The following is a 54,490-nucleotide window of genomic DNA, read 5'->3' on the forward strand; positions in this document are numbered from 1 at the left end:
TACATGGACATCGGCCTGACCGCGATCAAGCTGGGCGAAGAAGCCCGGGTCGACCTGAAACGCTTTGACCTGGAAGCCAAGGGCAAAGAGATGAAGGACCTGCGCTACACCTGGAACCGCGGGACCCGTGACGGCCTGTCCCTGGAGATCCACGAAGCCGGCCAGGCCCCGATGGAGGAGCTGAAAGTCATCTCCGACGCGTGGCTGACCGGCAAGAACGTGCGGGAAAAGGGCTTTTCCCTCGGACGATTCAGCGACGACTACCTCAAGCACTTTCGTATTGCGATCATTCGCTTCGAAGGGCGCCCGGTAGCGTTTGCGAACCTGCTTGAGACCTACAGCCATGACCTGGCCAGTCTCGACCTGATGCGTGCGCACCCGGACGCGCCGAAGTTGACCATGGAATTCATGATGGTCGGCCTGATTCAACATTATAAGAACCATGGCTACGCCCGCTTCAGCCTCGGCATGGTGCCGTTGTCGGGCCTGCAACCACGACGTGGCGCCCCGCTGACCCAACGCCTGGGCTCGATGGTGTTCCGCCGTGGCGAGCAACTGTATAACTTCCAAGGCTTGCGCCGCTTCAAAGACAAGTTCCAGCCTGACTGGGAACCCCGTTACATGGCCGTGCCCGCAGGACTTGATCCGCTGGTGGCACTGGCCGATACCGCCGCCCTGATTGCGGGCGGCTTGACTGGATTGGTGAAACGCTGATGATTCGACGCTCCTGGCGGTATGTATTGGCCTTTGTAGTGCTGCTCGCCCTGGTCCTGGGTGGCGGCTATTGGTACTGGAACCGCCCTGCCCCGCAGCCCACCCTGGAGCAATTGCCCCAGGCCGATGGCTCGGTCATGACGCGGGTAACCCCCGGCACTACCCCGAAGGCCCGCGTGGCCGTGGCCGTACTGGCCGACGAAACCCTGACCGACAGCCAACTGATCGCCCTCAGCCAAGGCGGCGCGGCGCAGATCGTCCAGGTGATCCTGCCCAAGGACGACTGCAAGCTGCAGGAACAAGCCCTGCAAACCGCCCTGGGCCAGCTTGCCGGCCCGGCGACCCTGGTCAGCGGCATCGGCCCTGGCGCATCCCTGGCCTGGCGCTGGCTGGCCGCACAGAACGACGACAAGGCCAACGCCATCTCCGTCGGCTTCGCAATCGCACAGCCAGGCTGCAATGACCCGCTGCCGAAAACCTCGGCCCACGGCAGCTGGCTGGTCGCCTGGAACGATAACCCTGACGACGATGCCGCCAGTTTCGTACGCGATACACCGCGTGCCACCACCAGCATCAGCGACTACGACGTTCACTACCCGCAAGTGCTGAACAACGAACTGCGCAAACAGCTGGTAGGTTCGGACAACGGCGGCCTGGCGATCCCGGTGGTCGAAGTACCTGCGGGCCAGGCCAAGGACACGGTCACCCTGTTCCTCTCCGGTGACGGCGGCTGGCGTGACCTGGACCGCGACGTGGCCGGGGAAATGGCCAAGATCGGCTACCCGGTGGTCGGCATCGACACCCTGCGCTACTACTGGCAGCACAAGACCCCGGAACAAAGCGCCAAGGACCTCACCGAGCTGATGCAACACTACCGGCAGAAGTGGGGCACCAAGCGCTTCGTGCTGACCGGTTACTCGTTCGGCGCCGACGTGTTGCCGGCCATCTACAACCGTCTGCCGGAAAACGAGCAGCAGCGTGTAGACGCAATCATCCTGCTGGCCTTTGCCCGCACCGGCAGCTTCGAGATCGAAGTGGAAGGCTGGCTGGGCAACGCCGGCAAAGAAGCCGCCACCGGCCCGGAAATGGCCAAGCTGCCACCGGCCAAAGTGGTGTGCATCTACGGTGCCGAAGAAGTCGATGAAAGCGGCTGCACCGACAAGACCGCTGTCGGCGAAGCGGTGAAGCTGCCTGGCGGCCATCACTTCGACGAGAATTACCCGGCGCTGGCCCAGCGCCTGGTGGACATCATCAATAAGCGTCAAGGCACCCCCAAGGCCGAATAAGCGCCCACAAAAAAGCCCCCGCTGCCGCAAGGCACCGGGGGCTTTTTGTTGATTGCCCGTAGCAGCTGTCGAGCCCCGGCGAGGCTGCGTCGGCAGCACCACCGCTTCACGGTCAGACCTCTGGACCGGGTCGCGCCCCTCGCAGCCTCGCCAAGGCTCGACAGCGGCTACGGGGGGACGCTGCCAGGGCTTACATTTCTACCTGGGTACCCAGCTCGATTACCCGGTTAACCGGCAGCTTGAAGAAGCGCAGGTTGCCGTTGGCATTCTTGAGCATGAAGGCGAACAAGCCTTCGCGCCAGCGCGCCATGCCCTTGATGCGGGAAGCGATCACGGTTTCGCGGCTGAGGAAGTAGGTGGTGCGCATCGGGCTGAAGTCCAGGTCATCCAGATGGCACAGCTTCAGCGCCTCGGGCACGTCCGGCTCGTCGGTAAAGCCGAAATGCAGGATCACCCGGAAGAAGCCTTCGCCGTAGGCATCCACCTCGAAGCGGCGGGCGACAGGCACCCGCGGAATGTCCTCGTAGACCACGGTCAACAGCACCACTTGCTCGTGCAGTACCTGGTTATGCAGCAGGTTGTGCAGCAGTGCATGGGGCACGGCGTCGGGCCGCGCGGTGAGGAACACTGCGGTGCCCTGCACGCGATGGGGCGGCTGCACGCGGATACTGCTGATAAAGATCGGCAACGGCAGGCCGCCCTCGTCGAGGCGGTCCACCAACAGTTGCTTGCCACGCTTCCATGTCGTCATCAGGACAAACAGCACAATGCCCGCAAGTACCGGGAAGGCGCCGCCCTGGACGATCTTCGGCACGTTGGCCGCGAAGTACAGCCCGTCCACCAACAGGCAGCAGACCAGGACCGGTACTGCAAAGATCGGTGGCCATTTCCACAGCAGCAGCATCACTGCCGAGACCAGGATAGTGGTCATCAACATGGTGCCGGTCACCGCTACGCCATAGGCCGATGCCAGTGCGTTGGAGGACTCGAAACCCAGCACCAGCAGGATCACGCCGACCATCAGCGACCAGTTCACCGCGCCGATGTAGATCTGGCCCTGTTCGGCACTGGAGGTGTGCTGGATATGCATGCGCGGGATGTAACCCAGCTGGATAGCCTGGCGGGTAAGGGAAAACGCGCCGGAGATGACCGCCTGGGACGCGATCACCGTGGCCAGCGTGGACAACACCACCAGCGGGATCAGCGCCCAACTCGGCGCCAGCAGGTAGAACGGGTTGCGCGCGGCTTCAGGATCGCCAAGCAGCAGGGCACCCTGGCCGAAATAATTGAGCACCAGCGCCGGCAACACCAGAATGAACCAGGCGCGGGCGATGGGTTTGCGGCCGAAGTGGCCCATGTCGGCGTACAGCGCCTCGGCACCGGTCAACGCCAGCACCACCGCGCCAAGGATGGCCACGCCAATGCCCGGGTGAGCCTCGAAGAAACGCACGCCCCACATCGGGTTCATGGCGTTGAGTACTTCCGGATGCTGGGTGATGCCGTAGGCGCCGAGGCCGCCCAGCACCAGGAACCAGGTCACCATCACCGGCCCGAATAACTTGCCGATGCGATCGGTGCCGTGTTTCTGGATCAGGAACAGGGCCACCAGCACGACCAGAGCAATCGGCACGACCCACTTTTCCAGGCCATCGAACGCCAGTTCCAGGCCTTCCACCGCCGATAACACGGAAATCGCCGGGGTGATCATGCTGTCGCCGTAGAACAGCGCTGCGCCGCACAGGCCACAGACCACCAGGAAACTGCGCAATCGCTTGCGCTCACCCGCCGCCCGTCGCGCCAACGCGGTCAAGGCCATGATGCCGCCTTCGCCCTGGTTATCGGCGCGCAGCACGAACAGCATGTATTTGATCGATACCACCCAGATCAGCGACCAGAAGATCAGCGCCAGGATCCCCAGCACGCCGTCATGGTTGACCTGAACCCCATAGCCGCCGGTAAACACCTCTTTAAGGGTGTAGAGCGGGCTGGTGCCGATATCGCCGTAAACCACCCCCACTGCCGCCACCAGCATGCCGATCGGCTTTGCGTTGGACTGCTCGGCACCTGCCGCCTGACTACTTGCCTGACCCATCAACCACTCCTGCCCTTTGACCTGCGGTCTTTTATAAACAGCGCGCCTGCTGCGGGCGCCTATGCTGTGCACAGCATGCGCTGTTTTACTTCTCGTTACAGACGATTTATTGACCGAGGAAATTCACTCAGGTGCAACGGCGCGAAGCATAGCGCAGCACTCGTCGTATTTCCCTGCATAAAGCTGGTCAAGAGCGATTCCCGTCGCTAGAATTGCGCACTTTTTGATCAGAGGCACACCAAGTGCCCATCCGCAGCCTTTCGTGCACGACTGGCGGCGTCATTCAATACCGAGGTTAGACATGTCCACCACCATCGCAAAAGCCAACCCCAAGGTCGGCTTTGTATCCCTGGGTTGCCCAAAGGCTCTGGTCGACTCCGAACGCATCCTTACGCAACTGCGCATGGAAGGTTATGACGTCGTGTCCACCTACCAGGACGCGGACGTGGTGGTGGTCAACACCTGCGGCTTCATCGACTCGGCCAAGGCCGAGTCCCTGGAAGTGATCGGCGAAGCCATCAAGGAAAACGGCAAGGTGATCGTCACCGGCTGCATGGGCGTGGAAGAAGGCGCTATCCGCAACGTGCACCCGAGCGTGCTGGCCGTGACCGGCCCGCAGCAGTACGAGCAAGTGGTCAATGCCGTGCACGATGTGGTGCCGCCGCGCCAGGACCACAACCCGCTGATCGACCTGGTGCCGCCACAAGGCATCAAGCTGACGCCGCGCCACTACGCCTACCTGAAGATTTCAGAAGGCTGCAACCACAGCTGCAGCTTCTGCATCATCCCCTCGATGCGCGGCAAGCTGGTGAGCCGCCCGGTGGGCGACGTCCTTGACGAGGCCCAGCGCCTGGTCAAATCCGGCGTGAAAGAGCTGCTGGTGATCTCCCAGGACACCAGCGCCTACGGCGTCGACGTGAAATACCGCACCGGTTTCTGGAACGGCGCGCCGGTGAAAACCCGCATGACCGAACTCTGCGAAGCCCTGAGCAGCCTCGGCGTCTGGGTGCGCCTGCACTACGTCTACCCGTACCCGCACGTTGACGAGTTGATCCCGCTGATGGCCGCCGGCAAGATCCTGCCGTACCTGGACATCCCGTTCCAGCACGCCAGCCCGAAAATCCTCAAGGCCATGAAACGCCCGGCTTTCGAAGACAAAACCCTGGCGCGCATCAAGAACTGGCGCGAGATCTGCCCGGACCTGATCATCCGTTCCACCTTCATCGTCGGCTTCCCCGGCGAAACCGAAGAAGATTTCCAGTACCTGCTGGACTGGCTGACCGAGGCCCAACTGGACCGCGTCGGCTGCTTCCAGTACTCGCCGGTGGAAGGTGCTCCGGCCAACCTGCTGGACGCGGCCATCGTTGCGGACGACGTCAAGCAGGACCGTTGGGAGCGCTTCATGGCCCACCAACAGGCCATCAGCTCGGCGCGCCTGCAACTGCGCGTCGGCCGCGAGATCGAAGTACTGATCGACGAAGTCGACGAGCAAGGCGCTGTTGGCCGTTGCTTCTTCGATGCGCCGGAAATCGACGGTAACGTGTTCATCGACGATGCCAGCGGCTTGAAGCCGGGCGACAAGGTCTGGTGCACCGTGACCGACGCCGACGAGTACGACCTGTGGGCTGAAAAGCGTGCATAAGATGTAAAGAATTGAAAAAGCCCTGCCTCTGGACAAGATGCGGGGCTTTTTTAGGTCTATCGTTTTGCCCATCGGCGCCAATTATCGGCAAGGGGCAGCGGGCATGCGTCAGCATTCGGTTATCCACACACCCAAATCCAGCGACTATCAGGAACTGACCCGGATCTGGGAGGCATCGGTGCGGGCCACCCATGACTTCCTGCCGGACAGTTACATCGAGTTGCTGAAAACCCTGGTGCTGACCCGCTACCTCGACGCGGTGATGCTGATCTGCACCAAGGACTCACGCCAGCGCATCACCGGGTTTGCCGGAGTGGCGGCGGGCAAGGTCGAGATGCTGTTCATCGACCCCGCACACCGTGGCCAGGGCCTGGGCCGGCAGTTGCTGCGCTATGCCATCGAGTGCATGAACGCCGACCAGTTGGACGTCAATGAGCAGAACCCGCAGGCCTTGGGCTTCTACTTCAAGCAGGGCTTCGAGGTGATCGGACGCACGGAGCACGACGGCATGGGCCAGCCTTATCCGTTGCTGCACATGCGCCTTAAACAGGTACAACAAGCTCGCAGCGGCTGACACAACAAGGATCAAATGTGGGAGCTGGCTTGCCTGCGATGCGGCTCCCCCGGTATGCCAGATACACCGAGGCGATGCCATCGCAGGCAAGCCAGCTCCCACAAAAAGCCACAGCGCCAAAATGGAGCCGGGATTAACCGGCGCCACACAGGTACAATAGCCGCCCCCTTTTGTTTCGGCCCTTGTCATGACTGAACCCCTACGCCTCTCCAAACGCCTCATCGAACTGGTCGGTTGCTCCCGTCGGGAGGCTGAGCTGTTCATCGAAGGCGGCTGGGTCACGGTGGACGGCGAAGTGATCGACGAGCCGCAGTTCAAGGTCACTACCCAAAAGGTCGAGCTCGACCCTGAAGCCAAGGCCACCGCGCCGGAGCCAGTGACCATCCTGTTCCACGCCCCCGCCGGCGTGGACGCCGAGACGGCCATGGCGTCGATCAACGCCGAGACCCTGTCGGAAGAACACCGCTTCAGCAAGCGCCCGCTCAAAGGCCACTTCCTGCGCCTGACCGCCAGCAGCGACCTGCAAGCCAAGGCCAGCGGCCTGCTGGTGTTCACCCAGGACTGGAAGATCTTGCGCAAGCTGACCGCTGACGCGAACAAGATCGAACAGGAATACGTGGTGGAGGTGTCCGGCGACATGGTCGCCCACGGCCTGAACCGCCTCAACCACGGCCTGACCTACAAAGGCAAGGAATTGCCGGCGGTGAAAGCCAGTTGGCAGAACGAGAACCGCCTGCGCTTTGCGCTGAAAAACCCGCAACCGGGTGTGATTGCCTTGTTCTGCGAAGCCGTCGGCCTGAAAGTCGTCGCCATTCGACGCATCCGCATCGGCGGAGTGTCCATCGGCAAAGTGCCGGTGGGCCAATGGCGCTATCTGTCCGGCAAAGAAAAGTTCTAAGACTTTTTTCGCCGCCGAATCTCTCGATACCGCCTGCCTGGGCGGTGTCCACAGTTGAATGACCAGGATTGCCCACATGATTCACAACGACGTACTGCGCAGCGTGCGCTACATGCTCGACATCAGCGACAACAAGATGGTCGAGATCACCAAGCTCGGCGGCATGGAAGTCACCAAGGACGACCTGCTGACCTACCTCAAGAAAGACGAGGAAGAAGGCTTCGTGTTCTGCCCGGACGAAGTCATGGCGCATTTCCTCGACGGCCTGGTGATCTTCAAGCGCGGCAAGGACGAAAGCCGTCCGCCGCAGCCGATCGAACTGCCGGTGACCAACAACATCGTCCTGAAGAAACTGCGGGTGGCCTTCGAACTGAAGGAAGACGACATGCACGCGATCCTCAAGGCCTCCGAGTTCCCGGTGTCCAAGCCTGAGCTGAGCGCGCTGTTCCGCAAGTTCGGCCACACCAACTACCGCACCTGCGGTGACCAGCTGCTGCGCAACTTCCTCAAGGGCCTGACCCTGCGCGTTCGCGCCTAAGCCCGTGAACTACAGCGTCTCACCCATCGGCTTTGTCCGCTCCTGTTTCAAGGAGAAATTCGCCATCCCGCGCCAGCCCCAACTGGCGCCTGCCGCCCGGGGCGTGCTGGAGCTGGTGGCGCCGTTCGACCAAGGTGAGGCGGTGCAGGGTTTGGAACAGGTCAGCCATGTGTGGTTGCTGTTCCTGTTTCACCAGGCGCTGGAAGACAAGCCAAGGCTGAAAGTGCGCCCGCCTCGCCTGGGTGGCAATAAGTCCATGGGCGTGTTTGCCACCCGTGCGACCCACCGGCCCAACGGTATCGGGCAGTCGGTGGTCAAGCTGGATAAGGTGGAGGACGGCCGCTTGTGGATATCCGGCATCGACCTGCTGGATGGCACACCGATTCTCGACATCAAGCCCTATGTGCCGTACGCAGACATCGTTGACACCGCGAGCAACAGCATCGCCAGCGCCGCGCCGCAGCTGATTCCCGTGCAGTGGCTGAAGACTGCGCTGCAACAAGCGCAAGGACACGCTCAGCGCCTTGGCGAGCCATTGGTGGCATTGATCGAGCAGTGCCTGGCGCAGGATCCACGGCCGGCATACCAGACGCCGGGGCCGGAGCGGGAATACGGGGCGCAGTTCTGGGATGTGGATGTGCGGTGGCACTATCCCGAGGCGGGGATGATTTGTGTGCTGGAAGTGATTGCCGCCAAGTAAACCCCGGAAATGAAAAAGCCCGCATTGCCTGTGAAGGCAACGCGGGCTTTTTATTCACACCACAAAAGCAAATCGGTTCGCTTATTTCTCGACGAACGCACGCTCGATCAAGTAGTCACCCGGCTCACGCATCCGCGGGGAAACCTTCAGGCCGAAGCTGTTCAGCACTTCGCTGGTCTCGTCCAGCATGCTCGGGCTGCCGCACAGCATGGCGCGGTCGTCTTCAGGATTGATCGGCGGCAGGCCGATGTCGCTGAACAGCTTGCCGCTGCGCATCAGATCGGTCAGGCGGCCTTCGTTTTCGAACGGCTCGCGGGTGACGGTCGGGTAGTAGATCAACTTGTCACGCAGGGCCTCGCCGAAGAACTCGTTCTGCGGCAGGTGCTCGGTGATGAATTCGCGGTAAGCGACTTCGTTGACGTAACGCACGCCGTGGCACAGGATCACTTTTTCGAAACGCTCGTAGGTTTCAGGGTCCTGGATCACGCTCATGAAGGGCGCGAGGCCGGTGCCGGTGCTGAGCAGGTACAAATGCTTGCCAGGCTTCAAATCGTCAAGCACCAGGGTGCCCGTCGGCTTTTTGCTGATGATGATCTCGTCGCCTTCCTTCAAGTGCTGCAACTGGGAAGTCAGCGGGCCATCCGGCACCTTGATGCTGAAGAACTCCAGATGCTCTTCCCAGTTCGGGCTGGCAATGGAGTAAGCGCGCATGAGCGGGCGGCCGTTGGGCTGTTGCAGGCCGATCATCACGAACTGACCGTTCTCGAAGCGCAGGCCCGGATCGCGGGTGCACTTGAAGCTGAACAGAGTGTCGTTCCAGTGATGAACACTGAGGACACGCTCGTGGTTCATGTTGCTCATGTACGGGGGACTCCTGGAAATGGGTCTGCGCCAACTGTTGGATGCGCAATTGCACAGCATTCTAATGGCGGCGACAATATCTGTTAACTGGATTATTAAGATAAGGGTTATCGGTTATATCGATATGCGATTTACTCTACGTCAACTGCAAGTCTTCGTCGCCGTCGCCCAGCAGGAAAGCGTCTCGCGCGCTGCTGGCCTTCTGGCCTTATCTCAATCCGCCGCCAGCACCTCGATCACAGAGCTGGAGCGTCAATCCAGCTGCCAATTATTCGACCGCGCCGGTAAACGCCTGAGCCTCAACGCCCTCGGTCATCAGCTATTGCCCCAGGCCGTGGCGCTGCTGGACCAGGCCAAGGAGATCGAGGACCTGCTCAACGGCAAGTCGGGCTTCGGCTCCCTGGCGGTGGGCGCCACGCTGACCATCGGCAACTACCTGGCCACGCTGCTGATCGGCAGCTTCATGCAGCAGCATCCCGAGAGCCAGGTGAAGCTGCATGTGCAGAACACTGCGCATATCGTGCATCAGGTGGCGCACTACGAAATTGATCTGGGTCTAATCGAAGGCGACTGCAGCCACCCGGACATCGAGGTACAAACCTGGGTGGAGGATGAACTGGTGGTGTTCTGCGCGCCCCAGCATCACTTGGCCAAGCGCGGCCAGGCCACCATGGAAGAGCTGACGCATGAGGCGTGGATCCTGCGGGAACAAGGCTCCGGTACGCGCCTGACCTTTGACCAGGCCATGCGGCATCACCGCAGCGCGCTGAATATCCGCCTGGAGCTGGAACACACCGAGGCGATCAAGCGGGCTGTGGAATCCGGATTGGGGATTGGCTGCATTTCCCGACTGGCGCTGCGCGACGCCTTCCGGCGCGGCAGCCTGGTGCCGGTGGAAACCCCGGACCTGGACCTGGCCCGGCAGTTCTACTTCATCTGGCACAAGCAGAAGTACCAGACCTCGGCCATGCGCGAGTTCCTGGAACTGTGCCGTTCCTTTACCGCCGGTGTGCAACGCAGCGACGAGATCGTGCTGCCGACCATCGCCTAGATCAGGATGACGGCCCACACCAGGGTAATGATGGTCAGCGCGACAAACTGGGCCGCGCTGCCCATGTCCTTGGCGTTTTTCGACAAGGGGTGCAGGTCCAGGGAAATCCGGTCGATCGCCGCTTCGACGGCCGAGTTGAGCAACTCGACGATCAACGCCAGCAGGCACACGGCAATCAGCAACGCGCGTTCCACCCGGCTGACGTTGAGGAAGAAACTCAGCGGGATCAGGATGACGTTGAGCAGCACCAACTGACGAAACGCCGCCTCGCCGGTGAAAGCCGCACGCAGGCCATCCAGGGAATATCCCCCCGCGTTGAAGATACGTTTGATACCGGTTTGACCTTTGAAAGGCGACATAGAGTAGGCAACTGAGCAAAAAGATGTGGGGAAACTAGAGCAAGCAAAGTCAAAAAAACGTGAATGAACAGCGTCTTAATGCTGCGAAATTGACTCAAGTTGTTGCAAGAGCAGCGCTGCCTGGGTTCGCGTTCGTACACCCAGCTTGCGGAAGATCGCCGTGACATGGGCCTTGATGGTCGCTTCCGACACGCTCAGCTCATAGGCAATCTGCTTGTTGAGCAGGCCTTCGCAGACCATGGTCAACACCCGGAACTGCTGGGGCGTCAGGCTGGCCAGGCCATCACGGGCGGCCTTGGCTTCGTCGGAGACATTGATCTCTTCAAAGGCTTGCGGCGGCCAGGAGACGTCGCCGTCCAGCACCGTACGCACGGCTTTCTGGATATCTTCCATGGAGCTGGACTTGGGAATGAAACCGCTGGCACCGAACTCCTTGGAGCGCACCACCACCGACGCTTCTTCCTGGGCCGAGACCATCACCACCGGAATCTGCGGGTATTGCCCGCGCAGCAGCACCAGCCCGGAAAAACCGTAGGCACCGGGCATGTTCAGGTCCAGCAGGACCAGATCCCAGTCGGATTTTTCGGTGAGGCGGGTTTCCAGCTCGGCAATGCTGGCGACTTCGACGAGGCGTACATCCGGCCCCAGGCCCAGCGTGACCGCCTGGTGCAGCGCGCTGCGAAACAGCGGGTGGTCATCGGCAATCAGGATTTCGTATGTGGCCATTTATTAAATGATCCTGTTTTTTAGGGGGCACTGATGGGTTCAGTGCTCGCCAACGCGCAAGGTGGCTGCCAGGCAAGCAGTCACCAAAGGGCGCGCTCAACGTCAAAACACGACGTATCCAATCTGTGACAGCGCCCCAATCGGCGCCAAGCATGCCCAGCGCAGCCTGGGTGGTCAAGCGCTACGCCCGCGGCCATTTTAGCGGGCTGCAGGTTTGTGCGGCCATCATGCAAAGGTCGGCTGGCCATGACCCCTATAGATAAGGTGCAAGGCGAGTATGGACGATGTCGGCCGGGTCCAGCGCCAACTGAAATTTAGCGGCCAGGTAATGGGTGCTGAACACGTCCAGATAGGCGTCCAGCACTTCGCTGGCCGCCTGATCGTCAGCGAGCTCCAGGCACAGGGCCGCGACTTCGGCGGTGCAGAAATGATCATCACGCTTGGAGCGGCGCAGCTTGTAGCGCGACAGCTGCTCCGGGGCCAGGCTCAGCACCGGCAAGTGCTCCAGGTAGGGGCTCTTGCGGAACATCTTGCGTGCTTCACTCCAGGTACCGTCCAGCAGAATGAACAGCGGGCGCTTGCCCTCCTCCAGCCGGACCTGATTGACCACCCGCTCCGGCGCGACGAATTCGCCGGGAAACACGATGTAAGGCTGCCATTGCGGGTCGGCCAGCAAGGTCAGCAACTCCGGTTCAACCTCAGTTCGTGACCAGGGGAACGCGGTGGTGTCGTTGATCACATCGGCAATCAGCCAGCCGGTGTTGCTGGGCTTCATCGGTTCTACGTCATGCATCAGCAGGCACATGGCGGATTTGGCCTGGACCTTGGGCCGCCAGGCGCACAGGCAATACTCAGGAATTACCCGACAACCTGGGCAGCGCTCGGCGCGTGAACCCCGTGCCACAAAAGGCTTTACGGCGCGGGCCAGGCGCTGGGTGCGCAAACGGGAGACGGCATGGCTCATCGGGTGCGCCGCAGGAAAGTGGAAATCGACACGAATAGAACTCGGCAAGGCAAAAGTTGCCGCAGTTTACCAGAGGCGCCTGCGCCCACCTGCACTTCCCGGTAATACGCTGGCCGTAGTGGCAAGCGCTCACCTATAATCCCGCGCCACTGAACGCTCAGCGCAGTGGCTGGTCTATGCACCAGTAACCGAATCAGGAGAGTTTCATGCTGCGTCTTATGTCGCGTGTTGTAGTTCCGTCCGTCGCCCTGGCGCTGGTCTTGCCTCTGGGCGCCCAAGCGGCCTCGCTGCTGGAGGCTCAACTGAACAGGAAGCTGCAAAGCGTCGCAGAGGAAAGCAACAAGGACCTGCCCCGGGAAATCGACGACAAGACCCTGGAAGTGGCCTACACCGTCGAAGGTTTGCAACTGATCGATCATCTCAGCGTACAGCCTGATCGCGCCGAGCAAATGCGCGCCAATCCCAAGGCTGTGTATTTCCAGCTGGGGCAAAGCGTGTGCCTGAACAAGGGCTATCGCGAGCTGATGGCCAAGGGCGCGATCATGCGTTACGAGATTACCGAGAACAAAACCAACCGCCCGGTGGCCTCAGTGAAATTCCAGGAAGCGGATTGCCCGGCTCCGGCTGCGGCGAAGAAGAAAAAGTAAGCGATGCCTCCTTTCGCGCGCCGCTGACCAGCGGCGCGCAAAATGCCCCTCTGAACAATCCGCCCTTGCCCGCTCGCGGCAGCGTCTAAACTCCCTCACAAGTGATCAATAAGCGGTTGCCAGCCAAGACTTTATAGGCTCATGATCAATTCATCCCGAAAGCCTGAAACAGCGGGTTTTCACACCGTTTTGTAACATTTTCAGGGCAAAAGAGGGTTGCCCTCCTGTGCGTGCAGTGCAAAGGTTTTTAAACATAAGGAACATACAGAACCGGTTTCGCCCACCTCGTTAATCAGAGGCAACGACACATGCAGTGTCGTGGTCCCGACGAATTTCTCGCCGGCACCCAGGGTTCTGTGAAGAAGGAGAAGTTGAATGCCTTACGAACCGAATGAACTCCTGATCCGCCAATTTCAAGAAAACGGCACCGACCTCACGCAGCAGGTCGACGCGCAACTCCACCTGATTGCGCCCAACAGCCCGAATATTCCCCTTTATCGCGACATGATCTTCACCGTATTGCGCATGGCCCAGGACGACCGCAGCCGCTGGAACGCCAAGATCACCCTGCAAGCAATCCGCGAACTGGACCACGCCTTCCGCGTGCTCGAACAGTTCAAGGGGCGACGCAAAGTCACGGTGTTCGGCTCGGCGCGCACGCCGGTGGAAAGCCCGCTGTACGCATTGGCTAGGGAAGTGGGCGCGGTGCTGGCCCGCTCGGACCTGATGGTGATCACCGGCGGTGGCGGCGGCATCATGGCGGCGGCCCACGAAGGTGCCGGCCTGCAACACAGCCTGGGGTTCAACATCACCCTGCCCTTTGAACAGCATGCCAACCCGACCATCGATGGCACCGAGAACCTGCTGTCCTTCCACTTCTTCTTTACCCGCAAGCTGTTCTTCGTCAAGGAAGCCGACGCCTTGATCTTGTGTCCGGGCGGTTTTGGCACCCTGGATGAAGCGCTGGAAGTGTTGACCCTGATCCAGACCGGCAAAAGTCCGCTGGTTCCGGTGGTGCTGCTGGATGCACCCGGCGGCAGCTTCTGGCAAGGCGCCCTGGACTTTATCCGCAGCCAGCTGGAGGCCAATCGCTACATCCTGCCCACCGACCTCAAGCTGGTACGCCTGGTGTACAGCGCTGAAGAGGCGGTGGAAGAGATCAATCAGTTCTATGCCAACTTCCACTCCACTCGCTGGCTCAAGCGCCAGTTTGTGATTCGCATGCATCATCCGTTGAGTGACCGTGCACTGGCTCACCTGCAAGAAGCGTTTGCCAGCCTGCGACTGAGTGGCGACTTCCAACAAATCGCCTACACCGGTGAAGAGCATGATGAACCAAGCTTCAGCCATCTGACGCGGCTGGTGTTCAACTTCAACGGGCGCGATCAGGGACGGTTGCGCGAGTTGGTGGATTACATCAACTTGCCGGAGAACTGGGCCCAGGCCCAGGGAAAAACGCAGCAGCGGGTGACGGAGACGGCGTGATCTGCCCCTGAAACGCAAAAAGGCCCGCTATTTTCATAGCGGGCCTTTTTGTTTTAACTGTGCCTGAACAAGCCACACACATTTAGTGTGGGAGCTGTCGAGCCTTGGCGAGGCTGCGATGCAGGCGTTGCGGTCTCTCAAGTACACCGAGGCGATCCCATCGCAGCCTCGCCAAGGCTCGACAGCTCCCACATATGATCTCTATATGACCTGAACCAAGCACCCCGCCGGCTTAGTCATCCAGATCCTTACCGCTCAACAAGCGGCTGATCATCTCCATCGAAAAACCGCGATAACTCAGGAAGCGACCTTGCTTCGCCCGCTCCCGCGCATCAATCGGCAGATGACCGGCAAACTTGCGCCGCCAGGTATCTTCCAATTGCGCCTGCCAACTGATGCCGCACTCACGCAAGGCGAGTTCAATATCAGCACGTTGCAGGCCACGCTGGCTCAACTCTTCACGAATGCGTGCCGGGCCATAGCCGGATCGGGCTCGGTAGGAGACAAAACTTTCGAGGTAACGGGATTCCGACAGCAGTCCTTCTTCCGTCAAACGGTCAAGGGCTGCGTCGATCATCTCGGGATCTGCGCCGCGCTGACGCAGCTTACGCGTCAGCTCGACTCGACCGTGCTCGCGCCGTGCGAGCAGATCCATTGCAGTGCGCCTTACGGCGACGGGTGTATCGAGGACAACACTCATCGTTTGCTTCAGATGTCAGTGTCGACTTCTTCCACTTCTTCAACCGGCTCGCGGTTTGCGGCAGCCTTGACGTCAGGTGCCGGGGTCAGCAGCTTGTCGCGGATCTGCTTCTCGAGCGTAGCGGCAACATCCGGGTTATCCGCAAGGAACTTGGCCGAGTTGGCCTTGCCCTGGCCGATCTTGCTGCCGTTGTAGGCATACCAGGCACCGGATTTCTCGACGAAACCGTGCAACACGCCCAGGTCGATCATCTCGCCGTTCAGGTAGATACCCTTGCCGTAGAGAATCTGGAACTCAGCCTGACGGAACGGTGGAGCCACCTTGTTCTTCACGACTTTAACGCGGGTTTCGCTACCCACAACCTCGTCGCCTTCCTTCACCGCGCCAGTACGGCGGATGTCCAGACGGACCGAAGCGTAGAACTTCAGCGCGTTACCACCAGTGGTGGTTTCCGGGCTGCCGAACATCACGCCGATCTTCATCCGGATCTGGTTGATGAAGATCACCAGGCAGTTGGCGTTCTTGATGTTACCGGTGATTTTACGCAGGGCCTGGGACATCAGGCGGGCTTGCAGGCCCACGTGCATGTCGCCCATTTCGCCTTCGATTTCAGCCTTGGGTACCAGGGCTGCCACGGAGTCGACCACGATCACGTCGATGGCATTGGAGCGCACCAGCATGTCGGTGATTTCCAGCGCTTGCTCACCGGTGTCCGGTTGCGAAACCAGCAGGTCGTCAACGTTGACGCCCAGCTTGCCGGCGTATTCAGGATCCAGGGCGTGCTCGGCATCGACGAACGCACAGGTGGCGCCCATTTTTTGTGCCTGGGCAATCACCGACAGGGTCAGGGTGGTTTTACCGGAAGATTCAGGACCGTAGATTTCAACGATACGGCCTTTTGGCAGGCCGCCAATGCCGAGCGCGATGTCCAGACCCAGAGAGCCAGTGGAAATAGCCGGGATCGCCTGACGGTCGTGATCGCCCATACGCATTACGGCACCCTTGCCGAATTGACGTTCGATCTGACCCAGGGCCGCAGCCAAGGCTTTCTTCTTGTTGTCGTCCATTAAAGTCCTCACGTAATCAATAAGGCCTGGCGGCCAACACCTGTATAAGTAGACAGTATTGTTCCACAAAGATCCGTGATCGCCTACCCCTGATTTTCTATTTCTGCTGCAGCTCGTCGCAACAAGCCCTCTAGCGCGGCCTTTACCGTTTGTCGGCGGACTTCATCGCGGTTGCCGGGGAAGTGTTCGAGCTCGGCGCTGACCTCATCGCCAACCCCAAAGGCCAGCCATACGGTGCCCACCGGCTTGTCCGGCGAACCGCCATCGGGGCCGGCCACGCCGCTGACCGCCACGGCAAAACGCGCGAGGCTTTTCTCCTGGGCGCCGCGGACCATGGCTTCCACCACTTCGCGGCTGACGGCCCCGACTTTCGGGAACAGGGCTTCCGGCACATTCAACTGCCGGGTCTTCTGGCGATTGGAATACGTGACGTACCCGGCCTCGAACCAGGCCGAACTCCCGGGAATCCGCGTGATCGCCTCGGCGATACCGCCGCCGGTGCACGACTCGGCCGTAGTGACGTGGGCATTCAGAACCTGCAAGCGTCGGCCAAGTTCAGCGGCGAGTTGAGTAATTTCCTTCACGGTCGTCTCCTGGAGTGCGCGGGCGTTTGCCTACCCTACAGGAGACGATGGGCCATGCAAGTTACAAGAGACTAACGCGCGACGGCCCGGACATAGGCCTGGCAGGCGCGCAAGGCGATCAGTGCGTTATCGCCGTCGTCGGTGATGGCGATAATTCGTTGAGCATGCGCCGGGTCAAGTCGGGCTCGCGGGGCTGCATGAACCACGCCGCCGGGGGCGGCGGTGGCTGGCATTGCGCAGCCGTTGGCGGGGTCGCTGGTGTCGAGAAGGACTGACAACCGCACATCAGCAGTGGCCAGGCGATCCCGCAGGTGAGCCTGATCACGCTGTGCATCGGAAAGCTCCCGGGCGTGTTGTTGGTCGCTGGCACTGAGTTGTTGCTCCAGTGCCAGCCGTTTGTCCTGTTCGGCCTGTTGCTGCTGGCTTTGCGCTTCGGCGTGCAGAGCCTCCAGTCACTCCAGTTGCGTGCCGTACCGCCAAGCCTGTACCTGCCATGCAATTGCCGCCGAAACCGCCAACAACAGCAAAAAGCCAAGCAGGCGGTACGACGTCAGGAAGCCCATAGCACCTCCTTCGCCCGGGCCCACAGTTGCATGCGATTTTCCAGACCGTTGAGGCCACCGTTAATGCGCCGGGTGATGGTGGTGAACTGGTCCTTGTCAGCCAGTTCATTCAAGCCATTGCTCTGCCAGAACCACGCGGCGGATTCGCACGCCCACTGCGGCTGCTCCAGCAAATCCGGTTGCTGCAACAGACGCTCATCACCGAACAACGCTTGACTGCACGCCAGGTAGTTGCGTCGTCCGGTGATCTGGATCAGGCCGCGGCCACGATACTTCTGGCCGTCGCCGTCGGCTTCGGGAGAGTTGCCCAGGCGGGCGGCCAGGGTGCCGGTGTCGTATTTGCTCAGGTATTGATCGCTGCCCAGTTCACGTACGTAGCGCAGTTCGCCGGATTCGTGGCCGATTTGGGCGAGGAAGGCGGCGATGCGTTTGGGTGTGGTTAATTGGTGGTGGGACATAGCGGCGTTTAGAGCGGATATGAAAACGCCCGCTTGGGAGCGGGCGTTGGGCATAATCTGCGCAAGGTCACTTTGAGCGAGTGGCATGGAAAAACCTCCGATCCTACTTCTGCCCAATTATCCAATCCGGCGCTTTAGGACGAAACTCAAACACTGGAAACTTAGGGTGCTGCGGCCAATCACGCAAGAGCTGAAGATGAGCCAACAGTTGTCCAAACTGTATGTCTGTCAGCGTCGTATCCAGTTTCAGGTCCGACTCGTCGCGGTGACGCTCACGTAACCACTTGGTATTCTCAATTTCCAAATTCCGCCAGCGTCGTTCCACCTCGCACTCATGACTGTTTTTTGCATGTTCATCGAGCGCCCAAGAAGAGCCATCCCAAGTGTGATTGATATCAGGACGTTGGAGAGGCGTAAAGTCGCCCGGCAGTTCACCCAATTTATGCCAGTTGATTTCCTCGCCGTTATCGATTCGATAAACAGTGCCGCGCAAATCAGGCGTAAAACTCCAGATATGTTCAGAGTCTTTTACATGTACAGCAGCATAACCAGGTTCGACAACTGGAGGAGCGGTGGTAAAAGCCATTGCTGGAATTAGCCACTCGCCCTCAACAAGCGGATCCGAATCAGCAAACACAGAACCGATATACTCTCCAGTCACCGGATCTGCCTGATAAAGCATAGGAGTAGAGTTAGTCATAAATAACCTCAGTACTTGATGCACATAAGACGGGAAGTGTTGCGCGGGCGCGTTTCATTACCGGTTCTTGGGGCTCCATTTACACCGTTAGTAACGGGGTCACCCGTGCTGCCGATGTTGTAGCCGCCATTAGTACCGTTGCTTCCGTTCCAACTGCCTGGACTCCCGTTTAGGGTTGTACCTGGACGTGGTCCATGCCAGTGTCCCTGCATCGCATCCAGTTGCAAGGATCCCAGTACACGCTGTGGGTCAACGCCTCGGCCATCATCAACCCCGCGAATAAACTCACCTCGACTGTCAGGCAAATTAAACGTAGTGCTGCCGTCTCCAGCGCCATAGATCGTTCCGATGGCTGCAAACAGTCTTGCGTACACAGTGCGTGAAACTTCTGCGCCATTCTCTTTCAAGAAACCTGCCGGTGGGTAAGGACCCGCATATTGAATAGTGGTGCCCGCAGGAAACATGTCGCCCGGTTTGAGATTGCCGTCATGCCACAACTGCCGAGTAGGCGTCCACTTACCATTTGGATCACAGCCTCTGACAAGGACCACGGCATCCAGATTTCCCTGTTGAAACCCCAACTGTCCAGCATGACTTCCCGCACTATAAGGAATATTTACCAACCCGACATAGTTGGCAAAGCTGGTATTACCATCAAGGTACGAGTAAAAACCTCCCGGCAACCCCACCGTATCAATACTCGCTTTGGGAGCTATGTTTCCGCCCAATCCATATTGCCCAACTGCCAACGCATCGGTAATCCCATATCCCGCCAGCGTAGTTGCCTTATCCGCCTTGTTTGTCAGATCCAGATTGGCAGCAGTCCAAACTTTCTGCCCCGCCCATACCATCTCACCATTAGCATCCATCGCTAACGCTTTCGCCCAGCGGTCCTTCCAATGAAACATGATTTTCGGGGCGTACTCGAACGTCAGTTTTTTGCTTTCTACCTGTTGAGCCTCACGAATTTCCAGCGCACCACCAAGACCATTACCGGTATCAGTCAAATCACTGGCGGACAAGCTAGGCCGTTGGTCTGTTGTACGTCCAACCAGCAGCGCATCGGTAATCCCATACCCCGCCAACGTCGTCGGCTTATTCTTCAACTTCAACCAATCACTCAAAACGCTAAGCGCCTGCGCCAACTGATCGGTCTTCGCCTCATCCGGAACAATCCCCGCCGCCGCCAGCACATTCAAAATCTCCTGCGTAACCCCATTCCCCCACGCCGCCGGAATCAAACTCCCCGGCGTCCCCGTCACAGGGTTTTCATCCACAAACTTGCCATTCACCAGCCCAACGCTGGGCACACTCTTTGGATAATCCACGCTTCTATCCTCTAGTCATAATTGATGTGCACCTGCGTATGAGCAGGTGCGCTGCGATGAATCAGACACTCCAGGGCATTCCCTGGGTTGACGCCAAACCGCTCTCCCCAATAGCTCGCCCCAAACCGTCGGCCCAGGTGCTGGCGACCGCCGGTGTTGAGGATCCACATGAAGTGCGCCTGCCAGGTGCCGAAATGCGCGACACCAAACCGCGAGCGGCCCATGCGCGGGGCGCGATGCTCAGTGACACTGGCGTCCGGATAGCCCTGGCTGCGGGCAATTTCGATGTAGTACGCGGCGCGCTGGCTGCCCACCGCCAACAGGCGTCGACGCACTGCCAGGCGACGGTCGTCGTACAGCGGGCTCACGCCCAGGCAAGGGTCGGGCAGTTGCATCACCCTTTCCCACTCGGGCACCAGTTCGCTGACCGTCACCGGGTCCATCTCGTTTTGCAGGTCGCAGGCCCGGGCGTCGATGCGCGTGAGTTCTTCGGCGATGCCTTTGAGCACCGTCTCCAACTGCGGCACCGTCTCCAGATCCCAGGCCGGACCGCTGGGCAACAAGGCGATCAGTTGTTCTTGATACTGGCCAGCGGTCCTTACTCCAGCCATGTGATACCTCCGAACACCAGCAACTGATTCGTCGCTGCCGTAACGTCCGCCAGCGGGCTTGTCAGTGTGTGATCGGTCTCACCGGTCGCAGTGCTGATGGCTTCGGCGATATGGGTCAGCAACAAGGTCTCACCCAGCCCCGCCTCACGGTTGTGCAAGTCCCGCAGTTGCGCCTCGACCGCCGCACGCACGGCGCTGGTGTCGGGTGTCAGCCGCAGCTGATAAGCCACCGGCTTCATCACGGGCGCCAACACATACACATCAGCCGTCACCGGCCGCAGCGGTTCGATATGGGCTTGCACCTGCGCCAACTGCGCTGCATTCGGGATCGGTTGCGGGTCGTCATCACGCATCACGAACACCCCCACCGTCCCCGGCCCGAGGTAATTGCCGCGACACCACGCTCGGGTAATCCCGGGCACTTCGAGTGACCATGTCTCGTAATCCTGCGCCGAACCGCCCTGGGGAATAACCCGGTAGGAACGAATCACCCGCGCCCGCAGCGACTCCAATGTTTCTCGCGCCACACCGCCGGTCAGCCCCGGCGCCAGCACGGTAAAGGTCGAGCCAATGCCTTGCAGCGGCTGCACCGCGATCAGGCTCAACCCAGCATCAGCGTTGCCCAGAGTGCCGGCATCAATCGCCTGCACCGTGGTGGTGTTGAGGCCGGCGTGGGTCGTGCCGGCAGCAGTGACTTTGAAGCTGCGCCCATCACTGGCTTGCAGCACCGTGTCCACATCCAGCACCGCGCCCGCCGCGGCGGTAAAACTCACGCTGCCAGTGGCCGCCACCGCAGCCTTGCGCGCCTGGTTCAAGCGCAACGCGGCAATGCGCTCCAGGGTGGATTCATCAGCGGTATCCGGCAGGATCTGCTCAGCGATCCAATCGAGATAACCGTACAGGCCGAACGCCGCACCACTCAGGGTACGCGCCAGAACCTGGGCATCGGACTGGCGCAGCGAATCGCTGGCCAGGTCGCTTTGGGTGCGTTTGATCAGCACCGGCAGCGAAGGGGTTTCAAACGGCATAGATCACCTGCCAACTGTTATCAGGGTTGATGTCCAGGCGCTCGCCGTCGGCCAGGGTCAGCTGCATGCGCAGGTTGAGGCGCTGGGCGTCGAGGCGTTCACTGAGGACTTCGATGGCGCTGCAATGCCCATCGTCGATCAGCCATTGCAGGGCTTCGCGGGCATAGAATTCGGCGTCCAGTTGCGTCTGGCGGGTCAGCTTGACCCGGCGCAGCAGCCACAGCCTTGAGCCGATACGGTCGTCGGCCACGCTGGGAAAACTGTCGCCCCACCAGCCGAAGCGCTCGTCATCGTCAACGGCATCGTCCGGCGCGGCACGGCGCCAGGTGAACAGGCTGATCAGCACCGAACGGGTCAGGGCATTTTTCAGGTTGTCGGAGACAAACATCACTGGCCTCCCGCCGGCGCGCCGGTCTGGCCATTGCCCGGCTGTACGCCCACATGCACGTGCTGGATCTGGCTGATACCGCCGGCAATCTGGTCGCCCTGGGAGATGATCTTGCCGCTCTGGGTCAGGGTCGGCGTATCAATGTTCACGGCACTGCTGGCGCGGATGTTCAGGGTGGCGGTTTCAATGTCGATCACCCGCCCGCGCTTGAAGTGAACCTTGTCGCCTTCGTCGGTGTAGATCGCCACTTCACCCGGTGCCAGGGACTGCAACCGATAGCGCCGGTCAGCCACCACCAACACGATGGCATGGGAACGGTCGCCGCCCAGAAATGTGGCGATGCCTTCAGCACCGGCCAACGGGTTGCTGGTGAAACCGTAGGGTTCGAAGTGCTCCATGTCGTCGTTCACTTCGCCTGCGGTCAGGCGCATTTGCAGCGATTGCAGCTTGGTGGCCGAGTGGGCGAGCACGACAGTGCCGCGCGCCAGCAGGCGAGTCAGTAGGCTCATGGAAATTCCTTGGGGGTTAAGCAGAGGGCAACGGATTGGCATCAAAGGTGGACGGCGGCGCCACCTGCAGGGTGGTGATCGAACCTTGCTCGGAAAGCGAATAAGTAATCCTGGAAATCAGCAGGTCCCGGTCAAAACCCAGCACCGGATCGATCACTCGCACCAACAGGTTGTGGCGCCACAGATCGCCGTTGGACTGCCGCCAGCCTTGCACGGTGTAGGTGGTGGTCAGGGCTTTGCCAGTGCGGGTGGAGCGCTCCCAGTCGGCGCGTTGCTGGGCCAACTCAGGCGTCAACTGCGTCGGTTCGCTGATCACCGTGACGCGTTTTCGCGTGGCTTTTTCAGCCCGGGAAATGCCTGAAACCTCACTCACCGCCGTCGCGCTTTTCTGATCATCGCCCTTGTGCTGGCCGATGACCCGGTACTCGGAAAACACCGAGCCAAAGTCCCTCGGAGCATTCGCCGAAAGGATGTTCTTGCCCAGCTCCAGGCTGTCATTTGCGCGCCCGGCACTGCCGGGCAATGCCAACACCAGGCGTCCGTCTGCATCGTCGGTGGAGAACACCCGATACAACGTCAGCAAGCGGTCGATGGATTGAAATACCGTCTCACCGGGCACGATGCTGTGGGTATGCAAACGCGTGGTCTCGGCAATCTCGCTGAGCACCTCGACGCCATAGGTAGCCGTCAGTGCACGCACGATGCTCAGCACACTTTGCCCACGCCACTGACCGGGCTGGTTGATCGCGGCGCAGTCCACCAGGTCCTGGGTCAGCGAACCGCCCTCGATACTCAGGCTGATCTGTTTGCCGTCATAGCTGACCGGCACCTTGAACACAAAGCCGGTGAGCACCAGGTCGCAACCGATCCGTACCTGGCAGCGGGCACCCGGTTTGATGGGAACCGCCAGGGTTTGCCCGGGCCATTGCCAGGTGATGTTGAGGGTGAAGGTGCGAAACTGGCGTTCCAGGTCGGCGCTGATTTCGACGCTTTTCCAGCCGCCATAGTCCAGGCCGTCAACGGTCAGGGTGACGGCATTGTCCAGATCGTTCATGGGTTACTCCCTGACCACTTGCAGGTCGGCAGGCGGCAGGAAGCCCGGATGCGCCACCCGATTGCGCTGCACCACCTCGCCCACTCGCGTCGCATCACCAAAGCGCTGATAAGCCAACACCAGGGCCGGCATGCTGCGCATCGGCGTCAGGTTGACCAGCCGTACACCAGACGAAGCCACCGCCGTCAGATGCGTAAACATCTGTTGGCGCAAGTCGTTCAGTGCAACGTAGTGCCCGGCGTCGGCCTTCAATGCGGACTGCCACATGGCTTCGTTCAGAAGGTCACGCAGCACCAGCACATCGTCAGCCACCGGCACTTCACGGCGCTGCACCGGCTGTGCCGCCTGTTGCGCCAGGGACGGCGTAGTGCTGAGGGTCACCGCTTTGGTCGCCACCGGTACATCCGCCAGCCAATGGGCGATCTTCACCCACAACGCATCCTGTACCAGATTGGCGGTGGCCTGCACGGAGGCCACGCTGTCCTTGCCAGTGGTCAGCTTTGGCACGTCGATATTCCGAGCCGCTTCCACCTGCTGCGAGAGGTTGGCCAACATGCCGCGATAACCCGTGCGGGCAAACGCCTTCAGCTCCTTCACATCGCCGAGCAAGCCCTTGAACTCGGCGCTCAATTCCTTGGGCACTTCCTTGATGGCTTTGACCAAGGCATTCAGGTCGCCATACAACTGAATCAGTGGGGCAAACTGCTGCTCAATCACCTGGTAAACCTCTGCCAGGCCATTGCGCAACGCCTGGATGCCCACCCGCGCCTGCTTCACCAGCACGACGGCCTGCTCAAAACGCAGTACTGCCGAACCCAGCAAACTGTCGGCCGACACCAGCAACAACTGGCGGGTATTGACCGCTGCCGTGGGAAACTTCAAGGGTTCGTCGGGATAGAACTTCAGGGCAAATGTCACCAGCCCGCCGTCCTGACGGGTCTGGGTCATCTCGCATTCGCCGACCTTGACCTGCAACCGTCCAAGCCAAGGGTGCACCAGCTCACCGGCGCCCTCCTCCAGGGCCTTGAGCAGCTTGTCGCGTTGTTCCAGGCAATCCTCGCCCACCACAAACGCCGTCAGCTCATGCACCCTGGATTGCTGGCCGAGCCCTTCAAAGAACGGCAGGTCGCGCTGAGGGTATTCGTGCAACTGGCCCTTCTTGCCGACCGGGACTTTTGCCTGGTCGACCCAAAACCCGACGCCACGAAACGACGCCGGCAACAAACGATCACGCCAGCTCATTGGAGCCTCCAAGGGACAGGGAACGGTAGCCGACACGCGGGGTGACACTCAGGCCGGGTTGGTTGGTGCTGGGTTGGTCGACCCGCAGGCCGGCCGGAGCATTGTCGAAACTCACCCGCAGGTCGCCATTGAGCTGGGTGCGGTTGTTGGCGGCGGTTTGTTGCAGCAGCGAACTGGAGCTGGACGCCAGCGGCGAAATCAACTCAGGCCCCTTGCGAAACCAGGATGGATTACGCGCGCTTTCGGCATTGCGCGCCTGCTGCTCAGTGGTCAACTCCACCACACTGCCGGTAGCCCGGTTGATCGCTTCACCCAGCCCACCATCAAACAGCTTGCGAATCGGCGCGGTGATCACCGCAAGCTTCTCCGACAACTCGGTGAACCAACTCAGTACCGGTGCCCACAGGGCTTCGAGCTGTTCCATCGGATGCCAGTCGTCGAACAGGCCACTCAACACCACAAAGGCATCCTGGGCCTGCAACTTGATATCGCTCCAGATCGAGGCAAATGCACCGGTTACGGTGCCCCAGACGGCAGAGATCTTGTCCAGGGGTGACCAGTCAAAGTAACTGCTGACGACGGTGAAGGCCTCCAGCGCGGTGAGCTTGAAGTCACTCCAGATCGCCGCAAACACCCCGCTGATCACGCCCCAGTTGGCAATGATTTGCCCCAAGGGTGACCAACTGAACAGGCTCTTCATGAACTCGACCACCGGCACGCTGAGCGCCTTGAGCAAGTCCCAAAGCGCGGCAAAAAAACCAGTGATCGGCCCCCACAGGTGCATCAGTTGTTCCAGCGGACGAAACGCAAAGACCGTCTGAAAAAACTCGCCCAGGGTTCCAATCGCCGACATCACGCGCTCGCCAAGCCCGACAAAAAACGCCGATATCGGCTTCCAGTTGGCGACGATCAATCCCGCGGCCACCGCAATGCCGACGGCAACCAGCACAATCGGATTGGCGCTGAGCACCAGTTGCATCAAGCCGAGTGCCTGAGACACGCCGGTGACGGCCGCCTGTATCGCGGTAAACGCCACCGCGCCGGCAGCCAGGCCCTGCACCAGTTGCGGATTTTCAGTGAGCACCTGGGCCACCGACGCCAGCAACGGCTCCAGCCCGACCACCACCGCCGTGACGGCCGGCAACAGTGCGGTACCGAAAGCCACCGAGACCTTGTCCAGCGACGCGTTGAAATCCTTCATCCCCTGCGCCGCCGCTTCGGTAACGCCCTGCCCCACGGCGGCACTCACCCCGCCGACCTCAGCCTTGAACGCCAATGCCGATTTGATACCGCTGACAAACGGCGCCGCCAGCCCGCCGCCCTTCACCAAACCAGCGATGTCCAGCTTGCCGAGGCCGGTCTGCTCCAGGTTCTGCCGGAAGCGCCCGACGGTGGCCTGCAACGCAGCAAGCTTGGGCGACAGCTGGTCGATGCCGGTCAGGCGCACGGCGGTACTTTCTACTTTCTGAGCTTCTGCCATCACTGCACCTGCTGCATCGCATTGATCCGTTGCGCATGCTCCAGGGATTCCCGGAGCGTATCCAAAGGCCTGGCCAGCATCTGTTCAGGGTCAACCTTCCAGAACCAGGCCAGGTCATAGGCCACCGCAATCAGCTCGGCGACGGTGCCTGCGCCGCACTCATGAAAAAACCGGCGACGGCCCAGCTCAGCGCGTTGAAGTCCACCAGGTCGAGTTGGTTGACCGACGACGGCGGAATACCCGCGCACACCGCGATGTACTTGGCGGCCACGTCGAGGTCCAGACTCACGTCTTCGCCCTTGTCGATCTTGTACGGCAGCGCCTTGATCGCCCGCACTTCCTGCACCGTCGGGCGGCGCAGGGTGAGTTCGGCCAGTGGCTCGCCGTGGGCCTCGATGGCCACTTGCAGCTTCACCGTATCGCTCATTGCCAGGTCCCCTTGATGCCTTCGAATTTCAGCTCGATCACGGCATCGTCGCCCTTGGCCACCGGTTCTTCCACCAGGTAGGCACCGGCCAGCACGTAGACTTTGCCGTTGTTGAATTCGCAGGTGACGGTCATGTCGGTGCCCGCGATCAGCTGCTTGAGCGGAAAGTCCGGCGTGTGCAGTGCGGTGACTTTGAAGGACGGGGTGATGTCGGTTTCCTTATAGAAACCCGGCACCACAGTTTCCCGTTTGACGGCCATCAACGGTGCTTCGCAGCCGCCGTTGATGGTCAGTTGAGCGCCGTCCACTTTGACGTAGCAGGTGCCCGCAATCAGTTGACCCATGATGTTTCTCCCAAAAATAAGCCCGCACGCGGCGGGCTGGAATCAGTTGCGAAAAGCGCGGGGGTTACACCGCCGCGTCGTACTGCAAACGGAACTGGTTGAGCAGCGCAAACACCCGCAGCCCATTGACGTAATCGGGCGGGAACAGCACGTTGACCCGGCTTGGGTCCTGGCTGTCACGCTCGACAATCAGGTGCTCGGCGAACAGTTCGGCGTTCTCCACATGGCCTTCGAGTTCCAGCTTGGCGTACTGGGCGATCAGCTCACCGCGAATAGTGCTCGGGGTCACGATCGGCTGGCCGGCGCCAAAGCGCGTGCCGTCAGCCGCGAGTTTGTGGCGCCCGTACTTGCTGGTGATCACGCTTTGCAGGCGGCGCACGATAAAGGCCGACTGGTGCAGGGTTTCGCTGTCCAGGTAGGAGTTGTCCGCCTGGCCGAAGGCGTTCTTCTGGTAGGTGGTGATCGCCCGCTGAATGCGCACGTAGCCGCCTTCGTAGTAAGCCGTGGCGATGCCGTAGTTGAGCAGCGATTGGCGCTCGGTCAGGGTGAAGCGCTCGCTGGCGTCGGCCGGGTCGAGGCCTGGCAGGCTGCCGCTTTGGGTCGGACGGCTGGCATCGGCGGAGATAAACACCGCGGTGCGCGCCGCCAATGCAGCGGCCTGAACCCAGAACGGTTGCGGCACACCCGGCTCCATGGCCTGGATGGTCACGTGCTGGTCGTTACGCCCTTGCCCGGCCGCCACCAAAGTGCCGATGGTGCCGCGCTTTGCGGTATAGACGTGGCCGAACAGTTGCTTGGCCCACGACCAGCGACCGCTGTTGTCATCCATTACTGCCTGCCAGGCATTGAGGCTGGTGGTGTCGGCCCAGGGCATGCAGATGAATTCAAACGGCTCGTCGCCCAGTGCCGCCAGCGCTGCGAGTTGGTCCGGCACACCGGCGCCCGCCGCCATTTTGCCGATCACGGCGGTGAGACCGTCGGGAATTTGTTCGCCGTTACTCTGACCCAAACGGTTGAGCTGCAGGCTAATGTCGTTACCACTCTCACCGGTCCATTTGGCGGTCAGGGTGACAGTGCCATCGGCGGCTACCGCACTGACCGGCAGGTCGGCGCTGGCGTTGATTTTCAGCGCCAGGGCGGTGGCGGCAACGGCTGCCGTGGCGCCATTGATCACAGTCGTTTGAACCCGGGTGCCGCCGACGTACAGGCTGAGAATGCCGCCCTGGTTCGCGGTGCCGGTCAGCTTGAGATCCGCCTTGGCGGCACTGCCTTCGGTGCTGTGCAGCGGCAGGCACCAGATCTCGCCCACCGGGTCACTCTTGCGGAACGTCTCGTACATCGACGCCAGCATCGAACCCTGGCCACCGATGCGCTTGGCCATGGCCGCGCTCGACACCAGCACCAGGCTGCCGATTTCCGGGCTGGTGACGTTGTCGTTGACCTGGGCCACGATCAGCCGGCGCAAGGCCGACGACGCGCTATTGGCCGCCGAATTGTCCATCTCGGCGTAGAACAGCGGCACACGAATGTCCGCCGGAATATGACTGAATCCAATCGCCATTATTTGGCTCCCTGTAGTTTTGCCGCCTTGACGGCTTTGGTGGTGATGTCGCCATCGGCCAGACGTCGACGCCACCAGGCGTTGTCCGGGACTTCGCGACCTTCGGCCGGCAGCAGATCGCCCGCCTCCGGGTCAGGTACGGCACGGCCGGAAACCGGCAGTACGGTGATGCGTTTGCTCATGGTTTTACCTCGGCAGAAAAGGTCATTTCCAGGCGCCCGTCGGGGCCTGGGCGTTGCAGATTGGGGTCGGCCGGGTCGATGGCATCGACCCGCACCGTCACCCCGGTGAAGGACGGCAAAGCGTCCAGCTCAAGCTCGGGCCAGGTTTCGGCTGGCTGTGTGCTGAGGTTGCGTCCCAGTTGGAACTCGGCGAAAAAGCGCAGCCGGTACAGCCCGCGGGTTTTCGTCAACAGCAGCCAGTCGCCGCCTTCGTACTGGATGGGTTCGTAGAAACGCTCGGGCCTGAAACCCACCAGGGCACGCCAGACTTCGGCGCGCAGGGCGTGGAGTTGGTCCATCGCCATGGCTTGTTGGCCGTCCGCCAGATCGAGTACCAGCACCACGCCGAAATGCTCGCGCAGGGTTTGTCGGGTGGTGTTTTGTGAGCTGTTGGCAGCGGCTTCGTCGGCGATCGGCGTGATGACCGCAGCAGGTGCGTCAGGCAGGGTTTGCAGGGCATCGAGATCAAGGCCGGCATGGATCTGTTGGTTGAAGCCTTGGCAGTGATCACGCAGGTGATTCAGTAACGGGGTGATCTTCATGGGTTCACCGGGCAATAAAAAACCCGCTCGGGAGCGGGTTTGGTTGAGGGGGCGCGGCTAGACAGACAACCCGCCAGCAACAATCGAACTTCGATACCCCGTCGCCGGGTCGCCAACGTGAGTCACCTTGCTGATCGACCAACGTCCCTGCATGTACGACGGCCAGGTTTCATCCAGCAGCAGCAAGCCTTCGGCGGATAGCAACGGGTTGCCGGGGCAATCGATCAGCAACTGCAAATCTTCACGGCCCACGCGGCGCAGCTCACCTTCGGCCACGGCACGCGCTTCCGCTTCGTTCTGGCAGCGTTGGCGCAAGGTTTTGAACGGGGCATTGCCGACCTGAACCACGCGCTGCTTGCCCGCCGCCGCATCCCACCACGTGACGCGGCTACCCTCGTATTTCGCCCGGGATTTCTCATCGAGCCTGGCGGTGATAAAGGCCTGGTCACCGGGGCGGTTGTCAGCCGTGATGGATAATTTCACTTCCGGCAGTTGCTGGAGGGACAGCGATTTGACCTGACCACTTTCAGCCAGCACATACAGCTCGTTGATCGGCTTGCTGACCGCGCAGTAACGCTTGGCGAGGCGTGTGATAAAGGCCATGTCGCTTTCGTTGGACTGGTCGATATGGGGAATCGCGATCCCTTCCAAAGACGGCGCCACACGGGGTGAATAACCGTGAGGACCCACCAGTTGGCGAAACAACGTCCCCAAGGTCGTCGGCCCATAACTGGCAGATCGGCGCTGACGGTAGCCTGTTTGGTCGACCACGCTGAAGGGCGCCGCCGTGGCGACGATCATCAGGCGCATGGGGAACAGCACCGGGGTTCGCTGGGTGACGACGAACTCGCCTTTTTCCACCAGCCCCGACTCCTGGTACCCGACTCGCAAGCCGATTTTTCCACTGAGACTCGGCAGGCCTTCCAGGCCCTCGATATTGAGGGTCAGTTCAAGTCGGTCGGACTCAATGCCCGCCGCGTCGGTGTGGCTCCAGTGCATCAGGCGTTGATTGAGCAGCGCCGCATTGGCGCCGTAAAACTCCACGATCGGGGTAAATCCCTGGGCCATGCTGCCTCCTTAATCCCAAGCCGAAACGGGGCGCACGGCCGTTGGCCGCGACTCCAGTTCGGGCACACTTACCCACACACCGGCTGGCAACACCGGGCCGTACTCTGCGAGGCCGGGGTTCTGGCGCCAAAGGGTTTCTTCAGCTGCGTCATCGCATCGTCCTAGCTCGCGATAGAGCAACAGGTTGACCGAATCACCGGCAATACTTCGGGCTCTACGCATTGACGAATTCCTCCAGTTCCAGGGTCCAGGTCATGACCATGGCGGTGCCGTCATCGATCACATTGCCCTGGGTTTCCACGACAGTATTGATCCGCCACAGGCCCCAGTTGCGCCCGATACCATCGACCAGGGGCAACGGCACCCGCGCATTTTGCAGCGCGCGCAGTTCGTCGAGGCGCTGCATGCCGACGGCGTACATGGCCGTGCCGCTGAACGTGAGTTTTTCCAGTTTCTGACCGTTTTGTCGCGACTGGGGCTTGCTGGCAATAATCGTCAGGTCACTCCAGCCGCCGTCGCTGTTACGCACCAACGAGGAATAGGTAAAGCCCCGGGACAGGCCAAAGATGAAATCGCCGAGTACCATTTGTTGTCGCATCAATCACCTCCTGGGTCGGCCAGTGCCGCGTTGCGCCGGATGCCAAGGGAATCAGTGACCATCGGCATGCATTGGAATTGCAGGGCCTGAATCACCTGGTTGACGACTTGCTGAGCGTCGGCGGGGTTGACGCCGGTGATCTGGATACTCGGGGCAATCGTGACCTGGACATTGTCCGTGCGGGCACTGTTGAGTTCCTTGCTCACCGCATTCGGCGCTGGCAGACGATCACTTGGCCCGAACAATTTTTCACCGAGCCAGGCACCCGCCTCACTGCCAAGCAAACCACCGATTGCACCGCCAACAGCAGTACCGACACCGGGGAAAATCAGGGTCCCGATCGCGGCTCCGGCGGAGGCTCCTGCCCAGGCGCCGCCCGCGGTGCTGAGGCCGGAGGCAACAGCTTTTGCGTCGCCATTGCGTACGCCCTGGACCACATCCATCGCGGTGTCGACGTACTTCAACGGGCCGAGGCGGCGGGTGCCTGCCGATTCCAGCTTGGCAAACGCTCCCGACAAACTCGCGGCCAGACCTTTGCCTGCACCGCGCGCCATACGCCGGTTTGCCGGCGGCGCCGCGTAGGAGGCAAACGAATTGCCAGGGAGATGGGGCGACGCCTGAGCCGCCTGTTTGGCCGAGAACGGAGCAAGCGGCTGGCCCATCGCATTGAGCTGGGGCGTGGCATTTGCCAAGGGAGGAAGGCGTTGTGGCTTGATATCCGCCAACTTGCCATCGACGGCTGCCGTCGGTCCACGTGGAACCGTTTGTCCTGGTTTGGGAAGCTTGACGCGTCGCTTCTTCATATTCCCGGGGGTGCGAGCTTTGTCTTTCTCCCGGGCCGTCTCTCCAACGCTTTCGGGTATCTGTGCAGCCGCCGTTTCAAGTAGGCCGGCGGTGCCAGGGCAACATTGCTTGTCGCCGCCCTTGTCCTTGTCTTTATCGAGCCCCCCGTCCTTGAACAGTTTCCCAACTCCCGGAATCTTGCCAAGCGTCACATCGACCACATTGCCGGCCACTCGGGTCTTGACCGTATCCCACAGGCTCGAACCCAAATCCTTCCCGAGATCCGCCCCTGCCTTGAGGCCCTTGTCCACCCAGGAATCAGAGGCCGTTGCCGGGTCCTTCTGCTCGCTCTTCGGCGCGCCAACGGCGGCATCAGCCGTCTTGGTCGCCAGCGAACCCCCGTTAATGAACAACGTGCTGTTGAGGGTTTCCAGGGTCTCGCGCAGCCGCACCTGCTCCAAGGCCAAGCCGTTGATTTCCAGGCTGGCATTGGCCAGCGCCAGGCCAAGATCCGTCTGCCAGGTAGGCACCGCATCAAGGGAGGAGGGTCCAGTCAAATCCTGGGCCGCCGGTGACAGGTCCGCTGAAAGCTCTCGGTCATACGTCTGCCCGGCAAACGCCAGTGTGTAGTTCATTTGCATCCCGCTCTACTCCTGTTTGACGCCAAGGCGAGTGATCGCGATGTCGTAGCGGCGTAATGCTTTTCCGACTTCCCAGTCCAGGATTTCCGCTTCGTTTACCGAGTAAACCAGCGGCACGACGTCGAGGATTACTTCGATGTCGCGCTCCGAAAGAAGGCCGCCGGTTGATTTAAAAAATCGTCGATGCGCTCCTGCAGTTCGGTCCAGTCGGGCACGGTGAGGTCCGCCAGGTCGGGGATCATCAGACCGGAGCAATGGGCGGTGATGAACTCAGCGCGCTCTTTGGCCGTGGTGAGTTTTTTCATCACTTTGGTGGCGCGCAGGGCCGGCATTTCCAGGGTCACTGCAGTCAGGGTGCGGCCGGCGGCGTTGAGCGGCAGCAGCAGTTTCACCTGCTCGGTGGTGGCCGAATCGCTGGGCTCGCGGGCTGCGTCCAGGAAGAACGAGGCCGGACGGGTCGACATGTCATGCACGTACTGGGCGATGGTCACGTAGTCCGGACGCTTGAGCTGGTCGAGCTCTTTTTCCGACAGGCCGGTGGCGAGTTTCGCCAGTTCAAAAAACTGGTCATCCTCGTCATCACCGGCCCGGGCCAGCGCGTCTTTTTGCGCGGCGTAGTACAGCGGCTTGAGTTGCACCTGCTCGATTGTCGCGCCGGTGTCGGCGGTGATCGGGGACAGCAGGATGTGCAGCGGAGGCATCCAGGCCATGAGTCAATTCCTTGGTCGAACGTTGTTGAAAAGCACCGCACCTCTCGGGGCGAACGCGATCACTGTGGGAGCCGGGCTTGCCCGCGATGGCATCGCCTCGGTGCAATGGATACACCGAGTCGCCTGCATCGCAGGCAAGCCAGCTCCTACAGAAATCGCAAGGGGCTTACGGCATCAGCACCGCGCGGCGGGCATCACCGAGGATGTCGACGCCGTTGAGCACGAATTTCTGGGTGCGCACGTCGATGTCGATCACCGGGATGCCGTTTTCCAGGCGGTTGTAGGTGCGGCAGGAGAACTCCAGGGTGATGGTGGGTTTATCGCCCATCTTCACCGGTGCCTCGGTCAGCGTTTTCAGCTTGCCGCCGATGGTGTGATAGGTGAAGTAAGTCTTGCCGTCCTGGTCCTGACCGGCTTCGCGCACGTTCAGCAAAATGTCGTCGCCCAGGCGCACGCCCAGGGCAAGCATGATTTCCGGACCCGCGCCTTGCAGCTCCAGTGTGGCGTTGAGCACTTTGGCGCTCTTGGCCATTTCCTCGGCGATGAAGCGCCCGCCGGTCATGAGTTCCATATCGAAGTCAATCTTCGGCGGGGTGAAGGAATTGACGGTAGCCGACAACGGCAAGCCCTGAAGGGTGGCCGCAATGGCCTGTCTGACTCGGTTGGTAAACATTAGAGAACGTCCTCCAGGAACTGCTCGATGATTTCATCGCGGGCGTTGAGTTGATAAATCATGTGTTCGTTCGGCGCGTAGCGGCCGTAGTCGATGACGATGAACCAGGTGCCGTTCTTGTACTTCTCGACACTGTTCAATTCCGGGTGCAGGTACACGCTGCCGCCGGGGATGGTTTCGTCGGCCACCAGGGTTTGCAGCCAGTCGTTGATGCGCTTCACCTCCTGGTCCATGAACGACTTGGTGAGGTTCTTGGCCATGGCTTTCTGGCCGGCCTTGACCAGCTTGCGGCTGATCGCATCTTCCAGGCCGACGTAGCTGATGAACTTGCCGGTGATGGAACGGTTACCCAGCAGCGAGAAACCGCCGAGGATGGTGCGGGCGTAGTAGCTCACGCCGTAGCGGTTGAGCAGGTCGCCTTCGGTGGAGGTGTCGAGGATGTTGTACTCAACCACGCGGGAAACGTCTTCGGCGAAGGTCACCTGATTGCCCGGGCTTTCCCACTGCTTGACCTTGGCCAGTGCCGCGATGGCCAGGGACGACGGCGCCAGGAACACGTTTTTCTTCGCCGCCTTGGAGTACACCGACGGCATGTTGTGCACCAGCAGGCAACGGTCGAAGCCCAGGTCGGCACCGCCCAGTTCGCCGCTGTAGGTCACCTGGTCGGCGACGGTAGCGTCCTTGCCGTCCAGGACTACACGGGCCTTGATGCGCTTGCCGAAGGAGGCGAATTCGCCGGCCACGGCCTTGGTGCCGGTGAAGCCAGGGGCGCCGATGATGGTCAGGTCTTCGGGGACGCTGGCCAGGGCGGCGAGGCCCAGTTTGCGGCCGGTGACCGGCTCTTCACCGCCGATTACGTTATTGATGGTGTCGGCCGGGGTGGTGCCCTCGTCGACGATCACCACGTAGACCGGCACCTTGACCACTTTGAGGATCTGGTACACGGCGTGGAACAGCGTGCCGGTTTCAGCGCCGGTAGGGTCCAGCAGCGCCTGGGTGGTGAAGCTGTTGATGCGGAACGGGGCGTTTTTCGGAATCGACGCATGGGCGTTGGGGGCAGTGCCCACCAGGCCGATGACGTTATCGCCCAGGCCACCCATGGCCTCGGGGGATTCGGTGGCGTTCACGGTGATGCCGTTGTGCTCGAAGTTCAAAACCTCAGCCATGATCAGTCAGCCTTCTTCGGGGTGGAGTTGAGGACGCTGGTCAGTTCCAGGCGGCCAGCGGTGCGCAGGGCGGATGCTTCGACGTCCAGCAGTTCCAGTTCCTCGCCGGCGGTAGACCAGTGGCCGTTGCCGGTGGGGAATGGAATGAGGACGGTGTAGGTTTGGCGATTGGCCATAGGTGGATCTCCAGGCGAAAAAAAAACCGCCAAGGCGGTTTTGTGTGACTGTCACGAGAATGGAACATGGGGCCGTTAGGCGATCTGCTAACGCTCTTTTTAAGGAAGTGCTAGTTGTGGTAATTCAGAAACGAGATCTTGCGGACTGAACACCTCGCGCGTCTCCTGCTCGACGGCATCAAACTGCTCATAGCAGTAAGCCCAGCACAGCGACCGCCAGGAACGGAAGGCCTGGCCCTGAGCCTGAAAGCGCGGTACTGCCGGCTCATCGGCATAGCTAATCGCATTCTTGATATCGTCATATCCTGCGGACTTGGCCGTCTGATCCAGAAACGCCCGAACTACCGCAACACACTCAAGCTTGCGCTGTTCCCACGTCAATTCGGGCGGTTCCAAAATAATGGGGCGATTACCATCGGCCCCGATCACTTTGCCAGAGGCTTGAGCTGCGAAAAGTGCTTGGTACTCTTCAAGACTGACTTCCCGCAGCTCTCCTGCGAGCGGCAGGCAGCAGTCCGGATTTGCCACTTCAATCAAGGGTGGTTCTGCCGTGACATCTGCAATGCCAACGGTAGGCCGTTGCGCTTCAGGGGCGTTGGGATCAACTTCCCAAGCGGGATCCGGAATGTTGACCATAGGCCTTTCCCACGTCGGATCGGGGATCCGAAGTGTCCGCTCGCCATGGGCTCGGGTATCGTAAAAACCTAATGTTTGGGCATGAAAGAAAATCGTCATAGTCAGTAGCCTGTGGCTTCCCAGTAAATATCATCAGGTGAGTTGAACGGCCCGGAAATAACCGAAAACTGCGTATTGCTGACGATCAAGGTATTAGTGCCCGTTGCGGCATCGGAGTAAAAGAGACTCGTCCGGCTTGCTACAAGCGATGCACACCGATTGGGGAACGCGATAGGAAAACTGCGATGGGTGACGGTATCCGAAGCGCCCAAGGTAATTCCCCACTGCTTGATCATTCCCGTCTGGGCACACTTCCACCAACCATTGGGCCCAAGTGAGGCCGTATTTTTAAGCACGGCTCCCGGCACGTCGGCTGTGGCCGGCGGCAGGTTTGTCAGGCCGGCGGCGTTGCCGCTATAGATGCCTGAGATCGACAAATGCCCCCCTTCGGTAAGGGTCATGGCGTTATTCGTGCCGCCCACATGAGTGACGACCTGTGGCGGCGAGGTGCTGGTTCCGCCGGAATAAGCCTCCATTGCCGCTAGGTGTCGCTCATTCCAGCACGTTGCCCGCCACACCAGGTATGCCAAGTAGTTTGCCGGCGCATTGATCTGCACAGCCGGAGAGCGGCCTCGCCATGCGACAAATCCCCCGCCCATGTCAGGTAGCTCAAAGCTGGCGGTGCCTGACATCAAGCCACCCGTGGTGGGTAACTTGGAGTTGTCGGAAATCGCGATGTTGGCCGTGCCATCGAATGACACACCATTGATTTGGCGTGGAGTCGCCAGCCGGGAGGTTGTTCCGGAGTTTCCGGACACATCAATATTGTAGGAACCTTGCAGTCGTGCAGCAGGTACGGTCCCCTGAGTCAGGGCGTTCGCGTTAAGGTTTAGGAGTTGGCTACCCTCGCCGAGGTAGGCGCCCTTGATGGTCAAGTTACCTTGGCCTTCAAATAGGAAAGCGCTCGGCACAGCCCCCATATGAAGTGCTACTACCGGGAGCGAGGTCGAAGTACCACCAGAGTAAACATCCATGGACGCCAGATGACGTTCCCCCCACATCGTCCCCTTCCAAATAGAGTAACTATACGAGTTGATCGGACAGTTAATCTGGAGGGCGGGGATACGTTTTTGCCAATCGACAAAAGCCCCTCCCATGCCAGAAAACTCTGCGCTGATTGCGCCAGTCATAGTTCCGCCTTTTAGGGGCAACTTCGACTCATCGGTCAGTTTCCCGAACATCGACGCAATTTCATCTTTCGTATAGGCATCCCTGATGCCCATCTCAGCCAACGTTCCAGGGTTCGTGCCGCCTATGGTTCGACCATATTTGTCGACAGTCAGGACTTTGTAGGTGCCCGCCTGAACACCACTCCTTCCCGCCAGCATCTCGAATGCCAGCGGGGTGGAGCCCAACGCGATAACCCCTTTGCTGACCGACTGCCACAAAGAGCCTCCATAGGCAGCGCCCTCTTCAACAATGACGCTAAGTCCAGGAGAGACTCTTTGACTGGAGCTGGCATCCATCGAGCGCGACCAGGCACTATTGGCAACAATATAAATACCGTTGTCCTTCGCCAACGTCTGACCTGCGACCAGTACGCGTTGGCCAGCAATCACTGCAACCCCATCGATTTGCTGCGCGCCACTCAAGACGATATTTGCCGTAGCCGCCACACGAACCGACTGCTTGCTATCAAGCTTGGCCAGCTCGTCGCCGAGATAATCAACGACCCACGCCCGAGTTGCCTTGACGACGGTGTCATCAATCAACAATGTCACCAGGGACGCATTACTCGTTTCGAAAATCGAACGGATGTAAAACTCTTTGCCCGACCCAGATGTCGCCAGTACGGGTTTGAACGACTCCGGGTACTTGACGATGGCGTACAACACGCCGTTATCGGTCCAGATACCCGCCTCGCGCACATACCACCCACCGACATCAGACGGAATCGTCACCTCTGCCAGGAGCCAGCTGGGATTTTTCTCGTCTTGGAAAAGGGCATTCAATGGCCCCCTCCATACCTCGCGCTTCAATGCTTTGGCGGTCGCATCCGGGTTATAGACAGCGCCGTTGCCATCACCAACCGAAATTTGTGCAAGCTTGATCGGAAGCCCAGCGGCCTTGCAGGCAGTTTCGTAGGCAATTCCATCATTGGTAAGAAGAGTATAAAAGTCGGCCATTTAGAACCTCTGAGGATAAATAGTGAGCGTCTCGACGCTATAAAGGCCGGCGGCAGAGAATGCGTTGCCGGCGGCTTTCAGTCCGTCGATAACAATCGGATGGACAATGGTAAGTTCGCCACATACCGTCGCGGCAGCGATGGAATGGGTACCAAATGCGCTCAATCCCACAGAGACCGACAGGATGTCGCGTTCGCTTTTTGCAGCGGCTAATCGCTGGTCCAGTCGAGCGTCCATTTCTTCGCTGTAAGCCAGGCTTGTGAACGCTCTCACTGAGAAGCTGTAAGGCGCACCGATTGGCGTTTGCTCGTACCACGAGCGAACCTGCGGGACCAACTGCAGGCCTGTAGCGGCGTTTTCCAGCGCTTTCCGTGTACCGGACTGGCGAGCGATCGGCCAAGCGAGCTTCACCGTGCCCCTCTTTTCAGCCTCAGGAGCACTGGAACTCCATTCAGTAACACCACGATCTGCCGCCAGGTACGGTAAGAAGTCCACTGGTGTTAGCAGCGGGTTCATCAAGGCGGGAAAGGGTGGCGTCACCCGATCGAGCAACTGCCCGAAACCCAAGTCCAGCGCCTTCTCCAACGGAGAACTGTTGGCAGGCAGCAAACTGCCTTTTGGCTCGTTCATAGCGTGCGCACCTCCACCTCGACACCCGTGCAGTACGGCGCCTGAAACGCCGTGGTGACGATCGGCTCCAGCGGCTCAAGGATCTGCAATTGCGCAGCGCCCGCCGAGTGGATGGCGTAGTCGATCCAGCTCGGGTCCACCCGCCCTTCCAGGCGATGACAAGACTCGGCGTAGGTTTGCAGCAGCTGCTGCGCGGCCACTTGGGTCAGCCCGGAGTCCGGGCCGGCGTTGATCTTGGCCACCACGCGAATTTTGTAACGTAGGATCTGTGCACCCTGCACCGTGACAAGATCCGTTTCCGGCCGCACATCAGGCCGGGCGAAATGCCGGCGCACACCGTCAAGCAGATCAGCAGGTGGCGTGCCATCCCCGTCTCGGGCCAAGACCGTCACCATCACTTCACCCGGTGCAGTTCGGCGGCCGTTGCCATCCTTGACCCGAGCCGCGTAGCCGTCCGGGTCGAAGGTATAAGTGACCGTCACCACCCCGGGCGTGGCGCTTTGTACTTTCACTGACGGACGCTCACCCAGGGTGAAAACCTCCCGGCGATACTGCATCCGCGAGCCCGCCGCCGGAGCGTGAGGCGCGAGGTAATAACGCAGGCGGGCGTCATCGTCGCTTTCCAGCGTCGGCGGCACTGGCGGGAAAGCCGCCGGATCGCCGGGATCAAGCACCTGCCGCTCCAGGCCCATGTCGGCAAGCCGGGCATCGAGGTTGCTGTCGGTGGCCCACCACGCCAGCATCTGCTTGATTCGGGCGTTGTATTTGCGCTCGTGGGTTTGCAAGCGAACGCAAAAGGCCTCCAGTGCCAACGTCAACAGCTCGCTTTCATTCTCAAGACTGACCTTGAGCTTGGCCGCATTTTCCGGCGCACGCGTAGCGACGTAATCCACGACAAACGCCTTGAACTCCGCCAGCAACGGTTCGAACTCATCGACGGCAATGATCGCCGGCTCGGCCAACTGGTTCTGGCCGGGTATCAGCATGCTCATGTCACCACCTCGAAAGATTGTTTGCGGTTTTTCCAGGTGCCGGCGAAGCGCAACAACAGGCCGGCGCCCTGGCGGTTGGCGACGATGACTTGCGGCTCGAAGTCGGCGATGCCGTTCTGTGGGTTGTAGAACGCTTGGGCGGCATGGCTCTGGGCGAGAATCAGCAGGTCGTCGCCGAGGTTCTGCCCGAGCAGTTGCGGGATCATCGAGCCGTACAGCGGGCGCTTCTGGCGGGTGCCCAAGGGCGTGGTCAGCGCTCGGGTGGCGCGCTGTACGAATTGCAGCCAGTCATCGACGGCCGCCCCGGTGTTCCGATCGATTCCAATCATGGGATGTCCTTGTCAGGGGCTGATGACCCGGCCCTGGTGGTCCACCACCGGGCCGCTGAAGTGCGCGCCGCCGGCATCCAGCAACAGGTTGGTGCCGCCGACTTGCAGGGAGATGCTCTGGGCGCTCATCGTCAGGCTGGCGGGGCCGACCTTGAGATCGACCTGTTCGCGGGAGCCGACAAGCGTGGTAGGGCCATTGACCCAGTTGAAGGTATGACTGGCGTCGTCATAGTCGGTTTGCGTGCCGTCCTGATGGCGGCGCCGGGTCAGCGTCGGGACGCTGGAGACCGGCGGAAAACGGTCGCTGTTCAAGCCGAACAACGCCACCGATTGCGCCCCGCCCTCCCCGCCGCCGTAGTTGAGCAACAAGCACTGCTCGCCCACGGAAGGGAGGCGGGTTTCGGTTTGCTCTCCGGCACTGGGGTTGAAAAAACGAATCGCCGGGGTGAGCAAGTCGCCGTGGCTGACCTTGCAGGTATTACTGGCGGCGTCGACCTCCTGGCACACGCCGATGCGGCAGAAACTTTCGGCGCGGCGATAGAGGTCTTCGAGTTGGGATTCCATTTCTGCCAGGCGCTCGATGATCGGGCCCAGTTGCATGCGTAACAGCGCGTCGAACATGGGCTACTCCGCCAGGGGTTTGTATTGGTCGGGGTCGTCGATGTCCGTGACTTCCCATGTGCAGGCAAACAGAGGCTTGCCGGTGGGATCGTTGAGCAACGGCGGTCCGATATAGAGGGTTTGGGTGAAGGTGACAGCCCAGGTGTCGTAGTCCGTTTCTGCGGTGGCCCGTATTGAGGGTGCAGCGACGATATTGATGGGCAAATCGCATTGCGCCTGCGGCAGGTTCCAGCGGTTATCCAGCACCAGGTCCATCAGTTGGCTGGCCAGGTCGCAGGCATCAAACGGCAATGCACCCGGAGCGACCATGGCCTTGAGTGAAATCCCCAGGGCATGGGCCTTGCGCCCTTCACGGGAGCGGATACCCGGGCCATTGCCTTCGACGGTGATCAACACACCGGTGTTATCCCCGGGGCCCTGAAAATCCTGGTGATTGCCGACCTTCAGGTCCGGAAAGGCAATATGCAGCGCCTCGCTGATGGCCTGGGGCAGTTGGGAAGGTTTTTCGATGAGGGTCATTTAAGTAGCGTCCTTGCAACGGTTACTGCGGGTCCCGGCCAGAGCCTTCGTTGACGCCGATGCGCTTGGCCGCCCAACGCTCATACAAGCCGATGGCCACGTCGGCGCCGGCCATGGCGGTCAGGCAACCAATGGCGCCGGCCGTCCAGATCGACATGCCGGCGGCGTAGCACAGCATCAGGGCTGATACCCCGCACACCATGCAGGCCCCGGAACGCAGGGCCAGGCGCCGCAACAGCGACCAACCACGGGCGCCTTCCTTGTCGGCGCGCCACATTTCGCCGGAAACACCGCCGATCAGGGCCAGTACGATCACCAGCCAGATAGGCATTTCCGCTAACGCTTGCTGCTCGTTTGTCATGTCACGCCTCCTGGCTGAGCATTACCGGCGCAGTGCCGGGTCTTGGGTAATTCCATTTATAGGTAGGCATTCCAAAAAGCCCGGTTGCCCGGGCTTTTCAGTAATGATGTCCTCGGTCTTTCGGCGCTATTGGCGCGGTACGGACCTTTCCTCAATGTTTTTCCGACCACGATCCCTGTCTGCCGGATAACTGCTTCTGGTGCTTTACGCTGCACACCCGGGCCAGTTGCCAACCCTCTGAACCGTTAAGGCCGGTTCATCGCTGCCTGTTCTTGAAGCGGTTTGAAACTAAAGAGCGTCGGCATCCTTGCCGGTGTTGCCTGGCATCCGTGCCATCGCTTCGATGGCGTCCTTGCCGGTGTTGCGTAACGTCCTTGTCTTCCTTGGCAGCATCCTTGCCGCCTCCACCAGGCCTTCTTGGCTGGCTTGAGATGGAGAATATGCATGTATGCATATACAGTCAATGCACAAATGCATTTATTTTTACTCGATATATGCATGGGTGCATTCATGGCCTTATAGGTACGGGGTTTGGTGGTTTTGCGCAGGCGAAAAAAAGCCCGCTCATTGGCGGGCTTTGTCTTACGCAGAAGGATCAGCGGGCGTACATGCCCCACCAGAAGACGTGACCGAGAATGCTGATCTGCTCTTCCTGGATGTCCTGAAAGCTGTAGTCCTCATCCGGGTGTTCATCACGGTTGAAGCTGCGCAGGCGGATCCCGGAAGGCAGGCGATAGAGCTGTTTCACCCGCAGCTGGCCGTTGTGGTTGATGGCATACAAATCGCCGTCGACGATGTCACCAATCCCACACTTGCCGGCGTTGACGCCTACGGTCGCGCCGTCACGCAGCACCGGCAACATACTGTTGCCGCGCACCGTCACGCACTTGGCCTGGTCGAACTGCACACCGTTATGCCGCAGGCTGCGCTTGCCGAATCGCAGGCTGGCCTTCTCGCTTTCCTCGATGACGAATCTTCCTGATCCAGCAGCCAATTCAACCTCGCGCAGAAAGGGGATCGACACCTCGTCATCATTAACGGGTGTGTCGTCGTCCCACAGGCTTATGTCCTTGAGTTCCGAATGCATCGGGTCGCGCTCCTCCAACCGCGCCGGCACCAGCGCCGCGCGCCCGCGCAACTGATCAGTGCTGACCTGGAAGTAATCGGCGATGCGCGAGATGTGCTTGTCCGACGGATCAACGATCTTGCCGCTGAGGATCCGGGACAGCGTGGATTGAGGCACGCCGGTACGCCGGTGAAGCTCCGTGGGGGAGATCCGGTCGCGGTCCAGCAGCTCTCTTAAGACGATAGAAACGTTGCGTTTTTGCATAACGCGGATAGTGCAGGCAGTTTTGATGCTTGGCAAATGCTAATTTGCATATTTTATGCGTTATCGGTGAGTTTTAATGTCTCTCATGCAAAACCTCCCTATACAGCCGAGGAACTTCTGCGCAAAGCGATGTCAATTTGATATCTCATCGAAATACTCGTCGAGATTGAATCAATCAGTGCCAGGCTGCGTCCGCGTAAACCAAGGAAGAAAGTAATGAGATTCGTGCTTGCGATGTTGTTGATGTTCAGCGGTTACACCTTCGCCAACTGCTCCAACATCACTGACTCTGATCAGCGTAACTACTGCAATGCCAAGCAAAGCGGCAGCAGTTGCTCCTACATCAGCAACTCCGATCTGCGTGCCGCCTGTAATGCAGAGGTGGGTGGAAGTTCTTGCAGCTATATCAGCGACAGTAATTTGCGCACGCAGTGTGACTCCATGAAGCGCTGATGCGTTGAAAGGGAGCTTGCCCACGAGGGGGCGCAGAGGGGTCCCCAAAAAAGGGACTGCTGCGCAGCCCAACGGGAGCAAGCTCCCTCGCCACAGTTACAATGTTCATCCTGAACCAGCTGGCAATAGGCACCTCCCTCCGTTTAGTTTTTACCTATCCGTTTGTGAACTGCGAAGCCCCGACCTCGCGTGTTAACCTTGCGCCCATTGCAAAAAATGCTGGGCCAAGCGCCCCCTTTGCCCCATCACTTTCAACGAATTTGCCAACTATCCAATGAGTAAAAACACCTCCGATCTGTCCTCCCACACCCCGATGATGCAGCAGTACTGGCGCCTGAAAAACCAGCACCCTGATCAGTTGATGTTCTACCGCATGGGCGACTTCTACGAGATCTTCTATGAAGACGCGAAGAAGGCCGCCAAGTTGCTGGACATCACCCTGACCGCGCGCGGGCAGTCGGCCGGGCAGGCAATTCCGATGTGTGGGATTCCTTACCATTCGTTGGAAGGCTATCTGGTCAAGCTGGTTAAGCTGGGCGAATCGGTGGTGATCTGTGAGCAGATCGGCGACCCGGCTACCAGCAAGGGCCCGGTAGAACGTCAGGTGGTGCGCATCATTACCCCGGGCACGGTGAGTGATGAAGCACTGCTGGATGAGCGTCGCGATAACCTGATCGCTGCGGTATTGGGGGACGAACGCCTGTTCGGCCTGGCGGTGCTGGATATCACCAGTGGCAACTTCACGGTGCTGGAGATCAAGGGCTGGGAAAACCTGCTGGCGGAACTGGAGCGCGTCAACCCGGTGGAACTGATGATTCCGGATGACTGGCCAAAGGACCTGCCGGCGGAACGTCGTCGTGGGACCAAGCGCCGCGCGCCGTGGGATTTTGAGCGTGATTCGGCACTGAAAAGCCTGTGCCAGCAATTCTCCGTGCAAGACCTCAAGGGCTTCGGTTGCGAAACCCTGACCCTGGCCATCGGCGCCGCCGGTTGCCTGCTCAGCTACGCCAAGGAAACCCAGCGTACCGCCCTGCCACACCTGCGCAGCCTGCGGCATGAACGTCTGGACGACACCGTGGTGCTGGATGGCGCAAGCCGTCGCAACCTGGAACTGGATACCAACCTGGCCGGCGGGCGCGACAATACCCTGCAATCGGTGGTCGACCGTTGCCAGACCGCCATGGGCAGCCGCCTTCTGACCCGCTGGCTGAACCGTCCGCTGCGGGATTTGACGGTGCTGCAAGCCCGCCAAACCTCTATTACTTGCCTGCTGGACCGCTACCGCTTTGAAAAGCTGCAACCGCAGCTCAAGGAAATCGGCGACATCGAGCGGATCCTCGCGCGGATCGGCCTGCGTAACGCGCGGCCCCGTGACCTGGCGCGCCTGCGGGACGCGCTGGGCGCCCTGCCGCAACTGCAAGCGGCGATGACCGAACTGGAAGCGCCACACCTGCAACAACTGGCAGTCACCACCAGCACCTACCCGGACCTGGCGGCCTTGCTGGAAAAAGCCATCATCGACAACCCGCCCGCGATCATCCGTGACGGTGGCGTGTTGAAGACCGGTTACGACACCGAACTGGACGAACTGCAATCCCTGAGCGAGAACGCCGGGCAGTTCCTGATCGACCTGGAAGCCCGTGAAAAAGCCCGTACGGGCCTCGCCAACCTGAAAGTCGGCTACAACCGTGTGCATGGCTACTTTATCGAGTTGCCAAGCAAGCAGGCCGAGCAGGCGCCGATCGACTACCAGCGCCGCCAGACCCTCAAGGGCGCCGAGCGCTTTATCACCCCGGAACTGAAAGCCTTCGAAGACAAGGCGCTGTCAGCGAAAAGCCGCGCCCTGGCTCGGGAGAAGATGCTCTACGAAGCGTTGCTGGAAAGCTTGATCGACAAGCTGGCGCCGTTGCAGGACACCGCCGCCGCCCTGGCCGAACTGGATGTGTTGAGCAACCTGGCCGAGCGCGCCCTGAACCTTGACCTGAACTGCCCGCGGTTTGTCAGCGAGCCGTGCATGCGCATTGTGCAAGGCCGCCACCCGGTGGTGGAGCAGGTTCTGACCACGCCGTTCGTCGCCAACGACCTGTCGCTGGACGACGACACCCGCATGCTGGTGATCACCGGTCCGAACATGGGCGGTAAATCCACCTACATGCGCCAGACCGCGTTGATCGTGTTGCTGGCCCATATCGGCAGCTTCGTGCCGGCGGCCAGTTGCGAGTTGTCCCTGGTGGACCGCATCTTCACCCGGATCGGTTCCAGTGATGACCTGGCTGGTGGCCGTTCGACCTTTATGGTGGAGATGAGCGAAACCGCCAACATCCTGCACAACGCCACCGAGCGCAGCCTGGTGCTGATGGACGAAGTGGGACGCGGCACGAGCACCTTCGACGGGCTGTCCCTGGCGTGGGCCGCAGCCGAGCGGTTGGCGCACCTGCGGGCGTATACGCTGTTCGCGACGCACTATTTCGAGCTGACCGTGCTGCCGGAAAACGAGCCGTTGGTGGCCAACGTTCACCTCAATGCCACCGAGCACAACGAGCGCATCGTATTCCTGCACCATGTGCTGCCCGGCCCGGCGAGCCAGAGTTACGGCCTGGCCGTAGCGCAGTTGGCGGGTGTGCCGGCGGAGGTGATCACCCGCGCCCGCGAGCACCTGAGCCGCCTGGAAGAAACCGCCCTGCCCCACGAGCTTCCCGTGGCCAGCCCGGCCAAAGCCAGCAACAAACCGAGCACGCCGCACCAGAGCGACATGTTCGCCAGCCTGCCTCATCCAGTACTGGATGAGTTGGCTAAACTTGATCTGGACGACTTGACGCCGCGAAAAGCGCTCGAAATGTTATATGCACTTAAGACTCGGATATAACGCAGACGCTTGCAAGCTGGTAGACTCTCGCGCGGTTTGGGATGCTGCGGGCTTTTAGCCTGGCCTGCAGACTATCGCTCCCGAACCTCGCGAGCCCTGCCACAAAGGGTTTCGCTGCCGCCGCCTGAGGAGAAAATTAGAAATGACCTTCGTCGTCACCGACAACTGCATCAAGTGCAAGTACACCGACTGCGTAGAAGTGTGTCCGGTGGACTGCTTCTACGAAGGCCCGAACTTCCTGGTCATCCACCCGGACGAGTGCATTGACTGCGCCCTGTGTGAGCCAGAATGCCCGGCCGTCGCGATTTTCTCCGAGGACGAAGTCCCGGCAGAGATGCAGGAATTTATTCAGTTGAACGTTGAGCTGGCGGAAATCTGGCCGAATATCACTGAGCGCAAAGACCCGATGCCGGATGCGGCAGAGTGGGATGGCAAAAAAGACAAGATTGCAGACCTCGAGCGCTGATCGCGTCGATGCCCTCCAAAAGGCCCCTTGCGGGCCTTTTTGCATTTCTGCGGGGCGGGTTTCACTTTTCTACAGGCAAAAAAAAGGGGCGGTATGACCCGCCCACATTTTTTCCCTAGTCCCTGTGTTCCTTTTCATCGTCCTGATGAATCGCATCCTGCGAGGTTCCCTGAATCATCGTTCCGTGATGACTGTGTCAATCCGTGGACACAGGGCTGATCTTAGAGAGTTCCCGGGGAAGTTCAACGGGATCCAAATCGCTGGACTACAGGTTTCGATGTTCAGACACGAATAAATAATTGTTATATTTCAATTAGATAGAATTATAGACGGCCGATTCGAGACGTCCGCACCAGCGAAAAAACCCAAACGCTTACGAAAAAGTAAGTGAATGCTTACACCAGCAATTACGCAAAAGGGTAACAAGCGCATCCTGCGTGTTCGCCAGACAAGAAAAAGCCCCGACGCAGTCGAGGCTTTTTTCCCATCGGGTGGGTCAGTCGTCGCTGACAGTGATGGTCGGCATCGCCTGGGCCGCGGCTTCCTGCAGGACGATTCGTGCGCCTACGTGACGGGCCAGTTCCTGGTAGACCATGGCAATCTGGCCGTCGGGCTCGGCGACGACCGTTGGCTTGCCGCCGTCAGCCTGCTCACGAATCCCCATGGACAGGGGCAACGACGCCAGCAGTTCAACCCCGTACTGGGTGGCCAGCTTCTCGCCGCCGCCTTCACCGAACAGATGCTCGGCGTGGCCGCAGTTGGAGCAGATGTGCACCGCCATGTTTTCCACGACGCCCAGCACCGGGATGTTGACCTTGCGGAACATCTCCACGCCCTTGCGGGCATCCAGCAGCGCCAGGTCCTGCGGCGTGGTGACGATCACCGCGCCAGCCACCGGCACTTTCTGCGCCAGGGTCAGCTGGATATCGCCGGTGCCTGGCGGCATATCGATCACCAGGTAGTCCAGGTTACCCCAGTCGGTCTGGGTGACCAGTTGCAGCAAGGCGCCGGAAACCATCGGGCCGCGCCACACCATTGGCGTGTTGTCATCGGTCAGGAAGGCCATGGACATCACTTCAACACCATGGGACTCGATCGGCACGAACCATTTCTGGTCCTTGATCTTCGGCCGGGTGCCTTCGGCGATGCCGAACATCACGCCTTGGCTGGGGCCATAAATGTCGGCGTCGAGAATGCCGACGCGTGCGCCTTCGCGGGCCAGAGCCAGCGCCAGGTTGGCCGCGGTGGTGGATTTGCCCACGCCACCCTTGCCGGAGGCCACGGCCACCACGTTCTTGACGTTGGCCAGGCCCGGGATCTGCGCCTGGGCCTTGTGCGGGGCGATCACGCACTGGATGTCGACCTTGGCCGAACTGACGCCGTCCAGGCCTTCAATAGCCATTTGCAGCATCTGCGCCCAGCCGCTCTTGAACAGGCCTGCGGCGTAGCCCAGCTCAAGCTGGACCGAAACCTTGTCGCCCTGCACGTCGATGGCGCGTACGCACCCGGCGCTGACCGGGTCCTGGTTGAGGTAGGGGTCGGTGTATTGGCGAAGAACGGCTTCCACCGCTGCGCGATTGACGGCGCTCATGGGCTACTCCCGAAAAAAGACTGACTAAAACAGGCGGCTATCCTAACCGTTCCAGCGCCCCAGCGGCACGCTTTCGGCCGACGGGAAAATCCTGAAACAGCCGCACGGGGTGAAATAAATTTCCCGGCGCTTTATAGTGGCCGACCTCCGTTTCATCAAGTAGCCGAGCCCCATGTCCGAGCCACGCAAGATCCTCGTCACCAGCGCCCTGCCCTATGCCAATGGTTCCATCCACCTTGGCCATATGCTTGAGTACATCCAGACCGATATGTGGGTGCGCTTCCAGAAGCATCGCGGCAATCAATGCATTTATGTCTGCGCGGACGACGCCCACGGTTCGGCCATCATGTTGCGCGCCGAGAAGGAAGGCATCACCCCGGAACAACTGATCGCCAACGTCCAGGCTGAACACAGCGCCGACTTTGCCGAGTTCCTGGTGGATTTCGACAACTTCCACTCGACCCACTCCGACGAAAACCGCGAGCTGTCGAGCCAGATCTACCTGCGCCTCAAAGACGCCGGGCACATTGCCACGCGTTCGATCACCCAGTATTTCGACCCGGAAAAGAAAATGTTCCTGGCCGACCGCTTCATCAAGGGCACCTGCCCGAAATGCGGCACTGAGGACCAGTACGGCGACAACTGCGAGAAATGCGGCGCCACCTACGCGCCTACCGACCTGAAGGATCCGAAGTCGGCCATCTCTGGCGCCACCCCGGTGCTCAAGGATTCCCAGCACTTCTTCTTCAAGCTCCCGGATTTCCAGCAGATGCTGCAAACCTGGACCCGCAGCGGCACCCTGCAGGACGCCGTGGCCAACAAGATCGCCGAATGGCTGGACGCCGGCCTGCAACAGTGGGACATCTCCCGCGATGCGCCGTACTTCGGCTTTGAGATTCCGGGCGAACCTGGCAAGTACTTCTATGTGTGGCTGGACGCGCCGATCGGGTACATGGCCAGTTTCAAGAACCTGTGCGACCGCACGCCGGAGCTGGACTTCGACGCGTTCTGGGCCAAGGACTCCACCGCCGAGCTGTACCACTTCATCGGCAAGGACATCGTCAACTTCCACGCGCTGTTCTGGCCGGCGATGCTCGAAGGCTCGGGCTACCGCAAGCCCACCGGCATCGCGGTTCACGGCTACCTGACGGTCAACGGCCAGAAAATGTCCAAGTCCCGTGGCACCTTCATCAAGGCGCGCACCTACCTGGACCACCTGTCGCCGGAATACCTGCGCTACTACTACGCCTCCAAGCTGGGCCGTGGCGTCGACGACCTCGACCTGAACCTGGAAGACTTCGTACAGAAGGTCAACTCGGACCTGGTGGGCAAGGTCGTCAACATCGCCAGCCGTTGCGCCGGTTTTATCCACAAGGGCAACTCCGGTGTGCTGGTGGCGGAAAATGCCGCGCCCGAGCTGACCGAAGCGTTCCTGGCCGCTGCGCCAAGCATCGCGGACGCGTATGAAGCCCGCGACTTTGCCCGCGCCATGCGCGAGATCATGGGCCTGGCCGACCGTGCCAACGCCTGGATCGCCGACAAGGCGCCGTGGTCGCTGAACAAACAGGAAGGCAAGCAGGCTGAAGTCCAGGCTATCTGTGCCACGGGCGTCAACCTGTTCCGCCAGTTGGTGATTTTCCTCAAGCCGGTACTGCCACTGCTGGCGGCCGACGCCGAGGCGTTCCTCAACGTGCCGCCGCTGACCTGGAACGACCACGCGACCTTGCTCAGCAAGCATCAGTTGAACGAGTTCAAGCCGCTGATGACCCGTATCGACCCGGTAAAAGTCCAGGCCATGACCGACGCTTCGAAAGAAGACCTCGAAGCCAGCAAGACCGACACCGGCGATGCAGCCCCTGCGGGCAATGGCGAATTGGCGAAAGATCCGTTGTCGCCGGAAATCGACTTCGACGCCTTTGCCGCGGTAGACCTGCGTGTTGCGCTGATCATCAAGGCCGAAGCCGTGGAAGGCGCCGACAAACTGCTGCGCCTGACGCTGGACATTGGTGACGAGCAACGCAACGTGTTCTCCGGGATCAAGAGCGCTTATCCGGACCCGTCCAAGCTCGATGGTCGCCTGACCATGATGATCGCCAACCTCAAGCCAAGGAAAATGAAGTTCGGCATCTCCGAAGGCATGGTGATGGCGGCCGGCCCCGGCGGCGAAGAGATCTACCTGTTGAGCCCGGACAGCGGTGCCAAGCCAGGTCAGCGCATCAAGTAAACTGCCTGTAGTGAGCGGGCTCCCAAACGAAGCCAGTTGAATGTGGGAGCTGTCGAGCCCCAGCGAGGCTGCGATGCTGGCGCTGAGGTTCGGCAGGTGCCGTGCGGTGATCCCATCGCAGCCTCGCTGGGGCTCGACAGCTCCCACATTTTGATCTTCGATGGAGCCCGCTCGCCACAACAGGCCCTGTTTGCTTAACCCGGCACGACCATGACCGATATGCTTCTCACCCTTGTCAGCACAGCCTTGATCAGCAACCTCGTGTTGCAGATGCCGCTGGCTGTCGACCCGGTGCTGGCATCCACGGTTGACTCACGCCGGCGCATACATGCGCTGGGCATCGCCACCACGGTGCTGATGTTGCTGAGTGGCATCCTCGGCTATCTGCTCGATCATTACCTATTGCGGCCTCTGGCGCTGACGTCCCTGCGATTGTTTGTGTTTTTGCCGGTGACAGTGCTGCTGATCCATCCGCTGCTGAGGGTGCTGTGCCGCCAGTTACCCAAGCTGCCGTTCGATGGCCTGTGGCCTTTGTTGCTGGGGAATGCCGGGGTGTTGAGCGTGGTGCTGCTGGGTACGCAAGACCATAAAGGGCTGGCACACATGGCTGCACTGAGCCTGGGCGCCGGGCTGGGTTTCTGGCTGGTGCTGAGCCTGTTCAGTGACCTGCGCCAACGTATTGCCGACAACGACATACCACTGCCCTTCCGGGGGCTACCGGTGGCGCTGATCAGCGCCGGGCTGATGGCCGTGGCTTTCCTGGGTTTCAACGCAATGATCAAACCATGAGCCTGATTCAACGTATCGATGCCCTGCTGCCGCAGACCCAATGTGGCAAGTGCGGGCATCCTGGCTGCAAACCGTACGCCGAAGGCATTGCCCAGGGCGAGGCGATCAACAAGTGCCCGCCCGGCGGGCAGGAAACCATCGCGAGCCTGGCGCAATTGCTGAAGCTCCCGGTGCTGGAACTGGACACCTCCCGGGGCGAGGCGCCCGCGCAGATCGCGTTTATCCGTGAGGCAGAGTGCATCGGTTGTACCAAATGCATCCAGGCCTGCCCGGTGGACGCCATCGTCGGTGCCGCCAAATTGATGCACACGGTGATTATCGACGAGTGCACCGGCTGCGACCTGTGTGTGGCGCCATGCCCGGTGGATTGCATCGAAATGCGCCCGTTGACCACGGTGTTGCCGATTGTCGGCGGGCTGGCCTCCAACGATGCCGAGCGCCAGGCACGCAGCCTCAAGCGCGACCGCGCCCGGCGGCGGTTTGAACAGCGCAACGCCCGACTGCAACGCGAAGAAGAACAGAAGCTCGCCGAGCGTCTGGCCCGTGCCAAGCGTGCGCCGCCGGTGGCCGAGGTCACGACCAACCCGGTCCAGGCCGCCATTGAGCGGGTGCGTGCGCAAAAGGCCGCTGCCATGGACGCCGCCCTGAAAAAGGCCAAGATCAACCTGGCCATGAGCCGTGCCCAGCTGCATAAATCCCTGAAAGCCTTTGGTCACCCACCGACCTTTGAACAGCAGTCCCAGTTGATCATCCTGCAACAGCACTTCGAAACAGCAGAGCAGGCGCTGGCGGCGCTGGTGGGCGACGATGCCCGTGCTTGAAGCCGTTGATCGTCAGCAGCACGCGATGAAGCGTGTGCTGCTGGCGACGGTGCCGGGCTTGCTGGCGATGTTCTGGCTGTATGGCTGGGGCGTGTTGATCAATTTATTGCTGGCAGCCAGCTGTGCACTCGTCGTGGAAGCTGGCATTCGGCGGCTGCGCGGGCATTCGGCCCGCGATCTCGGCGGCCTGGTCACGGCCACACTGCTGGCGCTGGCGCTGCCACCTTATTGTCCATGGTGGTTATGCGTGGCCGCCGTCACCAGTGCGTTGCTGCTGGGCAAGCACCTGTACGGCGGCAACCAGAACCCGTTCAACCCTGCCATGGTCGGTTACGCACTGATGCTGGTGGCCTTTCCCCAACCCATGACCCACTGGCCTGCCTCCCACGGCATGGACCTGCTGGCCGGCCTGCAACAGGTGTTCGGCGTGCAAGGTAATGCGCCGGACGCCTGGGCCCAGGCGACAGCCCTGGATGCCCTGCGGATCAACAAGAGCCTGACCATGGATGAGCTGTTTGCCAGCCACCCGGCTTTTGGGCATGTCGCCGGCAAAGGCAGTGAATGGGTGAACCTGGCCTTTCTGGCGGGCGGGCTGTGGCTGTTGCAGCAACGGGTGTTCAGTTGGCACGCGCCGGTGGGCATGCTCGGTAGCCTGTTCGTGATCAGCCTGCTGTGCTGGAACGGCTCGGGCTCTGATTCCCACGGTTCACCGCTGTTCCATCTGCTGACCGGCGCCACGATGCTCGGGGCGTTTTTTATCGTGACCGAACCGGTGTCCGGTGCCAAAAGCCCGCGTGCGCGCCTGATGTTCGGTGCCGGCGTGGGCGTGCTGGTTTACCTGATTCGTACCTGGGGCGGTTACCCCGATGGCGTGGCCTTTGCGGTGCTGTTGATGAACCTGGCGGTGCCGATGCTTGAACGCCTGGCGACACCCAGACAGCCTGCGGTGAGTTCATGAGAACCACACGGGGCTTGATAGTGGTGGTGTTGATCGCCGCCGCAGGGTTCGTGCTGACGCTTGGGGTGCAACAGTTGACCGCCAGCCGTATCACCGAGGCCCAACAAAACATCCAGCGCCGGGCCTTGCTGGATATCCTGCCCGCCGGCATTTACGACAACCAGCCCCTGCAACATCCACTCGCTCTAAACCCGCAGGCATTGGCAAACAGCCAATTGCTGGGCGGCTACCTCGCCACCTTGAACGGCCAGCCCGGCGCAGTACTGCTGCGTTCGCAAACCAGTGGCTATGGCGGCCCCATCGATCTGCTGATCGCCATCGCCCACAACGGCAAGCTGCTGGCGGTGAAAACCCTGAGCCATTCGGAAACCCCAAGCCTGGGCGGGCGTATCGCCGAACCGGGCAATCCATGGATGGCGGCATTCAAGGGGCTATCCCGTGACGCTCCAAAAGATTCGGACTGGGCCTTGAAGAAAGACCATGGCCAATTCGACCAAATGGCGGGCGCGACCATCACGTCCCGCGCAGTGGTCAGTGCCGTTCACGATGCCCTGCGGTACTTTGATGATCACCGGCAACTGATGTTGGAGTCGCCGGCTCATGACTAAAGCCCTGGCCCGCTCGCTGATGCTTGCGCCGTTGATTGGGGTGGGCGATACGTTGCCCAAGGCATTGAGCTTCTGGGTACTCTCGGTGCTGATCGGGGCGCTGTATGGCCTGGGCATGCACGGCCTGCGCAACCGCCTTGGCGAACACATGCGACTGATGGCCAGCCTGCTGATCGCGGCGACACTGGTCAGCTGCATGCAACTGCTCTTGCAAGCGTTCGCGTTGCCCTTATATCAACAGTTGGGTATTTACCTGGCGCTGACCAGTGTTCAATGCGTGCTGCTGGAGTATTCAGGCTTTTTCGAGCCTGGCCAGGGCAAGGCACGCGTGAAACTGTTCGGGCTGTTTGGCGTACTGCTGATTACCCTGGGCGTTATCCGAGGGCTGGTCGGCGACGGTTCTGTCACCACACTGGCGCCCACCGGGTTTATCCTGCTCGGGTTATTACTGGCCGGCCGGCAAGCCTGGGTCCACTTTTCAAAACCACACTGACTGTCTGCAAGGAACCGCTCGCCCCATGAACGCCGCAAAACGCCTGGAAATTTTCCGCCGGCTTCACGAAGACAATCCGGAACCGAAAACCGAACTGGCCTATTCCTCGCCGTTCGAGTTGCTGATCGCCGTGATTCTCTCGGCCCAGTCCACAGACGTCGGCGTCAACAAGGCCACCGCCAAGCTGTATCCGGTGGCCAACACCCCGGAAGCGATCTACGCACTGGGGGTGGAGGGGTTGTCCGAATACATCAAGACCATCGGCCTCTACAACAGCAAGGCGAAGAATGTCATCGAGACCTGCCGGCTGCTGGTAGAGCTGCACGGCAGCGAAGTGCCACAAACGCGGGAAGCCCTGGAAGCGCTCCCGGGTGTCGGTCGCAAGACGGCCAACGTGGTGCTCAATACCGCATTTCGCC

The 54,490-nt window shown here is 60.6% G+C and carries 61 protein-coding genes and 3 pseudogenes (2 of these 64 cut by a window edge); 20 read left to right on the plus strand and 44 right to left on the minus strand.

Annotated elements, in window-relative coordinates; genetic code table 11:
- A protein-coding gene (gene mprF, locus M2400_RS13040; protein ID WP_177046793.1) for a bifunctional lysylphosphatidylglycerol flippase/synthetase MprF crosses the window boundary here: on the plus strand, positions 1-714 show its final stretch. It extends 1,929 nt beyond the left edge of the window; only the last 714 of its 2,643 coding nucleotides appear in the window; its start codon lies beyond the left edge, outside the window; its stop codon occupies positions 712-714.
- Entirely contained in the window at positions 714-2,000 is a 1,287-nt protein-coding gene (locus M2400_RS13045) for a virulence factor family protein (protein WP_259196920.1), read from the plus strand. Before mprF ends, M2400_RS13045 begins: the two co-directional genes overlap by 1 nt.
- 190 nt (positions 2,001-2,190) lie before the next feature.
- Here the strand turns inward: M2400_RS13045 and M2400_RS13050 are convergent, their stop codons facing one another.
- Positions 2,191-4,092 carry a potassium transporter Kup gene (locus M2400_RS13050; protein ID WP_177046797.1) on the minus strand — a complete coding sequence of 634 codons (1,902 nt, stop codon included), beginning with the start codon at positions 4,090-4,092 and terminating at the stop codon, positions 2,191-2,193.
- Between the two features lie 301 nt (positions 4,093-4,393).
- Here M2400_RS13050 and rimO point away from each other — a divergent pair, with 301 nt between their 5' ends.
- The 5 genes from rimO (at position 4,394) to tsaA (ending at position 8,444) form a co-directional block, all read left to right on the plus strand.
- Positions 4,394-5,734 (plus strand): 30S ribosomal protein S12 methylthiotransferase RimO, encoded by a 1,341-nt coding sequence (rimO, locus tag M2400_RS13055; RefSeq protein ID WP_218171121.1) that lies wholly within the window; start codon positions 4,394-4,396, stop codon positions 5,732-5,734.
- 103 nt (positions 5,735-5,837) lie between these two features.
- Positions 5,838-6,308, plus strand: coding sequence for a GNAT family N-acetyltransferase (locus M2400_RS13060; protein ID WP_177079737.1), 471 nt, complete (start codon positions 5,838-5,840; stop codon positions 6,306-6,308).
- Positions 6,309-6,495: 187 nt separating this feature from the next.
- The gene (locus tag M2400_RS13065) at positions 6,496-7,206 is read left to right on the plus strand and encodes an rRNA pseudouridine synthase (protein ID WP_003208627.1); all 711 of its coding nucleotides are present in this window, start codon (positions 6,496-6,498) and stop codon (positions 7,204-7,206) included.
- Between the two features lie 76 nt (positions 7,207-7,282).
- Positions 7,283-7,744: a DUF1456 family protein gene (locus M2400_RS13070; RefSeq protein WP_010170047.1), complete on the plus strand. Its 462-nt coding sequence runs from the start codon at positions 7,283-7,285 to the stop codon at positions 7,742-7,744.
- Between the two features lie 4 nt (positions 7,745-7,748).
- Entirely contained in the window at positions 7,749-8,444 is a 696-nt protein-coding gene (gene tsaA, locus M2400_RS13075; protein ID WP_259196922.1) for a tRNA (N6-threonylcarbamoyladenosine(37)-N6)-methyltransferase TrmO, read from the plus strand.
- Positions 8,445-8,525: 81 nt separating this feature from the next.
- Here the strand turns inward: tsaA and fpr are convergent, their stop codons facing one another.
- Positions 8,526-9,305 carry a ferredoxin-NADP reductase gene (fpr, locus tag M2400_RS13080; protein ID WP_003189055.1) on the minus strand — a complete coding sequence of 260 codons (780 nt, stop codon included), beginning with the start codon at positions 9,303-9,305 and terminating at the stop codon, positions 8,526-8,528.
- 124 nt (positions 9,306-9,429) lie between these two features.
- On the opposite strand from fpr, the gene M2400_RS13085 reads away from it, so the two are divergent.
- On the plus strand, positions 9,430-10,356 hold the full coding sequence (locus M2400_RS13085; protein ID WP_003208633.1) for a LysR family transcriptional regulator: 927 nt from the start codon (positions 9,430-9,432) through the stop codon (positions 10,354-10,356).
- Here the strand turns inward: M2400_RS13085 and M2400_RS13090 are convergent.
- From M2400_RS13090 to M2400_RS13100, 3 genes are all read right to left on the minus strand, one after another.
- On the minus strand, positions 10,353-10,715 hold the full coding sequence (locus tag M2400_RS13090) for a diacylglycerol kinase (RefSeq protein WP_177046803.1): 363 nt from the start codon (positions 10,713-10,715) through the stop codon (positions 10,353-10,355). The genes M2400_RS13085 and M2400_RS13090 overlap by 4 nt on opposite strands.
- Before the next feature lie 75 nt (positions 10,716-10,790).
- Entirely contained in the window at positions 10,791-11,441 is a 651-nt protein-coding gene (gene erdR / locus M2400_RS13095; protein ID WP_003208636.1) for a response regulator transcription factor ErdR, read from the minus strand.
- Between the two features lie 253 nt (positions 11,442-11,694).
- Complete coding sequence (locus M2400_RS13100; protein WP_177046805.1) at positions 11,695-12,405, minus strand: tRNA-uridine aminocarboxypropyltransferase; 711 nt, start codon at positions 12,403-12,405, stop codon at positions 11,695-11,697.
- A 206-nt stretch (positions 12,406-12,611) separates the two neighbouring features.
- Here M2400_RS13100 and M2400_RS13105 point away from each other — a divergent pair, with 206 nt between their 5' ends.
- Complete coding sequence (locus M2400_RS13105; RefSeq protein ID WP_177046807.1) at positions 12,612-13,052, plus strand: PA3611 family quorum-sensing-regulated virulence factor; 441 nt, start codon at positions 12,612-12,614, stop codon at positions 13,050-13,052.
- A 375-nt stretch (positions 13,053-13,427) separates the two neighbouring features.
- Positions 13,428-14,537 (plus strand): TIGR00730 family Rossman fold protein, encoded by a 1,110-nt coding sequence (locus tag M2400_RS13110; protein WP_177046809.1) that lies wholly within the window; start codon positions 13,428-13,430, stop codon positions 14,535-14,537.
- 232 nt (positions 14,538-14,769) lie between these two features.
- Here the strand turns inward: M2400_RS13110 and recX are convergent, their stop codons facing one another.
- From recX to M2400_RS13295, 38 genes and pseudogenes are all read right to left on the minus strand, one after another.
- On the minus strand, positions 14,770-15,237 hold the full coding sequence (gene recX / locus M2400_RS13115) for a recombination regulator RecX (RefSeq protein WP_259196927.1): 468 nt from the start codon (positions 15,235-15,237) through the stop codon (positions 14,770-14,772).
- 8 nt (positions 15,238-15,245) lie between these two features.
- Positions 15,246-16,304: a recombinase RecA gene (gene recA, locus M2400_RS13120; RefSeq protein WP_003208645.1), complete on the minus strand. Its 1,059-nt coding sequence runs from the start codon at positions 16,302-16,304 to the stop codon at positions 15,246-15,248.
- Positions 16,305-16,387: 83 nt separating this feature from the next.
- A complete protein-coding gene (locus tag M2400_RS13125; protein ID WP_177046812.1) occupies positions 16,388-16,888 on the minus strand; it encodes a CinA family protein in 501 nt (166 codons plus the stop codon).
- 71 nt (positions 16,889-16,959) lie between these two features.
- Positions 16,960-17,451 (minus strand): annotated as a pseudogene (locus M2400_RS13130) (lysis system i-spanin subunit Rz).
- A complete protein-coding gene (locus M2400_RS13135; RefSeq protein WP_177115623.1) occupies positions 17,439-17,963 on the minus strand; it encodes a glycoside hydrolase family 19 protein in 525 nt (174 codons plus the stop codon). The pseudogene M2400_RS13130 and the gene M2400_RS13135 overlap by 13 nt, the downstream one beginning before the upstream one ends.
- A 49-nt stretch (positions 17,964-18,012) precedes the next feature.
- A complete protein-coding gene (locus M2400_RS13140; RefSeq protein ID WP_259196930.1) occupies positions 18,013-18,609 on the minus strand; it encodes a hypothetical protein in 597 nt (198 codons plus the stop codon).
- A gap of 8 nt (positions 18,610-18,617) precedes the next feature.
- Positions 18,618-19,631, minus strand: coding sequence for a phage tail protein (locus M2400_RS13145; RefSeq protein ID WP_405046194.1), 1,014 nt, complete (start codon positions 19,629-19,631; stop codon positions 18,618-18,620).
- Positions 19,632-19,652: 21 nt separating this feature from the next.
- Positions 19,653-19,937: pseudogene (locus M2400_RS33575) on the minus strand (hypothetical protein); the annotation flags it as partial.
- Between the two features lie 11 nt (positions 19,938-19,948).
- Positions 19,949-20,548: a YmfQ family protein gene (locus tag M2400_RS13150; protein ID WP_259196933.1), complete on the minus strand. Its 600-nt coding sequence runs from the start codon at positions 20,546-20,548 to the stop codon at positions 19,949-19,951.
- Entirely contained in the window at positions 20,536-21,576 is a 1,041-nt protein-coding gene (locus M2400_RS13155) for a baseplate J/gp47 family protein (protein WP_177046820.1), read from the minus strand. The genes M2400_RS13150 and M2400_RS13155 overlap by 13 nt, the downstream gene beginning before the upstream one ends.
- Positions 21,566-21,964 (minus strand): phage GP46 family protein, encoded by a 399-nt coding sequence (locus M2400_RS13160; RefSeq protein WP_259196934.1) that lies wholly within the window; start codon positions 21,962-21,964, stop codon positions 21,566-21,568. Before M2400_RS13160 ends, M2400_RS13155 begins: the two co-directional genes overlap by 11 nt.
- On the minus strand, positions 21,964-22,473 hold the full coding sequence (locus M2400_RS13165; protein ID WP_177132906.1) for a phage baseplate assembly protein V: 510 nt from the start codon (positions 22,471-22,473) through the stop codon (positions 21,964-21,966). The genes M2400_RS13160 and M2400_RS13165 overlap by 1 nt, the downstream gene beginning before the upstream one ends.
- A gap of 16 nt (positions 22,474-22,489) precedes the next feature.
- Entirely contained in the window at positions 22,490-23,527 is a 1,038-nt protein-coding gene (locus M2400_RS13170; protein ID WP_259196939.1) for a phage baseplate assembly protein, read from the minus strand.
- A 3-nt stretch (positions 23,528-23,530) separates the two neighbouring features.
- Complete coding sequence (locus tag M2400_RS13175; RefSeq protein ID WP_259196941.1) at positions 23,531-24,769, minus strand: DNA circularization protein; 1,239 nt, start codon at positions 24,767-24,769, stop codon at positions 23,531-23,533.
- Positions 24,756-26,249, minus strand: a complete 1,494-nt coding sequence (locus tag M2400_RS13180) for a hypothetical protein (RefSeq protein WP_259196943.1) — start codon at positions 26,247-26,249, stop codon at positions 24,756-24,758. Before M2400_RS13180 ends, M2400_RS13175 begins: the two co-directional genes overlap by 14 nt.
- Positions 26,249-26,374, minus strand: a complete 126-nt coding sequence (locus tag M2400_RS13185) for a hypothetical protein (protein ID WP_010170085.1) — start codon at positions 26,372-26,374, stop codon at positions 26,249-26,251. The genes M2400_RS13180 and M2400_RS13185 overlap by 1 nt, the downstream gene beginning before the upstream one ends.
- 5 nt (positions 26,375-26,379) lie before the next feature.
- Positions 26,380-26,676: a phage tail assembly protein gene (locus M2400_RS13190; RefSeq protein ID WP_010170087.1), complete on the minus strand. Its 297-nt coding sequence runs from the start codon at positions 26,674-26,676 to the stop codon at positions 26,380-26,382.
- Entirely contained in the window at positions 26,673-27,020 is a 348-nt protein-coding gene (locus M2400_RS13195) for a phage tail tube protein (protein WP_010170089.1), read from the minus strand. The genes M2400_RS13190 and M2400_RS13195 overlap by 4 nt, the downstream gene beginning before the upstream one ends.
- Positions 27,021-27,084: 64 nt before the next feature.
- Positions 27,085-28,581, minus strand: coding sequence for a phage tail sheath subtilisin-like domain-containing protein (locus M2400_RS13200; protein WP_177079726.1), 1,497 nt, complete (start codon positions 28,579-28,581; stop codon positions 27,085-27,087).
- On the minus strand, positions 28,581-28,763 hold the full coding sequence (locus tag M2400_RS13205; RefSeq protein WP_177046832.1) for a DUF2635 domain-containing protein: 183 nt from the start codon (positions 28,761-28,763) through the stop codon (positions 28,581-28,583). The genes M2400_RS13200 and M2400_RS13205 overlap by 1 nt, the downstream gene beginning before the upstream one ends.
- The gene (locus M2400_RS13210; protein WP_177046834.1) at positions 28,760-29,344 is read right to left on the minus strand and encodes a hypothetical protein; all 585 of its coding nucleotides are present in this window, start codon (positions 29,342-29,344) and stop codon (positions 28,760-28,762) included. The genes M2400_RS13205 and M2400_RS13210 overlap by 4 nt, the downstream gene beginning before the upstream one ends.
- Before the next feature lie 57 nt (positions 29,345-29,401).
- Complete coding sequence (locus tag M2400_RS13215) at positions 29,402-30,412, minus strand: contractile injection system protein, VgrG/Pvc8 family (protein ID WP_259196956.1); 1,011 nt, start codon at positions 30,410-30,412, stop codon at positions 29,402-29,404.
- Positions 30,413-30,421: 9 nt separating this feature from the next.
- The gene (locus tag M2400_RS13220; RefSeq protein ID WP_177046838.1) at positions 30,422-30,634 is read right to left on the minus strand and encodes a tail protein X; all 213 of its coding nucleotides are present in this window, start codon (positions 30,632-30,634) and stop codon (positions 30,422-30,424) included.
- The gene (locus M2400_RS13225) at positions 30,627-31,010 is read right to left on the minus strand and encodes a phage tail protein (RefSeq protein WP_177121910.1); all 384 of its coding nucleotides are present in this window, start codon (positions 31,008-31,010) and stop codon (positions 30,627-30,629) included. Before M2400_RS13225 ends, M2400_RS13220 begins: the two co-directional genes overlap by 8 nt.
- On the minus strand, positions 31,010-32,434 hold the full coding sequence (locus M2400_RS13230) for a tail tape measure protein (protein ID WP_259196958.1): 1,425 nt from the start codon (positions 32,432-32,434) through the stop codon (positions 31,010-31,012). The genes M2400_RS13225 and M2400_RS13230 overlap by 1 nt, the downstream gene beginning before the upstream one ends.
- A 128-nt stretch (positions 32,435-32,562) precedes the next feature.
- Positions 32,563-33,144, minus strand: a complete 582-nt coding sequence (locus M2400_RS13235) for a phage tail assembly protein (protein ID WP_177079722.1) — start codon at positions 33,142-33,144, stop codon at positions 32,563-32,565.
- Positions 33,145-33,310: 166 nt separating this feature from the next.
- Positions 33,311-33,817: a phage major tail tube protein gene (locus M2400_RS13240; protein WP_177046846.1), complete on the minus strand. Its 507-nt coding sequence runs from the start codon at positions 33,815-33,817 to the stop codon at positions 33,311-33,313.
- A complete protein-coding gene (locus tag M2400_RS13245) occupies positions 33,817-34,983 on the minus strand; it encodes a tail protein (protein ID WP_003208663.1) in 1,167 nt (388 codons plus the stop codon). Before M2400_RS13245 ends, M2400_RS13240 begins: the two co-directional genes overlap by 1 nt.
- A gap of 2 nt (positions 34,984-34,985) precedes the next feature.
- On the minus strand, positions 34,986-35,159 hold the full coding sequence (locus M2400_RS13250; protein ID WP_008433539.1) for a hypothetical protein: 174 nt from the start codon (positions 35,157-35,159) through the stop codon (positions 34,986-34,988).
- A 99-nt stretch (positions 35,160-35,258) separates the two neighbouring features.
- Positions 35,259-35,894, minus strand: a complete 636-nt coding sequence (locus tag M2400_RS13255) for a hypothetical protein (RefSeq protein WP_177046850.1) — start codon at positions 35,892-35,894, stop codon at positions 35,259-35,261.
- A gap of 2 nt (positions 35,895-35,896) precedes the next feature.
- Positions 35,897-38,020 (minus strand): phage tail protein, encoded by a 2,124-nt coding sequence (locus M2400_RS13260; RefSeq protein WP_259196966.1) that lies wholly within the window; start codon positions 38,018-38,020, stop codon positions 35,897-35,899.
- Complete coding sequence (locus M2400_RS13265; RefSeq protein WP_259196968.1) at positions 38,021-38,650, minus strand: phage tail protein I; 630 nt, start codon at positions 38,648-38,650, stop codon at positions 38,021-38,023.
- Positions 38,647-39,642, minus strand: coding sequence for a baseplate J/gp47 family protein (locus M2400_RS13270; protein ID WP_259196970.1), 996 nt, complete (start codon positions 39,640-39,642; stop codon positions 38,647-38,649). The genes M2400_RS13265 and M2400_RS13270 overlap by 4 nt, the downstream gene beginning before the upstream one ends.
- Positions 39,639-39,971 carry a phage baseplate protein gene (locus M2400_RS13275; protein ID WP_003208675.1) on the minus strand — a complete coding sequence of 111 codons (333 nt, stop codon included), beginning with the start codon at positions 39,969-39,971 and terminating at the stop codon, positions 39,639-39,641. Before M2400_RS13275 ends, M2400_RS13270 begins: the two co-directional genes overlap by 4 nt.
- 12 nt (positions 39,972-39,983) lie before the next feature.
- Positions 39,984-40,592 (minus strand): phage baseplate assembly protein V, encoded by a 609-nt coding sequence (locus tag M2400_RS13280; RefSeq protein WP_177115579.1) that lies wholly within the window; start codon positions 40,590-40,592, stop codon positions 39,984-39,986.
- A 3-nt stretch (positions 40,593-40,595) separates the two neighbouring features.
- On the minus strand, positions 40,596-41,111 hold the full coding sequence (locus M2400_RS13285) for a hypothetical protein (RefSeq protein WP_177046857.1): 516 nt from the start codon (positions 41,109-41,111) through the stop codon (positions 40,596-40,598).
- 22 nt (positions 41,112-41,133) lie between these two features.
- On the minus strand, positions 41,134-41,472 hold the full coding sequence (locus M2400_RS13290; protein ID WP_177115577.1) for a phage holin family protein: 339 nt from the start codon (positions 41,470-41,472) through the stop codon (positions 41,134-41,136).
- 595 nt (positions 41,473-42,067) lie between these two features.
- Positions 42,068-42,802 carry an XRE family transcriptional regulator gene (locus M2400_RS13295; protein ID WP_177046861.1) on the minus strand — a complete coding sequence of 245 codons (735 nt, stop codon included), beginning with the start codon at positions 42,800-42,802 and terminating at the stop codon, positions 42,068-42,070.
- A gap of 216 nt (positions 42,803-43,018) precedes the next feature.
- Between M2400_RS13295 and M2400_RS13300 the strand changes: the two genes are divergently transcribed.
- From M2400_RS13300 to fdxA, 3 genes are all read left to right on the plus strand, one after another.
- Positions 43,019-43,255 carry a hypothetical protein gene (locus tag M2400_RS13300; protein WP_177079718.1) on the plus strand — a complete coding sequence of 79 codons (237 nt, stop codon included), beginning with the start codon at positions 43,019-43,021 and terminating at the stop codon, positions 43,253-43,255.
- A gap of 274 nt (positions 43,256-43,529) precedes the next feature.
- Entirely contained in the window at positions 43,530-46,121 is a 2,592-nt protein-coding gene (mutS, locus tag M2400_RS13305) for a DNA mismatch repair protein MutS (protein WP_259196978.1), read from the plus strand.
- A 142-nt stretch (positions 46,122-46,263) separates the two neighbouring features.
- On the plus strand, positions 46,264-46,587 hold the full coding sequence (gene fdxA, locus M2400_RS13310) for a ferredoxin FdxA (RefSeq protein WP_259196980.1): 324 nt from the start codon (positions 46,264-46,266) through the stop codon (positions 46,585-46,587).
- 496 nt (positions 46,588-47,083) lie between these two features.
- Here fdxA and apbC read toward each other — a convergent pair whose 3' ends face one another.
- Entirely contained in the window at positions 47,084-48,178 is a 1,095-nt protein-coding gene (apbC, locus tag M2400_RS13315; RefSeq protein WP_259196982.1) for an iron-sulfur cluster carrier protein ApbC, read from the minus strand.
- A 172-nt stretch (positions 48,179-48,350) separates the two neighbouring features.
- Between apbC and metG the strand changes: the two genes are divergently transcribed.
- The 7 genes and pseudogenes from metG to nth all read left to right on the plus strand — a co-directional run.
- Complete coding sequence (gene metG, locus M2400_RS13320) at positions 48,351-50,402, plus strand: methionine--tRNA ligase (protein ID WP_259196983.1); 2,052 nt, start codon at positions 48,351-48,353, stop codon at positions 50,400-50,402.
- 210 nt (positions 50,403-50,612) lie between these two features.
- The gene (locus tag M2400_RS13325; RefSeq protein WP_259196985.1) at positions 50,613-51,191 is read left to right on the plus strand and encodes an Rnf-Nqr domain containing protein; all 579 of its coding nucleotides are present in this window, start codon (positions 50,613-50,615) and stop codon (positions 51,189-51,191) included.
- Positions 51,188-51,988 (plus strand): annotated as a pseudogene (gene rsxB, locus M2400_RS13330) (electron transport complex subunit RsxB); the annotation flags it as partial. The gene M2400_RS13325 and the pseudogene rsxB, both read left to right, overlap by 4 nt.
- 10 nt (positions 51,989-51,998) lie before the next feature.
- On the plus strand, positions 51,999-52,970 hold the full coding sequence (locus M2400_RS13335; protein WP_259196995.1) for an RnfABCDGE type electron transport complex subunit D: 972 nt from the start codon (positions 51,999-52,001) through the stop codon (positions 52,968-52,970).
- On the plus strand, positions 52,967-53,578 hold the full coding sequence (locus M2400_RS13340) for an RnfABCDGE type electron transport complex subunit G (RefSeq protein ID WP_259196997.1): 612 nt from the start codon (positions 52,967-52,969) through the stop codon (positions 53,576-53,578). The genes M2400_RS13335 and M2400_RS13340 overlap by 4 nt, the downstream gene beginning before the upstream one ends.
- The gene (locus tag M2400_RS13345; protein ID WP_259196999.1) at positions 53,571-54,071 is read left to right on the plus strand and encodes an Rnf-Nqr domain containing protein; all 501 of its coding nucleotides are present in this window, start codon (positions 53,571-53,573) and stop codon (positions 54,069-54,071) included. Before M2400_RS13340 ends, M2400_RS13345 begins: the two co-directional genes overlap by 8 nt.
- A gap of 25 nt (positions 54,072-54,096) precedes the next feature.
- Positions 54,097-54,490, plus strand: partial view of an endonuclease III gene (nth, locus tag M2400_RS13350; RefSeq protein WP_010170146.1) — the 5' portion only. It continues 245 nt past the right edge of the window; the window shows 394 of its 639 coding nt (coding positions 1-394); the start codon lies at positions 54,097-54,099; its stop codon lies beyond the right edge, outside the window.

Origin of the sequence: Pseudomonas sp. BIGb0558, assembly GCF_024807515.1 — a bacterium.
GTDB lineage: Bacteria > Pseudomonadota > Gammaproteobacteria > Pseudomonadales > Pseudomonadaceae > Aquipseudomonas > Aquipseudomonas yamanorum_A.

Excerpts from the sequence above, each read along its gene's own strand:
- M2400_RS13045 (WP_259196920.1), top strand. The coding sequence starts at position 714 with ATGATTCGACGCTCCTGGCGGTATGTATTGGCCTTTGTAGTGCTGCTC.
- M2400_RS13050 (WP_177046797.1), bottom strand. The coding sequence starts at position 4,092 with ATGGGTCAGGCAAGTAGTCAGGCGGCAGGTGCCGAGCAGTCCAACGCA.
- rimO (WP_218171121.1), top strand. The coding sequence starts at position 4,394 with ATGTCCACCACCATCGCAAAAGCCAACCCCAAGGTCGGCTTTGTATCC.
- M2400_RS13060 (WP_177079737.1), top strand. The coding sequence starts at position 5,838 with ATGCGTCAGCATTCGGTTATCCACACACCCAAATCCAGCGACTATCAG.
- M2400_RS13065 (WP_003208627.1), top strand. The coding sequence starts at position 6,496 with ATGACTGAACCCCTACGCCTCTCCAAACGCCTCATCGAACTGGTCGGT.
- M2400_RS13070 (WP_010170047.1), top strand. The coding sequence starts at position 7,283 with ATGATTCACAACGACGTACTGCGCAGCGTGCGCTACATGCTCGACATC.
- fpr (WP_003189055.1), bottom strand. The coding sequence starts at position 9,305 with ATGAGCAACATGAACCACGAGCGTGTCCTCAGTGTTCATCACTGGAAC.
- M2400_RS13085 (WP_003208633.1), top strand. The coding sequence starts at position 9,430 with ATGCGATTTACTCTACGTCAACTGCAAGTCTTCGTCGCCGTCGCCCAG.
- M2400_RS13090 (WP_177046803.1), bottom strand. The coding sequence starts at position 10,715 with ATGTCGCCTTTCAAAGGTCAAACCGGTATCAAACGTATCTTCAACGCG.
- erdR (WP_003208636.1), bottom strand. The coding sequence starts at position 11,441 with ATGGCCACATACGAAATCCTGATTGCCGATGACCACCCGCTGTTTCGC.
- M2400_RS13100 (WP_177046805.1), bottom strand. The coding sequence starts at position 12,405 with ATGAGCCATGCCGTCTCCCGTTTGCGCACCCAGCGCCTGGCCCGCGCC.
- M2400_RS13105 (WP_177046807.1), top strand. The coding sequence starts at position 12,612 with ATGCTGCGTCTTATGTCGCGTGTTGTAGTTCCGTCCGTCGCCCTGGCG.
- M2400_RS13110 (WP_177046809.1), top strand. The coding sequence starts at position 13,428 with ATGCCTTACGAACCGAATGAACTCCTGATCCGCCAATTTCAAGAAAAC.
- recX (WP_259196927.1), bottom strand. The coding sequence starts at position 15,237 with ATGAGTGTTGTCCTCGATACACCCGTCGCCGTAAGGCGCACTGCAATG.
- recA (WP_003208645.1), bottom strand. The coding sequence starts at position 16,304 with ATGGACGACAACAAGAAGAAAGCCTTGGCTGCGGCCCTGGGTCAGATC.
- M2400_RS13135 (WP_177115623.1), bottom strand. The coding sequence starts at position 17,963 with ATGCCCAACGCCCGCTCCCAAGCGGGCGTTTTCATATCCGCTCTAAAC.
- M2400_RS13140 (WP_259196930.1), bottom strand. The coding sequence starts at position 18,609 with ATGACTAACTCTACTCCTATGCTTTATCAGGCAGATCCGGTGACTGGA.
- M2400_RS13150 (WP_259196933.1), bottom strand. The coding sequence starts at position 20,548 with ATGGCTGGAGTAAGGACCGCTGGCCAGTATCAAGAACAACTGATCGCC.
- M2400_RS13155 (WP_177046820.1), bottom strand. The coding sequence starts at position 21,576 with ATGCCGTTTGAAACCCCTTCGCTGCCGGTGCTGATCAAACGCACCCAA.
- M2400_RS13160 (WP_259196934.1), bottom strand. The coding sequence starts at position 21,964 with ATGTTTGTCTCCGACAACCTGAAAAATGCCCTGACCCGTTCGGTGCTG.
- M2400_RS13165 (WP_177132906.1), bottom strand. The coding sequence starts at position 22,473 with ATGAGCCTACTGACTCGCCTGCTGGCGCGCGGCACTGTCGTGCTCGCC.
- M2400_RS13170 (WP_259196939.1), bottom strand. The coding sequence starts at position 23,527 with ATGAACGATCTGGACAATGCCGTCACCCTGACCGTTGACGGCCTGGAC.
- M2400_RS13175 (WP_259196941.1), bottom strand. The coding sequence starts at position 24,769 with ATGAGCTGGCGTGATCGTTTGTTGCCGGCGTCGTTTCGTGGCGTCGGG.
- M2400_RS13180 (WP_259196943.1), bottom strand. The coding sequence starts at position 26,249 with ATGGCAGAAGCTCAGAAAGTAGAAAGTACCGCCGTGCGCCTGACCGGC.
- M2400_RS13190 (WP_010170087.1), bottom strand. The coding sequence starts at position 26,676 with ATGAGCGATACGGTGAAGCTGCAAGTGGCCATCGAGGCCCACGGCGAG.
- M2400_RS13195 (WP_010170089.1), bottom strand. The coding sequence starts at position 27,020 with ATGGGTCAACTGATTGCGGGCACCTGCTACGTCAAAGTGGACGGCGCT.
- M2400_RS13200 (WP_177079726.1), bottom strand. The coding sequence starts at position 28,581 with ATGGCGATTGGATTCAGTCATATTCCGGCGGACATTCGTGTGCCGCTG.
- M2400_RS13205 (WP_177046832.1), bottom strand. The coding sequence starts at position 28,763 with ATGAGCAAACGCATCACCGTACTGCCGGTTTCCGGCCGTGCCGTACCT.
- M2400_RS13210 (WP_177046834.1), bottom strand. The coding sequence starts at position 29,344 with ATGAAGATCACCCCGTTACTGAATCACCTGCGTGATCACTGCCAAGGC.
- M2400_RS13215 (WP_259196956.1), bottom strand. The coding sequence starts at position 30,412 with ATGGCCCAGGGATTTACCCCGATCGTGGAGTTTTACGGCGCCAATGCG.
- M2400_RS13220 (WP_177046838.1), bottom strand. The coding sequence starts at position 30,634 with ATGCGTAGAGCCCGAAGTATTGCCGGTGATTCGGTCAACCTGTTGCTC.
- M2400_RS13225 (WP_177121910.1), bottom strand. The coding sequence starts at position 31,010 with ATGCGACAACAAATGGTACTCGGCGATTTCATCTTTGGCCTGTCCCGG.
- M2400_RS13230 (WP_259196958.1), bottom strand. The coding sequence starts at position 32,434 with ATGCAAATGAACTACACACTGGCGTTTGCCGGGCAGACGTATGACCGA.
- M2400_RS13235 (WP_177079722.1), bottom strand. The coding sequence starts at position 33,144 with ATGGCCTGGATGCCTCCGCTGCACATCCTGCTGTCCCCGATCACCGCC.
- M2400_RS13240 (WP_177046846.1), bottom strand. The coding sequence starts at position 33,817 with ATGTTTACCAACCGAGTCAGACAGGCCATTGCGGCCACCCTTCAGGGC.
- M2400_RS13245 (WP_003208663.1), bottom strand. The coding sequence starts at position 34,983 with ATGGCTGAGGTTTTGAACTTCGAGCACAACGGCATCACCGTGAACGCC.
- M2400_RS13250 (WP_008433539.1), bottom strand. The coding sequence starts at position 35,159 with ATGGCCAATCGCCAAACCTACACCGTCCTCATTCCATTCCCCACCGGC.
- M2400_RS13255 (WP_177046850.1), bottom strand. The coding sequence starts at position 35,894 with ATGACGATTTTCTTTCATGCCCAAACATTAGGTTTTTACGATACCCGA.
- M2400_RS13260 (WP_259196966.1), bottom strand. The coding sequence starts at position 38,020 with ATGGCCGACTTTTATACTCTTCTTACCAATGATGGAATTGCCTACGAA.
- M2400_RS13265 (WP_259196968.1), bottom strand. The coding sequence starts at position 38,650 with ATGAACGAGCCAAAAGGCAGTTTGCTGCCTGCCAACAGTTCTCCGTTG.
- M2400_RS13270 (WP_259196970.1), bottom strand. The coding sequence starts at position 39,642 with ATGAGCATGCTGATACCCGGCCAGAACCAGTTGGCCGAGCCGGCGATC.
- M2400_RS13275 (WP_003208675.1), bottom strand. The coding sequence starts at position 39,971 with ATGATTGGAATCGATCGGAACACCGGGGCGGCCGTCGATGACTGGCTG.
- M2400_RS13280 (WP_177115579.1), bottom strand. The coding sequence starts at position 40,592 with ATGTTCGACGCGCTGTTACGCATGCAACTGGGCCCGATCATCGAGCGC.
- M2400_RS13285 (WP_177046857.1), bottom strand. The coding sequence starts at position 41,111 with ATGACCCTCATCGAAAAACCTTCCCAACTGCCCCAGGCCATCAGCGAG.
- M2400_RS13290 (WP_177115577.1), bottom strand. The coding sequence starts at position 41,472 with ATGACAAACGAGCAGCAAGCGTTAGCGGAAATGCCTATCTGGCTGGTG.
- M2400_RS13295 (WP_177046861.1), bottom strand. The coding sequence starts at position 42,802 with ATGCAAAAACGCAACGTTTCTATCGTCTTAAGAGAGCTGCTGGACCGC.
- M2400_RS13300 (WP_177079718.1), top strand. The coding sequence starts at position 43,019 with ATGAGATTCGTGCTTGCGATGTTGTTGATGTTCAGCGGTTACACCTTC.
- mutS (WP_259196978.1), top strand. The coding sequence starts at position 43,530 with ATGAGTAAAAACACCTCCGATCTGTCCTCCCACACCCCGATGATGCAG.
- fdxA (WP_259196980.1), top strand. The coding sequence starts at position 46,264 with ATGACCTTCGTCGTCACCGACAACTGCATCAAGTGCAAGTACACCGAC.
- apbC (WP_259196982.1), bottom strand. The coding sequence starts at position 48,178 with ATGAGCGCCGTCAATCGCGCAGCGGTGGAAGCCGTTCTTCGCCAATAC.
- metG (WP_259196983.1), top strand. The coding sequence starts at position 48,351 with ATGTCCGAGCCACGCAAGATCCTCGTCACCAGCGCCCTGCCCTATGCC.
- M2400_RS13325 (WP_259196985.1), top strand. The coding sequence starts at position 50,613 with ATGACCGATATGCTTCTCACCCTTGTCAGCACAGCCTTGATCAGCAAC.
- M2400_RS13335 (WP_259196995.1), top strand. The coding sequence starts at position 51,999 with ATGCCCGTGCTTGAAGCCGTTGATCGTCAGCAGCACGCGATGAAGCGT.
- M2400_RS13340 (WP_259196997.1), top strand. The coding sequence starts at position 52,967 with ATGAGAACCACACGGGGCTTGATAGTGGTGGTGTTGATCGCCGCCGCA.
- M2400_RS13345 (WP_259196999.1), top strand. The coding sequence starts at position 53,571 with ATGACTAAAGCCCTGGCCCGCTCGCTGATGCTTGCGCCGTTGATTGGG.